Origin of the sequence: Micromonospora sp. GCM10011541, from assembly GCF_042650725.1 — a bacterium.
GTDB lineage: Bacteria > Actinomycetota > Actinomycetes > Mycobacteriales > Micromonosporaceae > Micromonospora > Micromonospora sicca.
The window spans coordinates 1-55,857 of record NZ_JBHSBP010000036.1 but is presented as its reverse complement, the minus strand read 5'-3'; the positions used below and the strand labels follow the sequence as shown (position 1 = coordinate 55,857).

The window sequence follows — 55,857 nt, the reverse complement described above, 5'->3', positions numbered from 1 at the left end:
GGCCCTGACGCCAAGGACCCACCTACCGATGATCCCTTGCCGGTGGCGCCGGCCCTTGCGCATCCGCTGTCGGCGGTGTGGCCGCCCGCCGGACTGGGCCTGACCGGGCCCGGCGCGCAAGCCGCCGCCCGAGGATTCCTCACCGCCGCCCTGGCCGCCGGCAGCCTGGACCACCCTGACGCCCGAACGCAGGTAGTGATGCCGTCGGCGACCGCGGCGACCCTGCTCGGCGCCGCCGCGGTCAACCTGCCCCGCACGCCTCGGCTGACCGTCACCGCCGGCCTCGAGGAAGCCCTGGAGATCCTTGAAGCGCAGACGCTGCACCGCACCCGGCTGGCCTACCAGCACGAGGTCGATACCGTCACCGACCTGCGCGCCGCCGACCCCTACGAAGAACCCCTCCCGCCGGTCATGCTGCTCGCCGACGCCACCAGCCGCCACGAACGCGCCCGCATCGCCGCCCTGCTCACCCAGGGTCAACGCCTAGACATCCACGGCGTGCTACTCGGCGCATGGCCCGACGGCACCACCGTCGACGTCGCCGACGACGGCACCACCACCCCCGCCGACGGCGACCGCCATGGCCCCCACCCCGCCGACGTCGGGCGCCTCGCCGTCATCAACCCCACCGAGATTGCCGACCTCCTCGCAACCCTCGCCGAATCCCACACCGGCCAACTCCCCGCACCCGCCCCCACCGAAGCCACGCCCACCCGAATACAGGCCGAGACGCCAGCGCAGCCGGCCCGCCCGACGACGCCGGTCAACGGGGGAGAGCCAGGCACGGAAGCAGGCGTCGAGGTCGCCGTCGGCACCCACACGCACGCGGACTACAACGGCACGGAGGGTCCCGGCCGCCATCACACGGAAGACGTCACCGCCGCCACGACCGACACCTCCACTGCTGAGCAGGACAGCACCTCGGCCGGCGCCACCGACACCTCAACCCCTGAGGCGGAAGCCGCCCCGGCCGAATCCACTGGCACGACCGTTTTCGCAAACGACGCCGACCACACCGCCGACATCGACCCGGCCGCCGTCCACCAGGAATCGGGCGACACTGAGACGGCGCGCCCGCCCGGGCGGGTCGAGGTGAGCGTCCTCGGCGCGCCCGGCATCGTCGGCGGCGACCCTCAGCGCACCCTGCGCGCGAAGTCCCTCGAACTGCTGGTGTATCTGGCGGTCCGCGACGGCACCGCGTCCGTGGAGGCGATCCTGGACGACCTGCTGCCGGATGCGCCCGCCAGCAAGGCTGTGCATCGGTTGCACACCTACGTCTCGGATCTGCGCAGCGTTCTGCGGCACAACGGCGGCCCCGGCACCTACCTCACCCACCCCCACCACCGGTACCAACTCAACTCCGACCGCTTCGACATCGACCTGTGGCGGATGCGCGCCGCGATCCGCGCCGCCGACACCGCCACCTCCAAGCCGGACCGGATCGCGGCCCTGCGCCGCGCCGTCGACACCTACCGGCAAACACTTACTGAGGGCTACGACTACGAATGGGTCGAGCCCTACCGGGAGACCGTGCGCCAGGAGGCCCTCGACGCCGCCGTCGCCCTCACTGAAGAGCTCGCCAGTCAGCCCACCGAACAACTCGCCGTCCTCGATACCGCGATCGGCCAGCACCCCTACGCCGAAGGGCTGTACCAAGCCGCGATGCGCGCTCGCGCGCAACTCGGCCACCTCGACGCCGTCCGCGCGCTGCGCCGGACGTTGACCCGCCGGCTCGCCGACATCGACGCCGAACCCAGCGACGACACCCTCGCCGTGGCCGACCAACTCGTCGCCGACCTGCGCCGGCCGGACCGCCAATCACGCACACGACGCCCACCCGGCGCGAACGGAGCGGCCGCATGAGCGCCGCAACAAGCACAACGCAGCCCGGCGGCGCCACCGTCGCGAGCACCACCACGTTCGCTGACACCAGCACGCACCTGCGTCGTCTGCGGTGGGCCGTGCGCGCCACGCTCACCCTCGGCGTCGCCGCGTCGGTGGCCGCGAACGTCCTACACGCCCGACCGAACCCGATCAGCCAGATGATCGCCGCGTGGCCGCCGCTGGCGCTTCTACTCACCGTCGAACTAATCTCCCGCGTCCCCCACCACCGCCGCTCACTCGGCGTGATCCGGATCGTCGCCACCACCGTCATCGCAGCCATCGCGACCTGGGTGTCGTACTGGCATCTCGCCGGGGTCGCCGCACGCTACGGCGAAACCGAAGCCGGCGCCGCCTACCTGCTCCCCGTCTCCGTCGACGGCCTCGTCATCGTCGCCAGCGTCACCCTCGTCGAGATCACCGCACAGATCCGGGCCGCCACACCCGAACACGGCCTCCCGCCGATCACTCGGCCCGAGCCCGTACCGGCCGTCCCGGCAGCGGCAACGCCAGCACCACCCTCGGCAACAACCCCCACAATCGCCACCACCGCGCACCGTCCGGAGGCAGGCATTCTTCCTGCCCCCGCGACACCAGCCGCCGTGCGTACGGCCGAACCGGAGACCGGAGCCGTGCTTGCTTCCGCTGATTCGACATTGCCGGGCCTCGCGGCTCGCAGAGGCGAGTACGGGCGGGCCGAGACAGCCGCCGAGCCGCCAGGTCCCGCGCATGCTGCTAATCCGCCGTCCGGGACGAGGGGCATCCATGGCGTACCTGGCAAGCGGACACCGCCACCGCAACCCGATGCACGCCACGAGGAGTGCACTGCGGGGTCATCTGCTGCCAGCGGTGACATCTCCGCTTGCGTTCCGGCTGAGGATCCCCGACCGCGCTCATTGGTGAGCCGCGGCGTGCCGAACGACGAGACGACGGACGGCCAGGTGCCCTCCAAGACCGCCGCCGCTGTCGCCTACTGGTACCGGCAGGATCCCGATCTGCATCCGGCTGAGATCGCCGCACGAATCGGCCGATCCGAACGCACCGTACGCCGACACTGGCCGCCGCCCACAGACACCGCCACGCCGCCCGTCAACCGCCGCACGCTCGCCACGGTGGCCGGCAGCCTGCTTGCTGACGCCCCGTTCCAGCAGCAACCCCTCGGCGCTCCTAACGCAATAAAGATCGACCCTTCACGCAGGCGTTGATGCCCGCCGCGGCGGATGCGATCTGCAGCAGATGGCTCTCAGCGTTGCTGATGCCGTTGGATCTGCTCCTGTAGCCGCGCTAGGCGGGCATGAAGATTGGCCAAATGCGCCGCTGCTTGCTGCGCGCGCACGTGTAGATCTTCCAAGTCCCGCCTGAGCTGGTCCCCGGCGTGATCCGCGAGCGGAGTGGGCACCTCGGCGGTCGTCATCCCTGTTCTCCCCACGCTTGAGCAACCCGCCGAAGGGCGAGCGGGTTTTGCAAGCCGTACCCGGAAGTCTGACCAGGGAAACCAATGCCGGCGGGCGCCAATGGCAGGAGGGCGATGTCGTTGCCGACGATATCGCCGGTGAGGTCGAGGGCTTGCGCGGCGGCGGCGATGATCGCGGTCATGGCGGGGCGAGGACGTACGGTTCGCCGTGCTGCCACGGTTCGTGCGCCAGCCGGCTGAACGTGCCTAGCACGGCGCGTTGACGGGCGGGGTGGTCGGGGTCGTGTTCGAGGTGGGGTTCGAGGAACGCCCGCAGGTACTGCTGGGCGAACCGGCCACGGGAGTATTCGGTCATGCGCAGGCGCAGGTCGACCGCGGCACGGGCATAAGCCCGCGAGGGTGGACGCGGTACGGAAACTCACGGTCCCTCCAGGGGTGCGCGCGCACCGGCGACGGGCAGGTCGCCGGTGCGGCCAGAGGTATCGGTGCGACGGGCAGGTGCCGGTGTGCGGGGCCGGATCAGGCGGCGCGCGGGTACGGCATCAACCGCTGGGGTGGTGCAGCCGGGCGAGTGGGCCGGAACCAGCCGGCGAAGTGTGCTGCTGCGGCGGCGGCCGGGGCGGCGACCCGTGCCCGGCCCCGGGCGAGCAGGGTGGGTCGGGTCGCAGCCTCGCAGGCGCGGTGGGCGTCGCGTGCCGGCGGGCACGGATACGCCTCGCTGGTGCAGCGCAGGTTGGCGCAGTGGCCGGGCTGCTCGGGGCGGGGAAGGTGGGCGGCGGCGACGTCGGTGGCGAGCAGCCACAGCAGGACGTCGGTGACGGTGCGGGGTACGGCGCGTCGGTGCGGCTGCGTCATCGGGCGTTGCCTTCCGTATAGCGGTGTCGGGTGGCCGCCACCCCGGCCAGCGGTGCGGGGATGCCGCTATCGGGTTCGCCGGGGTGGCGACCGCGAGCAGTGACGCTCGACTTTCCGCATAGATCAAGTCATCCCCTCCCCACCTACCCGGCGGTGAGGAGGCCGGCGTGGCTCAGCCGTCGCCGTGGATGAGGAAGCAGTCCGGCACGGAGGGGTCGTCGTGGCGGTAGTCGGCCAGCCACCTGTCGTGGTGGGCCGGCTGGCTGCAGTGCCGGCAGGCATTGGCACCCCGCGTCGGGTTCTCGCCGTCACGGCCTTGCTCGCTGGTGTCGTCGTGCGCGGCGAACGTGCACATGCCATGCCTGCAAACGGCCGCCCGGCTTTGCGGAGCCCGCCGGCGACCAGGATGCGCTCGGTGAAGTGGCGGACCTCGTCGGCGTGCCGGTTCTCTGTCGCTTGGACGCTCGTACGGCGCATCCCTGTCGTGGCCGCTTAGCGGTGGCAACTGCTGTGATGGTGGAGAGGCGTTGCCTCAGGCCCGATCGAGGGTGGTGGTGGGAGCGTCGGCGATGTGGCCGGTGGCGTGCACCGGGTGGGCGACCGGCAGCCTGGTAGTGGAACTGCCGTCGTGTGCGAGTGCTTCGCCGGCGTCGAGATCACCACCGAGGGCGTCGTAGCCTTCCTGCCCGTCCCACTCGATGTGGGCGGGCAGATCGGCCAGCGCCGTTTCGATGGTGTTCTCCGCCTGGGTGAAGGCGTCCTCGCGGGTGGCGGCGGTGACGTCGATGAGCAGGGGCAGGGTGAGGCGGACCTGCCAGCGGCGGGGCAGCAGCGGCAGGTCGAGGACCTCCAGGATGCTGTTCGCGGCGTCGATGCTGACCTGCTCGGTGCAGACGGCGTCGGCGAGCGCTTCCCGTAGCTGCCGGTGGAACAGGTCCAGCGCATCCGGGTGCCGGGTGACGTCGGACGGGGTGCAGGTGTGGGTCTGCCGCAGGTGGGACAGGACCTGTGCGGTGGTGTAGGTGAGCCAGCCCAGTGGCGCCTGCTGGCCGGGGTGGAAGGTCTCCCAGCTGCTGCGCAGGATTGTTTCGAGGGCTGGCTCGCGGGGTGGGATATGCGCGCTGGTCATCTGCGGTGTTCTCCTTTTCTGGCGTCGGTGAACGGATGTGGAGGCGCCCCGCAGCCGGGAGGCGCGGGGCGCGGAGGTTGCCGGCGGTGCCGGTAGAGGGCGGGTGCCAGCGCGGGTCGCTGAGCGTCTACGGCAGCGGTGGTCAGGGCATGACCGGCCGTGCGCTGTCGGGTTGGTCAGCGGGCGGGGGTGCTGTCGCCGCGACGGGTGATCAGGCCGGTGCCCAGGTCGGTGAGGGCGGTGCACTCATGGCGTAGGCGGGCGGTGGCGTTGTCCCGCTGGGCGAGGGCGCGGGTGAGGGCGTCAGCGACGCGGTCGAGACGCTGACGCAGGGACATAACCGTTTTGGCATCGCCGGCGGCGTGAACGGTGCAGAGCAGGTCCGCGGCGGCGGTCAGCGCGGCGATCTGCGCGTTGGCGGCAGCGATGATGCATGCCGCCGACAACAACGCGCACACGGAGTCGGGATGCTGCGAGCAGGTCTGGTCCAGCTCGTCCGCGTCGAGGGCATAACCCTCTTGATGAGTGAGGTGTCGCAGGACCTCGAGATAATCAGACACAGGCTTCCTTCCGAAGATGATGGCTTGACCGGTGATGACGCGCGGGATCACGGGGCGGTGGGGAAGCCCTGGGCGGGCCAGCCGTCGAGCACGGACGGCGGGAGCCCTTCGCGCAGCGCCCGGTCAATGAGCTGGGCCAGGGAGTAGGCGGGGTTGGCCGCCAGTGCCCGGTCGACGGCGACGGAGGCCAAGGCCCCGGTGCCGCTGCGCCAGGCGGCGAAGGCGAGCAGGCTGGCGGGTGGGGCGGCGAGGTCGGGTTGGGCGCGGCGGGTGATGTCGCTCCACAGCGCGACATGCCAGGGCTGCGAGTCGGTGGCCCGCCACGCGGCATCGCGGATCGCGGTGATCGGTAGGAGCACGGTGAGCCAGGCCAGCTCGTCGTCGGTGAGCACCTGGTCGTCGGCGTAGCGGGCGAACGTTTCCCGCACGATGTCCTCGCCCGCGCGGATCAACGCGCCCCGGCCACCCTCACTGGAGAGGGTGCGGCGGCGCGCCCGGGCCTTGTAGGTGGCGCGGGTGACGGCGTGGCGGGCGGGACCGTCGATGGGGGCGATGCTGGCGACGAGCGCCCGCCGGTCGGGCAGCGTGCTGCAACCGGCGACGATGGCGTGCAAGGTGAGGTCGCTGCGGTCGGGGTCGAAGGGCATCCCGTCGAGGGGGCAGCAGGTGGGTTCCTGGCAGAGGTAGGAGTAGTAGCGGCGGTCGGTGACCCGCAGCGCGTCGAACACGTCGAAGCCCGCATCACGCAGCCGGGGCGTGACGGTGTCGACGACGGGGGTGACCCGGCTGGCGGGGCCGTAGCCGATGACGATCGCGGTGGTCACGTCGGCGTGGCCGAGCATGCGCAGCTGCTGGGGCATCAGCTCGTCGGCCCAGTCGACCGCCTCGGCGGGGTCGGGTAGGTCGGTGCGGCTGGCGACGGCGACGCGGGTGCCGGCGAGACCGACGAGGACCAGGCTGTCGGTGGGGTGGAAGCCGAGCAGGTAGGGCACGGCGACGATCAGGTCAGCCGGTGAGGTGACCGGTAGGCGGTGCTTGTCGCTCACGATGTCTCCCAGATCTGGGGATGGAAGGCCCGGGCACGGCCGTGCGGCCGTGCCCGGGGTGCGCGGTCGCGCGGGTAGCCGGGCAAGCGGCTGGAGGCGGTACTGGGGAAGGACCGAGCGGTGTCGGTCAAGAGGCACGCGGTCGCTCCGCGGCGTCTGGCGTCGCCGGGGGCCGTCCGGCCAGGGCCGGTCAGCTGGCTGTTGTCAGGCCTGCTCGAGGGCGGTGACGGCTGCGTCGGCGATGTGGTCGATGGCCTGCACCGGGTCGGCGACCAGGACGGTGGTGGTGTCGGTGAAGGTGTGCCCGTCCAGGTCGGCGGGGCGTAGCCACAACATGGCGCATCCGGCGCGGTGCAGGGCGCTGACGAGCCGCTGCGCCGCCGGGATGTCGTCGAGGTCGCCGTCGGAGACGACCGCGAGCATCCGCAGCCTGCCGGGTTGACGCAGGTGCAGCACCTCGTCGGCGAGTTTGACGGCGTCGATGAAGGTGCTGCTGCCGCCGAACGTGTTCATCTCCAGCACCTGGGTGGGACGTTGCAGGGGCGGCACGAGCAGGGTGACGTCGCTGCCGAACGCGATGGTGGCGGTGACGGCGTCGCTGCTGCGGGCGGCGTGGGCGAGGATCCACCCGGCCGACGACATGGGTCCGGCGTAGGGGTGCATCGAGTACGACACGTCGACGATGACGCCCAGGTGCAGGGTCGGCTTCGGCGGCGGCAGCGTTGCCCGCTGCTGCCAGGGTGTGGCGGTGGGGATGGTGCCGGCGGCGCGCTGCGCCTGGGCGGTGATGGCGTGGCGGGTGCGCAGCCGCCCGGGTGGGATGAGGCTGGGCCGGGTGTCGGGTTCGGGCTGGTGGGTGCGGGCGCGTCGCAGTCGGGCGGCCAGATGGCGGGCGGCCGCGCGTTCACCGTCGGTGGGGTCGCGGCGAGTCCAGGTAGCGGGCGCGGAGAACTGGGCGTTGATGCGCTGGGCGGTGAATCCGGCGGGGGTGAGGCCGGCGGCGTGGGCGAGGTAGTCGGTCAACGCTTGGGCGAGGCGGCCGGCGAAGACAGCCGGGTCCGGTGTGGGCGGCTGGGGCTGTTGCCAGGGGTCGATGCCGAGGATGCGGCACCACCGCCACGCCAGGTTGATCATCTGCTCGGCGTCGGTGTCGTCGGTGGTGTGGGCCTGCCGCCACACCTCGCGGAGTTGGAGCAGTCGCTTGCGGCCGAGGATGGCGGTGACAGCGGCTCGGACACCCTTGATGTCCTTGCCGGTGACGATGCGAGCGTCGACCCGCGCCAGCAGCAGCCCGGCGAGCTGGGCGGCGTGCCACGGATCGTCGACGGGAGCATCGTCGGGGCTGATCAGGGTGGTGACGGTGTGGCGCAGCCACCGCCGGTCACCGCGCCGGCGGGTGCGCTGCCGGTACTCGATGCGCGACTCCTCCAGCAGTGTGGCGACCTCGGCGACAACCGGCGGGGTGCCGGGCGGGGTGCGCCACCGACTGTGCGAGGCGTGGGCGGCTTCGTGCACGAGCAGCCCGTAGGCGGTGGGAACCGCCTTCTTGTGCCCGGCCCGGCGCGGGTTGGCGACATCAGGGGTGCCGATGTGGGTGGCGTCGACTTCGATCCGGCAGGCGTCGGGGTAGAAGCAGGCGGGGGCGCCGCCGCCCGCGCCAGGGGCAACAGTCACGGTCAGGTCGGTGCGGCCGGTCAGGATCGGGACGTGTCGGGTCCAGGCGTTGCTCCAGTCCTGCCAGGCCGGGTCTCTGACGCCGGACGTGATGCTGCCGGCCTGCAAGTGGGTGCGGGGATGGGGCATGAGAGGTCTCCTTTTCAGCGTTGCTTGCCGAGGGCCAGCGCGGTGATGTCGGTGCCGAACTGCTGCTGCAGGGCGGCGATCACCTCGGGCCGGTCCTCCTCGGGGGCGCGGCCGGCGAGGTTCGCGATCGCCGCGGGTAGGCCGAGGGTTTTGCGGACGCGGGCGAAGCCGAGCAGCTCGCGTAGCTGCGGCGCCCACGACACCCGCCCGGCGGCGAGGTCGTCGTTGAGGGCGATGGCCGCTTGCACGGCGGGGGTGGGGACGCCGAGGTGGCGGGCGAGGTCCCAGTCGGTGGTGACCTCGATGTGCACGTCGAACCGGGACGCGAGGGCCTCGGTCAAGATCGCCCCGTGGACGCCGGGGTTGTGGCCGGCGATGACGTAGAACCCGTCGACGGCTTCGACGCGTTCGTTGCGGTAGCCGGGGATGGTGATCACCCGGCGGCCGTCCATGGCCGGGTACAGCACGGCGAGGACCTTCGGCGGGATGAGGGTGGCGTCGTCGATGAGCAGCGCCCGCCCTTCCCTCATCGCGGTCACGAGGGGTCCGTAGACGAACTCGTAGCCGCCGTCGGGCAGCGGGATGAAGTTGCCGAGGAAGTCCTCCACGACGGTGTCGCCGGTCCCGGCGACGGTGAGCAGGTCGGGAAAGGCGGCTTCGACGAGGGCGGTCTTGCCGGTGCCGGGCGGCCCGTAGAGCAGCACGGGGATGCGCTTGTCGCACAGCCGTTGCAGCACGTCGACGTCGGTGGCGCCGGCGAGCTTGCGCGGGAAGTACAGGTCGCCGTTCGGGCGGGCGACCGGCTGCCGCCGCCCCGACCTGCCGCCGCCGCTGCTTGGGGTGCGCCGGGCGGGTGGGGGGAGGGTGCCGGCGGCGTCGATGCCGGCCTGAGTGATCTGGAAGCGGTGCGGGCCGGTGTAGTGGGTGGCGTACCCGGCAGCGGCCATCTTCTTCAAGGCTTCGAACACGGCGCCGGAGGAGCGGGCGGTGATCGCAGTCGTGACCTGGCCGACCTTCAACCACTGATCCGGTTGGCTGGCGAGGTAGGCGGCGACCTGCCGGTAGAGGTAGCCGGGCCGGCGGTCACCCCCGGGTGCGGTGCCGTTGGTGGGGACGTGCGGGGTGTCAGGGTCCATGCGGGGTCTCCTGCTGGTAGGGCCCGCGCACCCGTCTCCGGATGCGCGGGCGGTGATCTGTCCGCGCGGCGGAGACGGGCTGCACTGGGCAACCCCAGCAGGGGGAGCCAGCACACCCGTGACGTGCCAGAGCCGGTCAGCCCGCCAGGGCTGCCGGGGTGGAGCGGGGTCGCCGCCGGGTTCGGCGACGACGATGAACGCACCCGATCCCGCATCGATCAAGTCGAATCGGGGCGGGCGCGCAGGGTGTTAGCGGCGGCGGAGGGTGACTTCGGTGGTCGGGCGGCGGGAGATCTGCACGGTCAGGCCGAACACGCTGCCGTCGGACAGTTCCAGCCACACCCCCCGGTCGAGGGTGAGGACTCCGGCGTCCTGGTAGGTGCGAGCCGAGGTGATGTGTACCGGTTGCCCGTCGGCGTCGGTCAGCTGCGGCAGGTCGGCGTCGTCGCAGAGCTGGTCCAGTTCGTCGCTGGTGAGCAGGTGCTGCACCAGGGCTTGCAGGATCTCCTCGTGGGAGTACTCGCCGAATTCGTCGTCGAGGTCGTCGCGCATGGTCGTGCTCCGGTCAGGGTCGTGAGCGTGGGCATGGGGGGCGTGTCAGGATTCGGCAGGTGGTGCTGGGTTGACTGGGTCGGGGATGTCGCCGGCGATGCGGTGGCAGTCGTAGGGGTGCACCGTGATCCAGGTCCAGGCGCGGCCCATGACGGTGTACCGGCCGTCCGGGTCGTTGGCGATGTGCTCGACCGCGTCCGGGTCGCCGTGCACCTGGGTCTCGTCGACGTCGATGACGTCGCCGTCGAAGCGCATCCGGGCCATTGACTCGTCCACCAGGCGGTCCAGCTGTACGCCGGTGATGCCCTGGGCGGCGAGGTGTTGCCGGTAGCGGTCGCGGGCGGCTTGCTGCTCGGTGACGATCGCTTCGGCGACCTGCCGGGTGCAGGTGAACACCGCCCACCCGTTCCACGTGTCGACTAGGGTCCCGACGAACCCCACCGGCACCCGCATGTCACCGTCGCTGTTTGGTGTCCACGCCCAGTCGCCGGCGAAGACCCCCGGCCCGCCGAGCCGCACCTCGTCCGGGTGCAGGTGGCTCAGGTCGCGGTCGTCACCGGTCGGGCTCAAGGTGATCCGGCACTGTCGGGCCACCTCGTCGGTAACCGCGGCATCGAAGCCCTCGCACCATGCCCACCGGGTTTGGTCGCAGCGGGCTGCGGTCAGGTCCTCCCACGCGGGTGCCCCTTCGGGTGCGGCCTCGGTGTAGCGGGCCCGGTCGTCGGCGAGCGCGTATCGGTCGCCGGCGGGAAGCCCGTCGAGGACTTCGAGGTCACCGTCATCGAGTGCGGTACAGATCCGCCGGGCGGTCGCGGCGACATTGCCGCCGGCCCGGCAGCCGAGGACTTCTTGCGCCCACCACTGCGCTGCTTCCTTCCCGGCAGCGGCACCGGCCGTGCGCAGCGCGTCGAGCCGCCGCTGCCAGCCGGTGTCCGCCGCGCCATGGGAGGTGTGGCGGATGCGGTCGCCGGCGTCGAGGACCATCGCCAGCCGGGACCCGCTGTCCCAGTCGACGGTGACGATCCGCTGGTCCGGGTCGTAGCCGCGCACGGTGCCCTCGTCGCCGGGACGCAGCAGCGTGTGCGGGTCGTTGGTGTGCTCGAGCGCGATCCGCTCGCCGGGTTGGTAGGTCACGTGGAACCTCCATCAACTGTGCGGGAATCTCCGGCCGATCTGAGCCGGAGGTGACACGGGGGTTGTCCGGCCTGATGGCCCGTGGCGGGGTTCAGGCGACGATGCGGCGTACGGCGGCGAGCTGGCGGCTCCAGGCCGCCAGTCGGCTGATCTTGACGACGTCCCCGGTGTGCGGTGCCTGGATCAGGAGGCCTTGGCCGAGGTACATGCCGACGTGGCCGGGCCGGCTGGCGCTGCCGCGGCTGCCGGGGATGAACACGAGGTCCCCGGGCCGCAGGTCGCCGTAGTCGGTGACCGGGGTGCCGGCGTGGATCTGCTCGCTGGTGGTGCGGGGGATGGGGATGCCGGCGGCACGGTAGGCCTGCTGGATCAGCGAGGAGCAGTCGCATTGCCGGGCGGGGATGCCGGAGTGGGGTGCGGTGCAGTCCCCGCCGAAGGTGTACGGGGAGCCGAGCTGCGCCAGAGCCCAGCCGATCGCGGTGACCACCGGCAACGGCGTGCCCGGCGGCAGGCGGAACCTGGGTGGTAGTGGTACGGGTTCGCCGCCGAACTGGCCGTCGCCGCCGTCGACCAGGCACAGCGGGTTGCTCATCGCCTGCTCCAGATCGCCGGCGACCGGCCCGGCGGCGGTTCCGCCAGCGAGGACGCGGACCAGGGCGATGGCGTCGTCTTCCCACTTGGCGTAGGCGCCGGGGAAGGCGGAGCGCTGCACCGCTTGGGCGGCGTCGGTGAGCGGCATGGCCTGCCAGCCGTCGACGCCGAGCAGCGCGCTGTAGAACTTCCCCGCGGTGTAGCGGGGGTCCTGCAGCTGTCCGGGGCTGCCCCAGCCCTGGGAGGGGCGTTGCTGGAACAACCCGACGGAGTCGCGGTCACCGCCGGGCAGGTTCCGCAGCGCGGATTCCTGCATGGCGGTGGCCAGGGCGATCACCCAACCCCGGGGCGGGACACGGCGTTCGGCGCCGACGGCGACGATCGTCGTGGCGTAGGCGACCTGCTCGCCGTCCCAGCCGTCACCGGGGAATCCGCCGGCTGGCGGCATCGGGTGCGTGGTGGGCAGCAGCGGCGCCCCGTCGGTGCCGACCGCGCTGTAGCAGGCGGCGGAGGCAGCGCCGCCGCCGGTGAACAGCGCCCCGATTCCACCGGCACAGAGCACGAGGAGGGCGACCTCGGCCGCGCCGATGGCGGCGAGGGCGCGTGCGCTCACCGGGGTGCCCCGGTCGGTGACGGCAGGGGGCAGCGCTGGCTGCCGTCCCGCTCGTGCCTGTCGGCCGCTTCGATGTCGCTGCGGGGATGTGGGGTGGCGCAGGTCTCGAGCCGGTATGCGGAAACGGGCTCGCCGCCGTCGGTGTGCACGGTGACGGTCGCGGTCGCGGGGTCGATGAGGTAGATCCACTCCGCGTCGAGGTGCGCGGCCTGGCACAGCGGGAACACGCTGACCGGCTCCGGCGGGTCGATGACGCCTGCCGTGGTGGTGGCGAGGGTCATGCCGACCCCGGGGACCGGGCGCTGCCAGGCGAACGCGGGGCTGGTGTCGGCGGTGATGGCGTCGTCGAGGTATTCCCAGTCGTGCGCGAGGACGGCGGTGGCGAGGGCTCGTGTGTCGTGGTGGGCGTGGCCGGCCCAGATCCGGGCGAGGGTGGGCACGACGGCGGCGGGGTGGCCGTCGAAGAGCACGAACCGGGCGTGCACAAGGTGCGCGTTGGCAGGGTTGCTGGTGCCGACGTAGCAGCGGGTGCTCACGTGTTACTCCTTCGATGGGGTCGGTCGCGCCGGCAGGCCGGCGGGGTCGGTGAGCAGGTCGTTGGGGTGCAGCGGGAACTCCACGCCGCGCATCGCGCGCAGCGGCGCCGGTCCGGCCGTGTCGAGGCGCCGGTCGTGGATCAGCAGCAGCGTCGCGGGGCTACCCCAGCCGAGGGTTTCGGCGTTGGCGTCGGCGGCCAGGAGGCAGCCGGCGAGGGTGTGGACAGCGGGGAAGGACAGCACGGTCATCTCCCTCGAAGAGTCGGAAATGGAAGGGACCCCGCAGCCGGCGGCTGCGGGGTCACTGAAGGGCATGTCGGGCGGGGTTCAGCGGTGGTGGCGGTCCCGGCTGCGCCGGCCCGGCGGTGTGGTGAGGGGGTGGTGTCCGCAGACGCCGGTGGCCGAGCGTTTGGCGTGGTACATGGCCTCGTCGGCTTCAGCGAGCAGCTGGCGAGGACTCGTCTGCAGGTGGGTGTGGGTGTAGCCGACGGAGGCGCGGATGCTGATCTCGCCGGTGTCGAGACCGATGGGAGCGGCGCCGATGGCGCGCCAGGCGGCGCGGGCGGCAGCAGCGGTGTCGTCCTGGTCGCCACGGACGAGGAGCGCGAACTCGTCGCCGGACAGGCGGGCGGCGACCTCGACAGGAGCGTCCAGGCCGGCGATCAGCCGCCCCACCTGGGCGAGGAGGACGTTGCCGGTGTCGTGGCCGAAGGTGTCGTTGACGGTCTTGAACCGGTCGAGGTCGAGCAGCACCACACCGCACGGCGCGCCGTCGGTCAGGGCGGCGCGCAGGCGGGTGAGCAGGAAACGCCGGTTGGGCAGGCCGGTGACGTCGTCGTGGGTGGCGTCGTAGCGGGCCGCTTCCAGGGCTTGCTGCTGGCGCCACAGCAGGGCCCCAGCGAGGGCGAGGCCGGCGAGGATCCCGCCGACGGTGGTCACGATCGCGTGCAGGATGGGAGACACTCGTGTCGCTCCTTGAGTAGAAGGAGCACCGGGGGCGGGCGTGAAGCGTCCAAACTTTGACGCCCGCCCTCGGGCTACCTGACGGGTGCGGGCTATCGGCCGGCGCTGGCGGGGGCGAGCTGGAAGGTGGCCGGGCGCTCGACGGTCTGCATGGCGGTGCCGGCGGCGACGAGCTTGGTCGCGGCGTTGACGACCGCGCCGGGGCTGGCCTTGGCCGCGCCGCTGCCTGCGTTGGCGGCGTCGATGAGCTTGCACAGTTCGCCGGTCTTGTACTGCCGGTCCGGATGGGCCTCGAGGATGTCCAGGATCGCCCCGCGCAGCGACCCGCCGGTTCGTCGGGTCTTCGCCGGGCGGGCCTCGACGCGGGTCGCGTCGACGGTGTCGAAGCTGGCCGTTTCCTGGCCCGGCGTCGAGCCGACCGGCGGCTCACCGGCGCTATCGGTTTCGGTGGAAGTGGGCGTGGTGGTCTCAACGGTCGCTGGCTCGAGGTCGGTTCCTACCCGCTCGGTGTGCTCGTCGATCGACGTCCCCGGATCGCCCAGATCGACGGCCGACAGGTCGTCACCATCTCGGCTCTGCTCGTCGGGGGTTTCCCGCTCGACGGTGGGGCCGGGGGTGACCGGGTCGGCAGGAGTTCGCCCGCCAGATTCGCGGGACGTGGCGGTGGCGGCGCGGCCGGCGGCGGTCAGTCGCCACAAGGTGCGCCCGTCGTCGGTGCAGAACCGCTCCGCCTGCCCGGACTCCTCCCACGCGCGCAACTTCGGGGTGGTCGTGGAATAGCCGAGACCGGCCACCTCGGCTACCGCCGCGGCGGTAGCCTCCCCGAGTTCGGCGAGCGCGGCCAGCACCTTGATCGCGCTGTGCGCCGGAAGCGTCTCCTGCGACGTGTCGGTCATACGTATGTCCTTCCTGGTGCGGGGGTTGAGGGCTGTGCACTGATCCACGCTTCGACGGCGGGTTTGATCAAGTGCATCGACCGGATCTCGGGACGTGCCGGTACCGCTCGCATGACCGCTGGCCATCGACGGCGAAGCGATGCGATTCGGTGGCGGCGCGTTGGTGGACGAGGTCCGTCGCGGCGGGAGCGCCAGTGGTGGCGTCTCTGGTCGGGCTGGGCATGGTGGGGCCCCGCGGCCCGACGGCGGCGGGGCGTATTGCGGGCTGGATTGGAGCTCAGCTGGTGTGGGCGGCGTGCAGGCGGCGTAGCGCCCTGCGCTCCAGGTCCCGTACGGCGGCGACGCTGCGGCCCATCATCTGCGCGGTGTGGTCGCGGCGGTAGCCGTCGAGGTAGCGCAGCTGGATCGCCCGCCGCTGCAGGGTGGTGAGCGGGGCGAGGGCATGGCTGAACCCGGGCCGGGCGAGCACGGTCGCCCGCGTCGTCTCCAGGGCGTTGTCGACGGTGTCGACGGTGTTGAGGGTGCGGCCTTCGTAGACGGTGTAGGCGGTGCGGAGGTAGCGGCGCTGCGCCCAGGTGTGGCGGGTGACCGCGCGGGCGGCCAGGCGCAGCATGGACCCGAGCAGGTCAGGCTCGAGCAGGCCCGGGTCGGCCAGCGCGTCGCAGAAGGCGTCGTGAACCAGGTCGTCGGCGCATCCGCTGTCGCGGTCGCGCAGCCGGGCGGCGACGTAGCGGGTCAGGACGTCGGCGGTGCGCCGGTACAGCTCACCGAACGCGTCGCGGTCGCCGCCCTGCAGGCGGAACAGCAGGTCCAGGTCGGCGTCGGTGACGGGCCGGCGCGGTTGTGCGGTCCTCATCGAGGGTTCCCTCCGGTACTGCATTGGGTGGGAACCCCGGGCAGGGCCGTGCGGCCGTGCCCGGGGGTGCGCGGGATCGCGCGGGTGGCCGGGCAACGGCCAGGTCGTGCGGTTGTCAGGACGTCTCAGCGGGCGGCAGGCGCCGCCTGGTGTACGGCTACCGGTGAGCGCCGCCGTCGGTCGGGGTGCCGGATCGCCGTGCCTGCAGGTCGTAGGAGCTGGCGAGGATCTGGCGTGCGCGGCCGGTCAGCGCGGTCAGGCCCATACGCAGCCGGGAGCGAGCCGGGACGCGGGTGGATCCGCTGTGCTGCCAGAACCACAGGTGGGCGCCGATGCTGTAGTAGCCGGCGCGGTCGGGGTGGCAGCGGTCGACCACGTCGAGGCGAATCCGGTCGCCGGTGTCGTGCTCTTCCAGCAGGACGAGCGTGTCGCCGTCGAAGCGCAACCGCGGGTGCTCCCCGGGCATGCTGTCGGATCTCGATGGGCCGTCGAGGTCGGCGGCGATGCGGTGGGCGGTGTCGATCAAGGAGCGGGAAGAGGAATAGAGCGGCCTGTCGCAGGCCGAGCTGTGTTGGCGCCCCAAGCCCGGGGCGCCGGGCGGTGCGGCAACCGGCCATATGGACGGCACGCGGCGCAGCGGGGCGACCTCGGTGTGACAGGTCGTGCGGTGGTCCCTGCTGATGTTTGGACTGCAGTTGTCGGCGGGCGCGCTAAGAGGGCAGGCCAGGCGGGCAGCGCACCTGGCGTCCCCGGTTGGGGTGAGGTGCGCTGGCCCGGCCGGGTCCGCGAGTGGTGGGCTACAGGGCGACGGCGATCAGCCGCTGCTGCGGTGCGAGGGTGTCGAGGTAGCGCAGGGCCTGCTCGAGATAGGTGACGCGGTCGGCAAGGGCGTCGCTGACGGGGGCGAGCTTGCGTCCGTCGGCGGTCAGCAGCGCGTCGCCGACCACGGCAGTGGCTGCGCTGTAGTGCTGGTACGCCAGCGGGCCGGCCTGGTACATCTCCAGCTCCCCGATGCCGGGTTGCCCGGCGCCGGGGTTGGTGGCGGCGTGCAGGCGCATCGCGTTGACGCGGGGTTGGGCATGGAAGTCCGTGGTGGCGGCGTCGTAGGGGTACCGGTCGGGGTTGGCGAGGTGCCGTGCCTCGAAGGCGGGCCATCCGGTGGCGGGTCGGGTGCCGTGAACGGCGTGCTGCCAGATCTGGTGGCGGATGCCGGCGCCGACGGCGGCGGCATGGCGCATGCCAGGCAGGTCGAGCAGTCGGACGGGTCCGCCGGCGCAGGGCGCGGGTTGGCCCCTGCGCAGGCCGATAATGTCGTGGCGCTGCCACAGCCGCAGCCCGGGTACGGCCCAGAAGTGGGCGGTGAGGGTGCCGGTGACGCCGAAGTGCTTGTCGAGCTGGTGGGCGGTGAGCGCCTCACCGGGTAGGTCGTCGGGCAGGCACACGATCATCGTGTGGATGGTCGGGGCCGGCGTGACGTTGGGCCGCGGGACGGGGCGCCTCGTCGCGGGGGCGGGGGCTGGCTTGGCCGTGTGGGTGGTGGCCGCCCGGACGGGGGCCGGCCTGGTGGGGAGGGTGGACACGCGGCTGCCGTGGCGGGTCAGCGGGGTGCCGTTGACGGTTGGGGTCATGAAGGGTCCTCCTTGGTGCGGGGCGCCCGGGGGCGCGCAGAGGCGACCGGCCCATCGGGTGCGTGGGTCGGGTCGAGGAACCTGGGGTCAGGTGGTGCGGGTTGGTTGGTGCGACCTGGAGGGGTCGCCGCGCGGTGCGCGTGCCGACCGGCCGGAGCGGGTGGGCGTGGCGCACCGGGTAGGTGCGGCGAGGGATCCCTGAGGTGGGACCGAACCGGGTGGAGCGATATGTGGGTGAGGGTGTTGCCGAAGAAGGTAGCGGCGGTCTCTCACAGCGCTCCCCGGCCGCACCGCGGCCCGAGAACGGCCTTGGCCTGCACTGTGAGAGATCAACACCCTTGACAGGCGGGTCGCGGGCGCGAACGTTGTGAGAGCCGACCGCACTCACAGCCGATCTTGTTGTCTGACAGACGCGCACTGTAGTGACGTTGTGGGGGCCGCGGGCTGGACGTGACCGCCCGGCAGGTCAAGCAGCTCGCCCAGGCAATGCTGCCCTGGGACGAGACGGGGACCACGACGATGGCCCAACACCAGAAGGTGGTACGCCCCGCCGTCTGCCAGCGGACACCAGGACCTCCAGGTGGGCGGACAGCACGCGAAATTTTTGCAACTACCGACAGTGACCGTTGGCGGGAGCTGATGCGCCGGGCCTCACAGCGGAAGGGACGCGGTGGCTCGGCACTGCTTGCCGCGCCTTCGACGGCGGTGGGGCGACCGCGTCAGCCGCCGAGGCGGCGAGGCGGGTTGCCCGCCAACTACCGTTGAGGCGCTGGAGGACATGGCGGCGGAGCAGGGGGTCGCGTGGTGGTGACCGGTCCCAATGCGTCGGCCCGACGTCGAGGCGGCGGCGGTTTCCTGCGGTGGGTGGAGCTGGCCGAGGCCGACGCGGACCTGTCGGGCTATCCATTCACGCTGCCCGTCGTCGAAGGGCTACGGGCGGCGGGCCGGCTGGAACTGGATCCGGCGGTGACGTTTCTGGTCGGCGACAACGGCACCGGCAAGTCGACGTTGATCGAGGCGGTCGCGGTGGCGTCCGGGTTCAACCCCGAGGGCGGATCAGCCAACTTCCGGTTCAGCACCCGCGCCACAGAGTCGCCCCTGGGTGGGTACCTGCGACTGGTTCGCGGGGTCGGTAAGCCGCGCACCGGGTTCTTCCTGCGCGCCGAGTCGTTCTACAACGTGGCCACTGAGATCGACCGCCTCGGTGTCGGCAATAGCTATGGCGGCCGCAGCCTGCACGAGCGTTCCCACGGCGAGTCGTTCCTCGACCTGGCTACCCACCGGTTCGGGTCGCGTGGGCTGTACCTGCTCGACGAGCCGGAGGCCGCGCTGTCGGTGCACGGCTGCCTGGCGATGCTCACCCGGATCCGCGACCTCGCTGAGACCGGTTCGCAGTTCGTCGTGGCCACCCATTCACCGATCCTGCTGGCCGTACCGCACGCGCGGATCCTGCAGATCGACGTCACCGGCACCATCAGCGAGGTCAGCTACGACGAGGCGCAGCCGGTGGTGTTGACCCGCTCGTTCCTGGCCGACCCGCAGCGGTACCTGCACTACCTGTTCGGCGACGACCGTTGACCCGCACGGTCGGACCGGAACATGCAGGCGCCGCCCGGCCCGCGGCAGGTCCCGAAGGGGTGGGCATAGAGCCGGCCGGGCTCCCTCGAACGTCCCGCGTTCGAGGTGCGAGCCTCCCGCGCCTTCGGCCGGTGGAGCCCTGCGAGCGACGGAGAGCCTCCGAGTGGTTGCCCTGCCGGTGCAGGCGAGCTATTCGGCGTCGTCGCCGTCGGTGACCCGAGGTGGGCGGTGCACGGCAATCCACGCCTCAACGTCGGCGCGCAGCCAAACCGTGGTCCCATGCAGGCGTTGGAACGGCTCCGGGAAGGTCGGGTAGCGCACGAGCTGACGCATACGGGTTCGGCTCACGCCGAGCAGTTCTTGCAGCTCGTGGGGGCCGACCAGCGGCCCCGGGACCTCACCCACACCGCGACCGTAGGCCGATCTGGCAGTGCCGAATTAGGACTACCTACTTGCGCAGTCCTTTCGAGTGGCCCAGAGTGATCCCATGGCGGCCGTCCGGTGGAGGACCCGAACCGGCGGGCGGTCGCCACCTCAACTCGACAGGAGGGGCAAAGGTGGAGCAGGCGACCGAGCTGGAGTGGCTGCGCGAACGGGTGAAGGGCTTGGAGACGGCGTTGAAATGCTCGCGGCGGGAGCTGTTCGACATGCGCTGCCGATTGGCGCTGATGGCCCGCGTGGCGGAGGATCTCGACCGCGTTCGGCGGGCTCCCGGGGTAGCGATGGGTGCGATCAACGCGGCGTTGTACTCCGAGACCCCGAACGTGCTGCGGGTCGGTCGACACGTGTCGCGGCGGGGGCCGGGGCACGTCGTCGAGCCGGGTGGCGGGGGCCTTCTGGGCTGAGTCACTCCAGGCCGAAGGGCCGTTCGCGCTGGGAATCGGAGTTTGAACCGGCGTGTGGCTCTGACGGCCTGAGTTGGCCTCAGTGGGCCCGGGCGACTGTTCGACCGCCGGTGCCACCAGGACGGCTATAACTGGCCCCACCGCGAAGACGATCGGAACTGCCTTCAACACGGTGAGTCACCGCAGCGGACTTGGCTTACCCTATGCCGGCCAACACCGCCGCCGGTGCGAACCCATCCTCATTTGCCGAGAACCGGCTGACGCGCCGCTACCCCCGCGTCCAACGATCATTGGCGCCATCGCCCCGATCGATGACGGCGTGCGTGACGACAGAGACGTGATCATCCACCAGCTGCCGTAGCTCGACGACGGGGAGCAATGATCAGAACCTGTGGATGGTGCTCGCCGCTGACAAGGGTCAGGATCGTCATCTGACAAGACCCGCTTGATTCCTCTCGGCTTGACGCATGCTGTTATGGGTATATGATGGTTGCCATGGCACGAGCAGCGACGACGTCGGACGTCTTCAACGCGATCGCCGAGCCGCGGCGCCGGGAGATCCTGGTGCTGCTGCGGGCGGGTGAGCGGCCGGTGACCGAGTTGGCGCAGGAGCTGGGGATGACCCAGCCGGGGGCGTCCAAACACCTGCGGGTGCTCCGGGAGGTCGGGCTGGTGCGGGACCGCAAGGCAGGCAAGCAGCGCCTGTACGGCCTTGACGCCCGCGGGCTGCGACCGGTTCACGAGTGGACCGGCGGGTTCGAGCGGTTCTGGAACGAGAGCTTCGACCGGCTGGACGCGTACGTGCAGGACCTGAAGCAGGCAAGGCAGGAGGAGTAGCTGATGAGCGAGATGGGACGAGGAGCGCCGGCGCAGTCCGCGACGGCTGACCGCGAGATCGTGATCTCCCGGGTCATCAATGCCCCACGGGAGCTGGTGTTCGAGGCGTTCACCGAGGTGCGGCACCTGTCGCGGTGGTGGGGGCCGGAGGGGTTCACCACCACCACGCGGGCGTTCGAGTTCCGCGTCGGCGGGGAGTGGGACTTCGTGATGCACGGGCCGGACGGGACGGACTACCAGGAGTGGATCTCCTGGACCGAGATCGTCCCGCCGGAGGGGATCGCGCTGCTGCACGGTGAGTCCCGCGGCGACCCGAACGCCTTCGAGTCGGTCTTGACGTTCGCGCCCGACGGGGCGGCGACCCGGATCGAGATGCGCACGGTGTTCCCCACCAAGGAGCTGCGAGACGAGGCGGTCGAGAAGTACCACGCGATCGAGGGCGGCCAGCAGACCCTGAGCAACCTGGCTGCCTACGTCACCGAGATCGTTCGGAAGGGAGTTGAGGGCTGATGGCCGGGAAGGTGTTCTTCAGTGTGTCGATGTCGCTGGACGGGTTCATCGCGCCCGAGTCCCTCGGGGACTTGATGGGGCAGCAGTGGATGGAACTGCAGCAGTGGATCTTCCCGCAGCGGTTCATCCGGGAGAACCTGAAGCTCGGCGAGGGCGGCGAGGAGGGGCGCGACAACGACATCGTGCGGGAGACGTTCGAGCGCACCGGCGCGAGCGTGATGGGCAAGCGCATGTTCGACGCCGGCGAGCAGGCGTGGCCGGAGGAGGCGCCGTTCCACACGCCGGTCTTCGTCGTGACGCACGAGAAGCGTGACCCCTGGGAGCGGCCGGGTGGGACCACCTTCCACTTCGTCAACGACGGCATCGAGCCCGCGCTCGACCAGGCCCGCGAGGCCGCCGGCGACCGGGACGTCCGCATCGCGGGCGGCGGCGCAACGATCCTGGAGTACGTGAACGCTAACCTGATCGACGAGTTCTCGATCGCGCTCTCACCCGTGCTGTTCGGCTCCGGAATCCGCCTGTTCGAGGGCGTGGACGCGGGCCGCGTGGCCCTGGAGCCAGTCCGCGCAGAGCCCTCCCCGAGGGTGACGCACCTGACCTACGCAGTCCGGGAGCGGTAACTGTCTCGACCTCAGCGCTCCCCCGCCGAGGTCAGCAGCGCGGTGAGATCCTCGACGCTCTGAGCGTCAGGAAGGGCGAGCGTTCGGGCCGCGATCTCGGCCGCGCGCTCCTCCGGGAGGGACGTCACGGCGTTGTTGTGGAACTTCCTCGCCAGCTCCTCGTCGGACAGGGGTTGCCGAGGCCGCCGCGGTTGACCTCGACGCGGGCCTCGAGGTCCTCGGCCGTGCGGGTGGTCACGCGCAGGACGGCGGGGAAGGCGTGCGAGAACGACGCGCTGCAGCACTCGTCCTCGACGCAGCGCACCAGGGCGGCCACGGCGAGGCGGCGGGGGTCACGGGCGGCGGCGGCGCGGCGACCGTGTAGGGGCCGCTGAACGCCGCGTGGTACCCGGAGGCCGGCCGTGCCTTGGCCTCGGGTGGCTCGGCGATCGTGCGCAGGACGGGCTTGCGCCGCGACCATAACACCGAGAAAGAAGGCGCCAGCTCAGCCGTCAGGGTAGTGCGCAGGTCGCAGAAGCGTCCGCCTCAGCACGACGGCGCATTTCGCCACTCGGCGGACGCCAACGCATCCGGATTTGCCGCGAAGCGCGCTACGAGCCCGCGGATACAGCGGTCAGTCAGTGGCGACCCAAACTAACGCAGCGTTACGGCGTGTCCCGTGCTCAATAGGGTCGTGGGGCCGGATCAAGCCGTCCTGGTGGGGCCAACTTCAGGCCGTCAGAGCCAGGCGTGGGTATGTGCCGTGAACGCTGCGGCTATCTGAGGATTTGCGCTACACCCATGTCAGAGGTCGTCCTCGGCGTGAAATCGGTGGGGGTTGGTGGCGGTGTTGCGGGGCCCGTGGTCGCTGGGCAGTTCGTGCAGCCAGCGGCGGGGTCCGGGGTCGGCGGTGAGGGTCCATGCGGGCCCGGCGGGGTGCTCGCCATGCAGGCCGGTGGCGATGGGCATGGCGGTGGGTACGCCGGTGAGGGCGTCGATCAGGTTGGCTTCGCGGCGCCGGTTCGGTACGCGCAGCAGGACCGGGTAGCGGGGGCCGAACTCGGCGAGGCGCTCGTAGGCGCGGAGCTTGCGCACCACGGTGGCGAGGGGCTCGGTGCCGTTGTCGTGTTCGAGGAAGAACCCCACGGTTCGGCCGCCGGCCTGCCAGATGCCGTGGGCGTCGGGTCGGATCTCGGCGAGGGCGTAGGCGGCGGTGGTGTGCTGCTCGGACCACCACCGCGCGAGGCGGGCGCCTGCGTCGGTGCGGGTGTAGGCGAGCAGGTCGACGAAGAGTTGGTTGGTGCCGAGCAGGTGCCGCAGCCTCGGGCTGCCGATGATGCGTTCGGTGCGTTCGATGCTGCTGCGCGGCGGCCGTGCATTCGCCCGCTGCGGATCGGTGTAGGTGGTGGGGTGCACGAGCATGCCGAGCGGGCCGAGGGTGTAGAGGTTCTGGTTGTCGCCGGTGGTGACGTCGACGAACCGGTGCACGGCGTCGATGGCGTGCAGGGTGGCCAGCCGCAGCCGGGCCGAGCGAGCCGACGGGAACAGGGCTTGGGTGACCTGCTCGGTGGGCAGCACGTAGTGCTCGGCGAGCCAGGCCAGAAGCTGGCGGTCGCGCAGGGTCAGGCGACGCAAGTAGGCCAGGCGCTGCCGCTTGCTGGCGGGGGAACGGGAGGAGGACGGACGAGACGCGGGAGTGGAGGATTCGCTGGACATGAGGGGATCTCCTCAGGAAGTAGAAGTAGTGGATCCCTCCCATGAGGAGGGAGTCTGGAACTGTCGACGCCGATGACGATGGGCACTCACGGGCGGTGTGCTGCGCTGACAGACCCATCCGGGCGCCCGGCGTCGACGTGAGCTGGTGGGAGGTCGTGAAGGACCGGTGAACCCTCAGCGGAAGGCGTCACGGAAGGGCGAGATTCGCTGCGACACGCCGCCGTCCAGTAGGTCGGCGGGAGGGCGGTCAGGGGTTGCGGGTCTTGCGGCTGCCGCGCTTGGTGCTGGCGATGTCGCCAGCGCTGCCCGCGTCGGTGCTGGTGCCGGGCCGCTCGCCGCGGGAGAGCCGGTCGACGAGGGCGTCGATGGCGCTGGCGTCCTGCGGCGTGATGGCTGCCGCGGCGACCTGCCGGATCGCGGTCGCCTCGCCGACGACCGGCTTGGGCGGGCGCGTTTTCATGGTGAACGCCGGTGTCTGCCGTCCGTCGGCGACGAGGCGGGTGGCGGCGGTGTAGGCGTCGAGGTGGGTCAGGTCGTGCTCGTCGAGTTCCGGCAGCGTGTGCCGAGCGAGGACCCGGGCATCTTCCGGCGCACAGGAGAAGTAGATCTTGTTCCGGGCGTTCGCCGAAGCCGCCGCGAGGAGGTCCTTGGGGAACTGGGCCAGGTCCTGGTGGGACAGGACCAAGGACAACCGGTACTTGCGGGCCTCGGCGAGCATCGTGTCCAGCGAGTTGGCGAGGGTGAGGAAGTTCTGTGCCTCGTCGATGATCAAGGTGGCGTCGCGGCGCTTGTCGGGGTCGATGCGAGCGCGGGCGGTGGCGGCCTGCCACACCTGCGCCAGGACGAGGGAGCCTAGGAGCTTGCTGGTGTCCTCACCGAGCTGGCCCTTGGGAATGCGGACCAACAGCGCTCCGCCGTCGAGGACCTTGCCCATGTCGAAGCTGGAGTGCGGGTAGCGCATGGTGCGCTTGACGAAGTCCCGGAGAAGGAACGCCCGCAGGCGGGCGAGGACAGGGCCGATGACCTGGGAGCGCAGGGCCGGGTTGAGCTCGTCGTACCACTGCCAGAACCCGGACAGCCCTGCCGGGTCGTCGAGGTTGACCGTCATCGCCGACCGGAACTGCGCCGAGTTCAACAAGGGTGGGATGTGCTGGAGGGTGACGTTCGCGTGGCGCAGCAGGGTCAGGCACGCCACCCTCATCACGTCGTCCATCCGCGGCCCCCACGCCTTGGCGAAGATGTTCCCGAAGATCGACACCAGGTTGTCCACGACCAGGTCCGGGTCATCGCCGGACAGCGGGTTCAACGTGGGCGGGTTGGGCTGGTCGGGGTCGAACAGCACCACCCGGTCCGCGACCGTGGCGGGGAGCCGGTCGAGGATGTCGAGGACCATGTCGCCGTGGGGGTCGATGACGACCGTGCCGCGACCGGCTTTGATGTCGTCGACGGCCATGTTGACCAGCAGTGTGGTCTTCCCGGAGCCGGTGGATCCGATCACGTGCAGGTGATAGCGCGAATCCGGCACGGACAGGGCGACGCCGTGGCCGCCGACCTCGGCAGTGCCGAGGACCTTCGTGCCACGTCCGCCGGTGGGCACGGCGACGGGGGTGGGCATGGACTTCGCGCGGGCCCGGTCGAGGCCCGGGACGGCGAGGTCGCGGGGCAGCGCGGCGAGGGCGGCCAGCTCCGGGGTGGACGTCAGGAACCCTGAGCCGAGGCGCCGGCCGGCGAGGACGGCGACGGGCGCAGACATGCGGGTGCGGTGGGTGAGGCGGTTGCGGCCGGAGTAGACCGCGAACGACGAGGCGATCGTGGCGGCCACCCCACCGAGCCGTTCCAGCGGGCTGGAGCCGCCGCGCTGGCTGTCCTTGGCAACGGCGTAGCGGACTGCGGTCTGCCACAGCGGGTGGGATGTCTTGTCGAGGATTGCCCGCACGTCCCGCTCCACTCCCGGGTCCCGCCGCCCGGTTGACGGGGCGGGACGGGTCATCCCGCCGGTGCGCCCTGGCAGGAACAGCTCGATGAGCCACAGCAGCGGGGCGGCGGGGTTGATCGCCGGTACGGCGGTCTTGCCGTCGCGAAGCCGTGCGGCGGCACGTCGGGCGCGCAGAGCGCGTCGGGGTGTGGCGGGGCGGGCGAGGACCTGCACGCAGGCATTTTCATCGGCCCGCAGCCCGGACCCGGCGGACATCAGCGCCCGCAGGGGGTCGTTGTCGTGGTCGGTGGTCAGTGGGAGCCACTCGGCGGCGGTGGGCAGCAGGTGCCCGCCGACCGCCGCTGGTACGTCGAGGGGGATCGGGGGCGTGGCGGTGTCGTCGGTGGTGGTGGTGGCGCCGGGCCAGGCGGCGCGGATCGCGGCCTCGACGGCGCCGGGCGGCACGGTGCCGGGCACCCATACCGAGATGAGCAGTTGCCGCCCGGTCCAGGTGTACTGCCACGCCACGTGAGGGCTGCCGTAGAGCAGACGCCGCCACCGGGACGGGGTCAGAGTTCCCGCGAGGTTCGCCCACAGGGCGGCGGCGCCGTGCGGGTCGACTTCAGGTGGCGGGGCGATCGTGACCAGGCGGGCGCCGATGGCGTGCCGCCGGTGCCGCCACACCTGGAGGAGGTTGCGTGCCGCGACGTAGGCGATGAGCGCGGCGGCCGCTACGGCGAGCAGCCATGGCCGCTGTGTGGCCCACTGCGCGCCGTCAACGACCCATCGGCCCGGGCCGGCCGGGGGCGCCACGAACCCGGCGCCCGGCCCCGAAGGGCTGGGCGCCGGTGTGGCTGGGGCCGGGATGGTCGTGTCTGGTGGTCTCATAGGTCGTCTGCCTCCTCGTCGTCGAGGGCGGCCACCTCTGCCGGCCGGGTCGTGCACAGCAGGTGCTCAGCATTGGAGGAGATGGCCTCGAAGCTGCTGCGGTTGGTGCCAGAGATGAGCAGCCCCTGTCCGGTTCGGGCGGTGAGCAGCAGCCGCCGTTCCCCGGCGGTGAGGCCGAACGCGTCGCCGATGGCTTCGATGGCCTGGGGGGCCTGCTTGAGCAGGACCTGGGTGGCGGCGTTGGCGACGACGGCCTGGCCGAGGTCGGTGCCGAGGACGTCGGCGACGTCCTGGGTGATGACGGTCAGGCCGGCGTTGCGCTTGCGGGCGGCCTTGGACATGCGGAACAGGAACCGGCTGCCTTCGCCGTCGCGCATGAGCAGCCACGCCTCGTCGACGACGACGAGCCGGTGGGTGGCCAGGCGGGCCCGGCCGGGGGTGTCAACGTCGCGCCAGATGGAGTCGAGGGCGAGGAGGGTGCCGACGGTGCGCAGCTCGTCGGGCAGGTGCCGCAGCGACCACACCACCAGGTGCCCCTCGGGGCGGGTGGTGGTCGGCCCGTCGAACAGGTCGGAGAACGACCCTTCGACCCAGGGTGCGAGCCGGGCGGCGAGCTGCCGCGCCGCCGGATCCGCGTCGGCTTGCAGGGTCGCGGCGAGGTCGCGCAGCAGTGGGGCTGGGCGGTGGTGGGTGGCCGGGTCGGCGGTGATGCCTGCCTGCCGGTAGACGGCCAGGATCGCCCGGTCCAGTGCGGCGCGTTCGGCCGGCGGCGGCTGCTGCCCGAGTAGCACAGCGGTGAGGGTGTGCAGGAACAGGCCGCGGCGGGTGAGCACGTCCGGGCGGGTGTCCCCGGCGGGCAGGTCCAGCGGATTGACTCTCACTCCGGCAGCGCCGAGGCGCACGATGGCCCCGCCGACGGCGTCGGCGAGGCGCAGGTACTCGTCCTCGGGGTCGATGACTGCGATCTGAACCCCTTGGTACAGGTTCCGCAGGATCTCGAGTTTGACGAAGTAGCTCTTGCCGGCGCCGGAGCGAGCGAGGACGACGGAGTTGTGGTTCTCCTGTGCCCACCGGTCCCACCACACGATGCCCCCGGAGTCCGGGTTGACCCCGTACAGCAGTCCACCCTCGGTCGGCGGGTCGCCGGGCAGCGGCGCGGGCAGGTCGGCGCTGGCGAGGGGAAATGCGGCGGCTAGGGCGGCGGTGTCCATGGTGCGCCGCATCTGCAGGGAGTCCGTGGCGAGGGGCAGGGTGGTGGTCCACCCGGCGAGGTGTCGCCACGTGGCGGGTTGCACCTCGATCAGGGTCGAGGCGGCGGCGGCTTTGACCTGCGCGCACGCCTCGAGTAGTTCGTCCTCGGTGCGGGCGTGCACGGTCAGGTACAGGCCGACGCGGAACAGCTTCGCCGCCCCGCGGGCGAGACGCTCGGCGAGGTCCGCGGCGTCGTCCGCTGCCGCCTCGACGGCAGGGTCGGGCAGTTTGCCCCGCCCGCTGTCAGCCCGCCGGGACGATTCGAACCGGGCCCGCTGGCTACGCAACCTTGATGCCGCGACCGGCGCCGGTAGTGGGTCGATGTGCAGGGCCAGGTCGAGCCGGCCCGGCCAGGACAGCAGCGGCTCCAGCCAGGCGGGGCCGACTTCGGCCGGGTAGCCGGTGACCACGAGGGTCGCGGCGTAGCCGTCGCCGACCCGCAGCATGCGCGGGGTGACCTCCACGGAGGCGGGAGCGACCGCGGCCGCCAGCCCGGTGGATGATTCGGCTCGGTCGGTTGTGGTGGCCTGTCTGAGAGTCCTCATGTCCGTCGCTTCTTTCTGCGCGGTGCCCGCTCAACCGAGGGGGGTGAGCTGATGACGGTGTCGGGTGCGGCCAAGCCACCAGGACGGGGCGGCCGGTACGGGTCGGCTGCTGCGGCGATCGCGGCGGTGACCGCCGCCCCATCGAGGGCGCGGGTGGCGACGCCGAGGCCGGACAGGGCCCGGACGGTGTCGTCAGCGCGGCGGCGGGCGGCGTGCTCACCCCGCTCCCCGGCGCCGGTGCGGGTGACGATGAGGACCTGCCGCCGCAGCGGATCCCGCCGCTGCGCCAGTTCGTCGAGAAACTGAGCGTGATCCGCCGCCGAGTCCGCGAGGGCCGGGTGCGGGAGGTCGTCCGCCGCGTGGGCGAGCTTGCGCGCGTGAGAGCGCAGGTCGACCGGCTGCGCCGACACGACAATCTGCGTCGGCGTGGACAGCGAGTTGAGCCACCGGCCGAACGTGTCGACCAGCGCCGCCTGCTCGTCCGGAGTGCGCAGGGCGAGGTTGACGTTGGTAGCGGCGACCATCGCCGCCCGGGCGCCGCCGAGGCGGATCTCCCCGCTGTCGTCGATCGCATCGGCGGGCAGCTTCAACGGCGCGGGCAGCATCACGGTGCTCCTCGGGGCTTGCACCCAGTCCGGCGTCTTCGATGTCGTGTCGGTGGTCGACAGCGCCCGTGGTGCCCGCGAGTGCCGCACGGCGGCGAGCAGCCACACGTCCAGGGACAGGCCGTCGCGGCGGCCCACGGCGATGCCGAACACCAGCCCACCCATGACGACAGCCGCGCCGAGCAGCACCGGCGCCGGCAGCAGGTCGTGCAGGGCCCGCCATGCGCCGTAGAAGGCGAGGGCGGCTACGGCGAGGATGGCCAGCTGCCGGAACGTGAGCCCATAGAGCACCTTGTCGGGTGCGTCGACGTCGGCGGGCATCCGCGCCCGGTGCGGCTCGGCGTCCCGGTCGTGTCGACTCATCGGGTCACCGCCCGGATCCGGCCCAGGCCGGGTATCGACCGGGTGACCTGCTGCACCACGATCACCCGCACCGCCGCGCCGAGCATGTTCGCGCCCCCGCCACCGCCGCTGGTGGAGACGCAGCGGCGCATCAGGGCGGGCACCCGCAGCGTGGTCCACAGCATGACCATCACCAAGAACAGGTTGATCACCCCGCCCGGATCCACCGGCAGCCCGAGCACGGGCAGCAAATTGTCGGGGTCGGTGAGCATCCACTGCCCGGCGTAGAGGGTGAACCCCTGCACCACCGGCACCGCGAGGGTGCCGGCGTAGGACCGCCACCACAGCCGCGCCACCGGGTCGGTCTGCGGCAGTGCGTGGCAGGCGAGGGCCAGGGGAGCGAACGCGGTGAGCACCAGCACGACGGCGAACCTGACGATCACGCTGAACGCGGTGCTGGCCAGAAGGACCGCGATGATGGCCACGCAGACGACGAACAGCAGCACCGCGGTCTTGTCCTGACCGGCGGCGATGTGAGCCTTGATCGCTCGCAGCGCTCCGTCGCTGTCCCCCTCGTCGGTGGTCAGGGCGGCGGTGAGGGCGTTGGCGAGGTCGATGAGCATGCCGCACCACAGCTGCGAGAAGTGAGCGGCGACGAAGCCGACGATCAAGCGGGGGATGAAATCCTTGACGGTGTAGCGGGAGCCTTCGCTGCCGCCAGCGGTCATGGTGAGCACACCAGCGGCGACGAACGCCAGGACGAACACGGTGTCCACGACGAGGACCGAACGGCCAGTCAACGCCTGCACCTGCGGCAGCGCGGTGACGTTCGGGGTGACCAGCAGCGCGCTGCTGATCACCCCGAACAGCGCGTCCAGACAGGCCAGGGTCGCCGCCGCCAGCCAGTCCAGGATCTGATCGAGCAACCAACCCATAACGGCCTCAGCCCCCGACGATGCCCTGGACGACCTGCAGCAGCACCGGCGCGAGAACCGCCAGGCCGTAACCGACCAGGGCGTTCTTCAGCGCACCCTTGGCCCTGTCGACCTGGGCCGGGTCACCCCCGGCGGTAGCCCAGTAGACGCCTGCCAGGACGAGGAACAGGGTGGCGACGGCGGCGAGGATGCCCATCAGCCACGTCTGCAGGTTTCCGATCACGACCGGCAGCGAGTTCACCGCCAGGTACACCGGCTCGCCCGTGTCGGCGAACGCCGTCGCCGGAACGGATAGGAACAGGGCGACCTGAGCCGCGACCGCGACAGTCCGGCCGGAGAGGCGGATGGTGCGGTGGTGGGTGAGGGCACGCAGGCGTGCCGGGATGCGGGACATGAGTGGGGTCACCTCCGGCCCCGCCGCCGTCACCACGGGCGGGGCGGCGGGGCGCTAGCGGGCGGTCAAGAGGACCGCGACCGGGCCCAGAGAACGGGACGCGCCATGAGCCGCACTGGCCTCGGGAGGAGCTCGTCCTCCCTCGCGGGTTGCGGTGTTCGATGAGGTGTCAGCGCACCAAGCACTGCGCGGCACCCAAGGCGTCCAGCTCGCGGCGGCCCGACGATGTCCGGGCCCGGCGGCGGGCGGAACCTCCTGGGTGCCCGGCACGGGCCGGGCGGGAAGAGTTCCGCACCCTCAAACCCGCGTTTGTGTGCTCTGGCGAACACGGTCCCCGCTCACAGCGGCTCACAGCGCCACCCAGATGTCTCCCACCGCAGGTCACACGAGGGGTATGTTCGCTCGATGTACTCGATGCAGGTCTCTCATCACGTGAGTGCTTCGCGTCCAGCCGTCTACAGGGCGCTTTTGGACCCGGACGCGATCGCGAAGTGGCGGGTGCCGGCCGGCATGAGCAGCTACGTGCATGAATTCGACGCCCGCGAAGGTGGCTCCTTCCGCGTCTCGCTCACGTACGACGCGCCGGATGGCACCGGCAAGTCCGCACCACACACCGACACTTACCACGGCCACTTTCTGAAGCTCGTCCCGAACGAGCAGCTGGTGGAAGTGCTCGAGTTTGAGACCGCAGACCCCGCGCTTCAAGGCACGATGACGATGACGACCACGCTCACCGATACAGATGGCGGCACTGAGGTCCTCGTCGTGCATGACGGCATCCCCGATGGTGTGCCCGCGGCCGACAACGAGACGGGTACCCGCATGGCACTGGCAAAGCTTGCCCAGCTCGTTGAGGCGGACGAGCGCACGTGGTAACCAGCGATCGACGCTATTAGCCTCGCGTGTCGGGGTCCATCGCAGGTGCAGGGCGGGCACAGCCGAACGTCCTCGCCGGCGGGTCGGGTGAGACCGGCGAGGACGTTCACGGGGTTCGCGTGTGGCGGCACCGGATTGACCCGGTGCGCAGGTGTGACTCAGGCGGCGAGCGCCGTCGGCGCGGACACCGGCATCTGATCGGCGATGCGGCGGCTAACCGCGGCGAGGCCGGTGCGGGTGGCCGAGCGGTGCACGGCTTGATGGGCGAGCTCGTCAGCCGTCTGCTGGCTGGTGACGCCGGTGAGCAGCCCTTTGGCGAGGGCGTCGGCGAGGCGGCTGTCGATCCGTCCCAGCCGCATGCGCAACGCGTCGACGGTGATACCGAGGCGGGCGGCGACCGGTTCGATCGACCGCCGCCCGAGCCGGACGTCGATGTAGGGCTGCTCGTCCTCCCGGTCGAGGATGCCCAGGCCGACCGCCCGTTGGACGAGCAGATCCGGGTGCCCGTAGGGCACGGTTGGGGTGCGGGGACCGGTGACGTGGTCGACGTTGTCCACCGACGTGTACTCGCTGGCCTGTTGGCGCAGGGCGTAGCCGGCCCGAAACGCCGCCCGGCACAACGCCGCGTAGGGGGCGTCGCGGGCCAGGTCGACCCGGTCGCGCAGCGCGGCCAGGAAGCCGGTGAGGACCTCCGCGCCGATGTCGTCCGGATCGCCGCCGTAGCCGGCGCACAAATGACTGGCGTAGCGGCGCAGCGCCGGCATCGCCATGCCGACCGCGGCGATCACCCACGCCGGCCCGTCGAGGCGGGCACGGCGGATCAACTCCCGCCACACCTCGTCGCGCGCTGAGAAAGCGCGCGTGTGCGCGAGGAGCCAATCCCGCAGCGCCGGCAGTGTCATGACATGGCAGGGCAGGCCGGTGCCAGGGTCGAACGTGTCAAGGTCGAGTGTCATCGGTGCGGGGTCGCAGGTCAGTGCCGCGAACGCGGCGTCGGCGGCGTCCAGCGGGGAGGCGGGCCAGTCGATGTCAGAGGCGGTCATGTCACACTCCAGCAACCAAGATCGTCGGTTGACGCCGTGGTGGTGTCGCTGCGTCAGGAGGCGCCGATTACGACACGAGCCCCTCACAAGCACTCACAGCGCAGGTTGCGCCGGGTCTGACACCGCCGCGCCGACGATGGCACGATCTCTGACGCCGAATCCCTGGCATCGACTGTGATCGTTGACAGCGGCGTGTGACACAGCCCCTGAACTGCACTGTGACACCGCCAACCGCTATGGCATCGACTCTCCCCGCGCGGCGGGCGAGGTGTCCGCCCGACTGGTGACGGCGACGATGACAACGCCGGCGATGACACTCACAGCCGCTCACGAGCGCCCACAACGACTAGCGTCCGGCTGCGGCGACACGGTCGCAGACCGCAATGTCACACCGGACGCCGTCGATGTCATCGCGGCGTCGACCGCTGAGACCACGGTGCAGTCATCGGGGCGTGGCAGCCCGATGTCATCGGAGACGGTGTCATGACACGGCCGGCGACGACCGCACCTATCACCGCAGGGGCCGACCGGCAGATGTCATAGACGTCAATCCATGTAGGTGCGGGTACATCATGATGCGGAGGCCAGGAACTTCGGACAACACCAGGTCCTTCCAGAACGTCGCCAGCCACGGCGTGCTCTACAGGTGTCGGCGCGCGTGCGCGAGCGGGGGCAGCAGCACGCCAGCTCGCTGGTTCCGCCTTCAGGTAAGGAGCTGAGCGGCAATACGGACGGCCACGGACCGCAGCTCTTCTGTTCGGCCGTGGGGCGGCAGCAGTGACCCGGCGGCCGCCAACCTATGCACCAACCGTCCGACTGAAAATCGGAAGGTCGGCGGTTCGACCCCGCCCTTGGCCACATGGCCTTTCGCCGGGCTGCCGGTCCCCACTTGCGCAAACGTGGGTGGGGACCTCTTTGTATCTGCCCCTGCCGCCTTGGTCGCCGTTGCCTTGGTTGGCCGTGCTTGGCCGGTGATCCCGGCCGCCTGTTGCACGTAGATTGCACGCCGCCCCGCCTTGGCAAGCCATCGCTACATCTGGCTATCATCACCGTGTGACGATTAATTGCACCCCGGGGCTCGGCCCTGCCGTGGCGTTGTTCCGGTCCCTCGGCGACCCGACCCGGCTGGCCATCCTGCGCCGAATCGCGACCGGCGAGGCTCGGGTGGTGGACCTGACGGGCGAGTTGGGGTTGGCGCAGTCGACGGTGTCGAAGCACCTGGCGTGTCTTCGTGACTGCGGCCTGATCGACTACCGCGTCGAGGGTCGCCAGTCGTTCTATGCCCTGACCCGCCCAGAGCTGCTGGACCTGCTGCGCTCGGCAGAACAGGTTCTGGCCGCGACCGGCGAGGCGGTCGCATTGTGCCCGGTCTACGGGAGCCCGGCCGATTCCCCGGCGGAGCTGAGGGCATGAGCGCCTCCTTGCTCACCCCGGAGCGTCGTGTGGTGCTGTCCCGGCGCAGCCTGTGGCTCGCCTACGCCACCGCCGGCTACAACCTGCTGGAGGGCCTGGTCGCGATCACCGCTGGCGCTGCGGCTTCCTCCACGGCGCTGATCGGCTTCGGCCTGGACTCGTTCGTCGAGGTGTCCAGCGCGGCCGTATTGATCTGGCAGTTCCGCTCGCGGGTGCCCGAGGATCGGGAGCGGCTGGCGCTGCGGCTGATCGGCGCGTCGTTCTTCGCTCTGGCCGCCTGGGTGACGTTCGATGCCGTCCGGTCGCTGCTGGCCGGCGGCGACGCTGACGCCAGCCCGGTGGGGATCGGCCTTGCCATCGCGTCGCTGCTCGTGATGCCGCTGCTCGTGCGGGCCAAGCGCCGCACCGGCCGGGAACTCGGCTCGGCCACGGTCATGGCCGACTCGACCCAGACCATGCTGTGCACCTACCTCTCGGCGGTGCTGCTCGTCGGCCTGGTCCTCAACGCCGTCTGGGGCTGGTCGTGGGCCGACCCGATCGCCGCGCTCGTCATCGCCGGGGTCGCGGTCAAGGAAGGCGTTGAAGCCTGGCGCGGTGAACACTGCGACGACTGCGCACCCCTGCCTGCCGTCGACGCCGCCACCGGCCAAGGCTCGGGCTGCACCGATGGTTGCTGCACCGACCGGAAGGCGTAACCCGTGGCCTGGCTCGCGCTGCTGCTCTACCTGCTGGGTCTGCTGCTCGCCTTCGGCTGGCGCACCCTGACCCAATGGCGTCGCACCGGCGACACCGTTCCGCTGCGAAGCGGGGCAACCACGCGCTCGTGAGGCGAGACATCGGGGCTAAGTACCTCATTTCGCGCTGGTTGTGAGCGGCTGTGAGCCGTTGTGAGAACGGGGGCGTTCGCCAGAGCACACAAACACGGGTTTGAGGGTGTCAGCGCACTGCCCGCGCGGCGCGGAGCCGACACCACATGAGCGAGCACACGCCGCAGCACCACGCCCCCGCCCGCCCCGTCGACCCGGACCGCTCCGGCGCCGACCCGACCCTGACCGATCTTGTGGCCGGCGACCCGCCGGTGCCGATCACCGTGTGGCGCACCGCCCGAACCTCCGCCGACGCAGGCCGCACCGTCGGCGCCCGCTTGGCCTACCGCCTCGTGTCCGCCTACAGCCGGCCCGGCGACACTGTCGTCGACTGCACCGACGACCACGCCCTCACCACCGCCTGCCTCGCCGGGCGGCGCCGGCACCACCCCGGCCGGTTCACCGACGGACCCCACCTCCTCATCGGTCCGGCCAGCGAACCTGCCGAACCCAACCCGTCGGACGAGCAGCAGCAGTACGACGACGTGCCGGAGGTGAGCGCCTGGTTCGGTGACGACCTCACCGACCCGGCCGACCCCGCTGGCTCGCCGCAGCCGACCGGCCTGCTGGTCGCCTCCTGGCCCCTCGACGCCAACGAGGCCGCCAACCGGGTACGCCTGGCGTGCCTGCTGACCGCCTGCGCCCGGCTGCTGCGCCACGGCGGTTGCCTCGTGCTCATCGTCGCGGTCCCCGCCGGCACCATCGCGACGCCGGAGGACTTCGGCCCTCTCGCCGCCGCAGCGGCGAACGTCGGGCTCGGGTATCTGCAGCACATCGTCGCGGTCACCGCCGACACCGACGTCGACACCTTCGTCTACCACGTCACCGACGAAGAACTCCTCGCCCTCGCCGAGGAGACGGCCGGGCAGCAGTGGACGCTCACGCACCACCGCGTCCACGCTGACCTGCTGGTGTTCAGCCCCCCACCGGCCACCCCGTCGCAACGGCGGCGGCACCGCGAGGGCGGTGACCGCCGTGGCTGAGCACCCCACCACCCACGGACCGGACGAGCCGGTCCGGCCGGAGGGCACCGGCGGCATGCACCGCGACACCGAGGATCGCCACCGGGAGTACGACGGACGCCACCCGGCCCCGACCGGGCCAGAGGGCCTGTCGGTGTGGGCGACCGCCCAGAGCACCGGGCCGGTGCAGCGTCGAGGCCGCTACGTGCCCGAATCGGTGAAGCACCCCGCCCGGATGCTGCCGGCGATCGCTGCCCACGCCGTCGCCGCCTACACCAACCCCGGGGACCTGGTCCTCGACCCGATGTGCGGCATCGGCACCACCCTCGTCGAGGCCATCCACGCCGGCCGCGACGCCATCGGCGTCGAATACGAGTCCCGCTGGTCCGACATCGCCGACGCCAACACCACCCACGCCCAGGGCCAAGGGGCGACCGGCAGGGCGGCGGTGATGCGCGGCGACGCAACCCGCATCCTGTCTCTCGTTCCCGCCGCCCTTGCCGGCCAGGTCGCCCTGGTGGTGACATCTCCGCCGTACGGGCCGACCGTCCACGGACTGGTCCGCCCAGGCGCGGACGGGGTGGCGAAGTTCGACAACGCCTACAACGACGGCACCGACCGAGGCAACCTCGCCTACCGCGACCTCACCGGACTCGCCGACGGGTTCGCGCAGATCCTGGCCGGCTGCCACACACTGCTGCGCCCCGGCGGCGTCGTCGTGGTCACCGCACGGCCGTGGCGCAAGCACGGCCAGCTGGTCGACCTGCCGTCCGCGGTCATCGGCGCGGGGATCCGCGCAGGCCTGACCCCGGTCGACCGGTGCGTCGCACTCCTGGCGGCCGTCCGCGACGGGCACCTCGTCGCCCGGCCCAGCTTCTTCCAGCTCCAGCAGGTCCGCCGGGCCCGCACCGCAGGCACCCCGATGCACCTCATCGCACACGAAGACGTCCTCGTGTTCGCCAAGACCCAGAAGTCCGCAAGTTCGGCTGAACCCAAGTGTTCGCATGGCGAATCCGGGTGTCCTGAGGGGACATCATGCCATGCGGACACCGGGGTTCACGGCAACTCAGGGCGGCGGTCCGCATGAGGGCCGCCGATGAGTTCTCGGGCGTTGGCGGCCCAGCGGATGGCGGTGCCTTCGCTGAATCCGAAGACGGCGGCCAGGTGCAGCGGGTCGGCTCCGGTGGCGACGGCTTCTTCGAGTTGCCGGTCGATGCGCAGTCGTTCGAGGGTGCCGGGCAGGCCGCGCAGGTTCAGGATCCAGGTGGCGCTGACCGGTGCGAGGCCATGGCGCTGGCGGAGCTGATGAGCAGGTGTGGGTTGGCGGTGTTGGGCCAGCGTTCGCGCCGGTAGGTCAGCCAGTCGAGCAGCGCCTGGGCGGTGAGGTTGTCCAGCGGTCGAGGGTTACCGGCGATGGTGATCCGACGGCCGGCGAGGTCGACGTCGTCGAGGCGCAGAGCGCGGATCTGTCCTGGTCTGGCGGCGTGAACGGCGGCCAGCACGACGCAGAGCCACGCCTGCGGGGTCGTTGCCGCGGTGACGCTCGCGCTGATGTCGTCCGGTGCCAGCAGCGGCCAGATCGGGTCGGGCACCTTCGGGCCTCGCAGGCCGTGGGTGGGGTTGCGGAAGACCAGCTTGTGGGTCTTGGCCCATCGGAACAGTCCGCGCAGGGCGGTCGTGGCGACTTCGCGACGTCGGCCGTGCAGCGTGGCGAGGTAGGTGGTGACGTCCTCGCGGGTGACTTCCCGCAGGTGATCGCGCTGCGGCCAACTTGCAGCCGCGGCGATCACGGCAGCGACGTAGGCGCGGACCGTGCCCGCGTGGCGGGGCCGGCTGCGCGGGCTACCGTCGCGCAGCGTGCGTGCCCAGCTGCTCAGGTCTCGACGCCATGGACCGGGCAGTCCGGCGAGTCTGGTGGCCATCCAGCCTTCCAGGCTGGCGGGCCGGTCGTCGTCGACGATGTCCATGGCCGTGAGGATCTCGATGACGTAGTCGAGGTTGATGTATTGCCGGGCGGCGACTGTCGCGAAGTCGCTGACACGGATGCGGTCGGGTTCGCGGTGCTCGGCGAGCAGCATGACCAGGACCCGCTGCATCGCGCGTCGCGCGGTGGGTTCCCATCCGCGTACCTCGGCGGTGGTGTGGGCCAGGTGCAGTGCCCAGGCCAGCCAGGGGTTGTCTGGTGGCGGCCCGGCGCGCAGATCAACCTCAGCACGGTAGGTGCGGGGTCCGGGCGGCAGCAGTGGCTCTTGCAACCAGGCGCTGCGGGGGCGGCCCGCGTGCGGTGGTGGCTGCTTGGGTGGCCGGCCTTTGGCGCCGTAGCGGCGTGGTGCCGTGCGTGGTGGTGGCTGCCGGCGGTCGCTGAGGCTCAGGAACAGTTGCTGCCAGCGGATGCCTGCCAGGTAGGGGGCGAGCAGCACCGCGGAGCGGGCGTCGCTGGCCAGCCTCGCCCGCTCGTCGCGGGCCTGGCACCAGCACAGGCGGCAGTAGCTCTGCTTCAGCCGCTGCACCCGGCCGCAGGCCGCGCACTCGCCGCTCGGGTAGGCCTTGTGCGGGGCGGCGAAGTTGTAGCAGGGCAGGCAAACGCCCTGGGCGTAGGTCAGACGCCAGGCGAAGCAGTCTGCGCAGCTGGTGACGGTGCGCGGCACGACCGTGCCGTCGTGGTCGCGGGCGGCCACCGGTCAACGCGGCGGCAGCGACCGGCCGTCGCGGCGACGAGGCACCACCCGGGTCAGCGGGACGGCGGTCGTGGCGTCCGCAGCGGCCTTCGCGGCTTCCGCGACAGGCCGGGACACGGTGTCGGGTTCGGCGATCAGCAGGTCCCCGACCTGGCAGTTCAGTGCCACGCAGATCACGTCGAGGTCGGCCAGTTTGATCGTCACGGGCTGGCCGGACCACAGCCCGGACATCTTCCCGGCGGAGATGACCAGGCCGTGCTCGGCGAACACCTGCTGCAGCGCGGAGGCCTTCCAGATGCCGCGTTGAGCCGCGACCAGGCGCATGTTCCACCGCATTCAGCGCAGTCCTTCCAGTCGTCGGGCGGCGCGTCGCTGCCCGTCGAGCCATGCCTGTTCGATCCGGGTGCGGTGCACGTGGACGTACTTCATGGTCGTGGCGACCCAGGAGTGCCCGAGCATCTCCTGGATCGCGATCAGATCCACCCCGCCCAGATACATCTGCGACGCGCAGTAGTGCCGCAGCACGTGCGGGGTGAGTTTGTCCGTCCAGGCCGGCAGGTGCGCGGCGACCGCGGCGGCGAGCCCGGCGCGCAGCGCGTCGTAACCGACCCGGCCGCCGCCGAGGCGTTCCGAGCAGAACAGCGGCGCGCCGGGCGACCGGTGGTCGCCGCCGAACAGCGCCCACACGTCCTCGATGAACCAGGCGAGGGTGCGGCCGGCGTGGTTGATCAACGGCACCATGCGTTCGCGGGGACCGGAGCCGTTGGCGCCTTTGCCGAGGCGGACGTGGAGCTTGCCGAACGGGCCGAGGTCCCACTTGATGTCGTGCAGGTCCAGGCTGCGGGCCTCGTTGACCCGCAGCCCGACATCGGCCATCAACCTCGCCGCGGTGTAGTTGCGGGCTGTCGGCGCGAACTTGCGGCACGTCGTCAGCTCCGCCGCCCACCCCGTGAACAAGGTGTCGATCTCCTCGGCGCTAGGCGGGATCCGCAGCTTGGCGTCCTTACGCCCGCGCGGCCGGCTCGCCACCCACCGAGGACTACGCCGTGGCGAGCTGTGCGGGCTGCGCGACTACGACGTCGACCTCGACGCCGCCGCCATCACCATCACCGAACAACGCACCAGCGTCGGCTACAAACCGATCACCAAGCCGGTGAAATCACGCGCCGGAGAACGCGTCATCCCCCTCGCCGAGGACACCGTCAGCGTGCTGCGCGCCTACCGCGCCCGCCGTAACGGGTGGAAACTGGTCAGCGGCTCGGACTGGCCCGACACCGGGTTGTTCTTCCTCCGGCCCGACGGCAAACCCTGGCACCCCGAGACGATCACTCAACGGTTCGACAACCTGGTCGCCGCCAGCGGCCTCCCACCCGTCCGATTCCACGACCTCCGCCACATCGCCGCAACCCTCATGCTCGCCGCTGGCGCCAGCATCAAAGAAATCCAGGACACCCTCGGCCACGCCTCCTACACCATGACTGCCGACATCTACACCTCCGTCTTGGAGGAGCTGAAGCGGACCACCGCGGAGGCCACCACGAAGCTCATTCCCCGCCGACCGCATCGGGCGGCATGACGACGGTGGTCAGCCGGTCTGGTCGCGGTAAAGCCGGCACATCGTGCCCGTCCGCGGATGGGGTGGGCCAGTACTTTCACCTGACCATCGCCCGCCGGCCCACCATGGCGCAGGCCCGCCTGCAAGCCGCTACCTGCCGGTCGCATGGCAGGCAGACAGTTCTCGCGGTGTCGGGCTGCAGCAGCTGCCAGCTCTGGACGTCCTCGGCGACAACGCCCTGATATCCGAAACGGCCCCGCCCCGGGGTTGTAAAGGATGGCGGGGCCGTCGCTGAGCGGGGTCGTGAGGATGTCCTGAAGGTCGCCGAGTTCATCTGGAGAACGCGACGACCATCACGGCGATACACCCGATCAGCAAGGTGGTCCCGCCGAACATGGCATATGGCCACCATTGGTCCGAGCGCGGCTGCACCCGGATTAGCCGCGTAGTAGGTGCGTTCCAATCCGGAGGCGGAGCCGACGCGGCGTTAGCGCGCTGCGGCCACGGTGGCGGTGGGGTTCGCGGTTCCGACTGGGCCATGGCTACTTCCTGTGCGAGGCGTTGCCGTGCGTCGTATGGATCTTGAACGGGCGGGACCGCGGGGGTCGGGCGGTCGCGCCCGTCGAGGAGGTCGCGCACCCCGACCTTCCTCCTCAACCGGCGTCGGACGTCGTAATGGCGTTACAACGACAAAACGGTCGGCGGCCCACGCTTCCTGCTCGGTAATCTCCTCGGCGCGCTCGAAGAAGTCGCCTTCCTTTGGCGCTCGACCGGTCAGCTCTGTCGCCCGGAGGGCGGTCACACCACGTCCCCGCGCCACCGATGGACCATGTCGCCAGCACCGTCGTCCGCCAGAGCCGACCCTTGATGGCCCCCTGGTCCTCGGCGGTCCGCCTGTCACCGTCGAGGTGCCCGCGTCTGCGCCTGCCCCTGTCTGCGAGTTTCTGGATCACTCGGGATGATGATCGGCGGACACAAGGACGTGCCGCGCATGCCTGAGTCGTGTGACGTCGTGGTGATCGGCGGCGGTCAGGCGGGCCTCCAGCCCACTGGGAGACGAGGCAGAGCACGTGCTCGGCGTGTGGTACTCGCCTTCTGCCTTCCAGCAGTCGCGGTCAACCGGTTCTTCCGCCCGATCGCCTTGCGCGTGGGACCAGGTGCTGATGGGTGGCTCCTTTCAGCGCCGCCGCTGTACCCACCGCTGTCTCCTCGGCGCGCTCAGCCCGGCGGCGGCAGGGCGGTTGATGGCTGGTGCCGCCGGGCGGGCAGACTGGATGACCATGTCGCCGTTCACGCCCACCCTCCGGTTGCACGATCGGTACGTCCTGGGCGTGCGCATCGGGCTCGGTGGGATGTCGGAGGTGTGGCGTGCCGACGACGAGGTGCTCGGCCGGCCCGTCGCGGTCAAGGCACTCGCCGGCGACTTCGCCGTCGACCCGCAGCTGCGGGCCACCATCCAGCGGGAGGCCCGCGCGGCCGCCCGGCTGACCCACCCGCACGTGACCCAGGTGTACGACTACGGCGAGGCGACCCTGGCCGGCGGCACGGTCGTGCCGTACCTGGTGATGGAGTTGGTCGACGGGCGCAACCTGGCCGACAGGCTCACCGGCGGCCCGTTGCCTTGGCCGGAGGCGGTCCGGATGGCCGTGCAAGTCGCTGCAGCGCTCGCCGCCGCGCACCGGATCGGCGTGGTGCACCGCGACATCAAGCCGGGCAACGTGATGCTCACCGAGACCGGCGCCAAGGTGCTCGACTTCGGCATCGCCGCGCTCGCCGGCCCGCACCACCCGCTCGCTGGGCAGACCGGCGAGCTGCTGATGGGCACTCCCGCCTATTTCGCCCCGGAGCGGCTGGCCGCCGGTCCACCCAACCCGGCCAGCGACGTCTACGCCCTCGGCGCGCTGCTCTACTGCACCCTCGCCGGCCGGGCGCCGCTGCCCGTGCAGACTTGGGAGGACGCGCTGGAGGTGCACGCCGGGCACACCCCGGTGCCGCCGCTGCGCATCCCCGGCCTGCCCACCGACATCGCCGAGCTCACCCTCGCCTGCCTGGCGGCCGACCCGGGCCGCCGGCCCACTGCGGCACAGCTCGCCACCCGGTTCGTCGCCGGCCACCCGGCCGACCCTCCAACCGCGATCCTGCCCACCCTGCCGGCCGGCCCGGCCGCCGTCGCTCCGGCGCACCCGCTCACGCTGATCGACCGGTCGCTGCCCGCGGCGCGTCCGTTGCGCGCTGCATCGCCGGCAGCCTCGTCGCCCCAGCCGAATCGGCTGCTCGCGGTGATCGCCGCGGCCGGCCTCGCCCTCGTCGCCGGGGTGGTCGGAATGCTTACCCTCGGCGGCGAACCGGACAATCCGGCCGCCGCGCCACCGGTCGCCGTCACACCCGTCGAGCAGCCAGCGTCGGAGGCGCCGGGCGAGTCGCCCGATCCGGTTAACGCTCCGCCAACGACCGGCGGGCCCAAGCCAGTCACCCTACGGCAGCTGGCCGCTCAGCTGACGGCCGTGATCGACAACGCCGAGAGCCGGAGGGAGATCGACCCAAAGACGGCCGAGGAGTTGCGAGACAAGCTCGCCGAGCTGGACCGGGGCAAGCCCAAGGACCGCGCCAAGCGGATTCGGGAATTGAGCGAGCGGGTCGCCGACGCGGCCGACGGGGGCCGGATCAGCGCCGACACCGCCGCCCGCCTTCAGGACCTGCTCGCCGGGTACTCTCATGCACGGGGCGAGGAAGACGACGACTGACAGCTCAGGCGCAGGCTGATGCGGTCGTTGTCCGAGGCAGGCGGCCGGCTGCTACCCGACCGGCGTTCCGTTGAGGTGTTGCCGGTGGCTGGCGACACGCAGAACAGTCAGGGCAACCTGGCCGGTGGCTTGTTCGGGCGATTGAGCAAGTCCTACGCCCCGACGGCGGACGGGCTGAGGAAGACGAACCGGATTGCCGGGTTACGCGCGGTGAGCCGTCGTCTGGCCTCGTCGGCCACGTCTTCGATGTCGGCGCCCATGACCTCGTCGGCAAAGTCAATCTTCGCGACAACGAGAATGTCGTCGGGACCGAGCTGCAGGGTCAGCAGCTCCACGACGCCTCGAACGTTTGGCAGAGCGGCCAATTCCCGGCGAATCTCGTCCTGCACCGGCTCCCGGGCTGCCCGCCCAACGAGCAGGGCGAGGTTGTTGCGGGCCAGAATCGTGGCCACCACCAGCAGCAGAACCCCGATGGCGACCGATGCGGTGCCATCCCAAACCGGATCACTGGTCAGCTCGGCGACCCCGAGGCCTGCACCGGCCAACCCCAGGCCGATCAGGGCGGCGCTGTCCTCCAGGAACACCGCCTTGATGGCGGTGTTGGGCGTGCGCCGTAGGACCCTAGCCGAACTGATGCCCCAGCGCTTGGCCCGGCGCCGTACCTGCCGCACCGTCCGGATCAGAGACACCGACTCCAGGACGAAGGAGACGACCAGCACCGCGTACGAGACGACGTAATCTCCAGTCTCCTGGGCCGATACGATGACGTGCACGCCGTGGGTAATGGAAAAGCCGGCGCCGCTGACGAAGGTGAAGACCGCCGCGAGGAGAGCCCAGATGTAGCTCTCCCGACCGTAGCCGAACGGGCGCCCGGGGTCGGCCGGGCGGCGGCCACGACGCAGCGCCACGAACAGCAGCACCTCGGTCGTGGTGTCGGCGAACGAATGCGCGGCTTCCGACAGCATGGCCGCCGAACCCGAGAGCAGACCCGCAACCACCTTGGCTACGGCGACAGCGACGTTGACGGAACCGGCCACGATCACCGTGCGGACGCTCTGCGACTGCCCGTCCGATTCGGTCATGGAGTCAGGCTATGGGCCGGGTGTCGACCGGGCGGACAAACCGACAGGCACACGGTGCCGTGGACCACCAGCCGCCGGCTGAGCTTCGCCAACGACCTCACCCTCCGCAGCTGATCGCGGTGACCGACAACGTGTAAACGCGTAGGTCCCCGGCCGCGTGATCGGCCGATTTCCGTGGTGCGCTCATACAGGCGCGCACGACCAACGCGGTGCGCCACGGCGGCGGGGCAGGCCAGTTGGATCTCTACCTGCGCGCTGATGTGCTGGTGTGTGAGGTGACCGATCACGGTGCCGGCATAGGTGACCTGCTCGTCGAGATGCCGGCGGCGGACGTGCCGGGCGGCCGAGGGCTGTGGTTGGCTCACCAGCTGACCGGCACGCTAATGGTGGCTGGAGGGCCCGCCGGAGTCGCTGCCTCGGTGAGCGCCTGCCTCACCATCCAATCGACACCTGTCGCTTCGGACAGCTCAAACCCTGAAAGGGATAGGGTGGACTTATCTGCCGATGAAGGGTGAGTAGACGTGAATCCAGAGCCGAATTGGCAGTATCAGGTTCGTGCCGACGGTGACGCGAGAACTATCGCACTGTCCGGCGAGATCGATATCAACGGTGCCGAGGAGTTGCACTCGCTGCTGCAGGAGGTGGTTGATGCAGGCGGCGGGGTACAGGTCGACCTCGCCCAGTTGACATTCATCGACTCCACCGTCATCACCGCGCTCATCAAGTCGCGGAACTCGGCCAGGGCTGCAGGTCGCCCTTTCGCTGTGGTCAATCCCGCCACCCAGGTGCGGCGAGTACTCACTGTCACCGGGGTCCTGAACGCCCTGACATCCGGCCCCGGTGACCGCCGCAACGGGCCAGGGGTCGACCAGGAGCCGGCAGCGTTAGCGCAGGGAAGCACTGCGGCAACAATCTCCACACCTGGCTGGACGAGGTAGAGGCCGAGGCTCGCCCGCTACACGCCTTCGTCCACGGCCTGCGTAACGATCTGCCCGCTGTCCGCTGGGCTCACCCTGCCCACAGCGACGGTCCTATCGGAAGACGCCAACGTGAAAATCAAGTTCCTGAGAGATGGCAGATGTACGGCAACGCCGGATCAGGGATGTCAGGCCGTGGGCACCACTATGTGCTGCTTGTCCTCCGCCGCAACCGCCGGGCCGGACAGTCGCGTGAGGACGAGCCGGACGTCCGCCCGGACAGATGCTTCCCGAGCGCGTGGCCTACTGACTGTGGCCCGGCTCGTCGGCATGCCGAGGGCTCGCATCGCCTCGGTGACGGGCCGCTTGAGGTTGCGGCAGAAGCGGCCCACCTCTTTGAGCTGCGGGTAGCCGTTCCAGTCGCCGTTGAGCCAACGGAAAATCGTTGACCGGCCGACGCCCGAGTGGGCGGCGGTCTCGATGATCCGCCAGCCGCGTTCGCGGCGGGCGGTGTCGACAGCGTGACGCACGAGCTGCGCGAATGCCTCGTGGGGTCCGCCGGGTCGCGGATGCGGCGTCAGCGTCTTCACCCTGTCGGTGACCGCAGACGGTACTTCGCGTGTGCCAGCGCTTCCTTCGATCATGTCCTCGGGCCCGTGACATCCAATGGAGGTGCGCAATGCCGTCCGCTTCGTGTCATCGCCGCTCTATGACGCCCGGGCGGTACGTCATGCCGTGGGGAGGCTGAGCACCGCCCGGGCTCGAAGACCGGAGCACCGGCCCTCCCACACCCACAGGCGTCGTGTCCCCAGCCGCCGTTACGTCGATGCGGGCCCTTGTCGAGTCGGTGTGCAAGCTAGCGAAACGGCTGAGCGGAACCGGAATCCGCCCGTAGGGACCCGCTGTTGCGCAGACCTCGCGCTCTGACCAGTGGTCGCCGTACAGTCTGCTCGCCCGAACTGCCCTCCTGGCGGGGAGCATCGTCAGAGTCGCCGTCACCCTGATGCGTTGAACGCCTCTCACCCGACCGGCCGACCGGTCTGGTTCTGGCTGAGGCGTCATCCTGCTCTCCGGAGGGTCCTCGCTTGTAGACGGTCCTGCCTGTCTGACACAACCGCTTCGACGCGCCGGATCAACGCCCAGACCGTTTTGAGGGCCGTCTCGCCGGGCGTCGGACGAGCAGCGGGAGTCAGCGGGCGGCATGGCAGGATGGGCTTGGGTTCTCTCCTTCTAGGCCTATCGGGGCTAGGTGCTATCGGGCTGGACCTGCATCTGCCCGAGGCGCTGAGGCGAGAGAGCTCCGGTCGTTCCGGCCAAACTGGCTGGTACTCCGGCCAAACTGCCGGTACTCCGGCTGGACATGAGGGACGCGGATCCGCGCTGCTGGGCAGGGCCTTCGTCGGGGCGCACAGCATCGAGTATGTAGGGGGAGGCGAAATGCAACCGCATTACGTAAAGGCTCTCCTCATGTGTGCCAATACAGGAAAACTCCTGAAGTACTGCCTGCCGATTTCGAAAGCTGTACCGACGGGACTCCAATGCAGATTGCCTGATCAGAGCAATAATGATGGCGGATTACCGCCGCTATGCGAGTCGTGTCGCCGGCTGGCTTCAAACCCTACATGGTTGCAGCACGAGGTTGCGCAACGTGTATCGGAGGGCTGGGACGAGCACCAGCGTGTAGGAGCGGTGGTCATCGGATGTTTTGTTGATCAGTGACCTACCCAGGTGGGGATCCAGGGGCAAAGCAAAGTCAGTTGATCATGGTCGGGATGCTTTGAGCAGGGCGGGGATGAGCGTCTTGTTGCCGTGGTTGCGTTCCAGCACCTGCTTGATCTTGGTGTGTCCGGCGAGTCGGATGAGTCCGAGGGCGAGGTTGCGCAGCAGGGCCATGCCGTGGGCGGCGTGGCCGGTGTAGGCGTGCTGGTGGTCTTCGGCGAACAGGACGTCGCGCACCCAGTGGATCTTGTTTTCGATGCCCCAGTGTTCGCGGACGTAACCGGCGAGCTGGCCGGCAGTGGCGTCATCGGCGCTCAGGCTGGTGATGCCGTGGATGATCTCTTTGCTGATGCGCTGGCCGGACAGGTTGTAGGTGTCGCGGCGTAGCCGGAAGACCTGTGCGGCGGCGGGGAAGTCGACACCGTCGGCGTCGGCGGTCCACATCCACCGCCGGATGATCATCCCGTTGCGGTGTTCTTCCTCGACGTGTGTGGCGGTGTCGGCAGTCGCGGTGGGCACCCGGTTCCAGATGGCGGCCAGCAGGGAAGGCTTGTTGCCCTTGACGGTGAACACGTAGTCGGCGCCCCGGCCGGTGAGGTATTCGGCGGTGTCCCGGTTGGGATGGGCGGCGTCGGCGGTGACGACCATCCCGGCGACCTGGATCGGGCCCAGCAGCGCTTCGATCTGGGTCACTTCGGTGGTGTCGGCGGGGACCTGGACCTGCCCGATGACCACGGCCGTGTCGTGCCGCATCGCCGAGAACAGCTTCGCGTCCGGGGATGCGCCGCCGCCGGAGTTGCGGACCGTCTTACCGTCCACTGCCAGTCCCACGCCCAACCGTCCGCCGTCGGGGATGAGCCGGGCGGCCATCCACCGGCAGACCAGCAGGTCAACAGCGGGAGCGTCGATAGCCTCGACCAGCCGACGAATTGTGTCCCGGCTCGGCGTCAACCGTACCCCCAACACCGGATGGGCGCGGGCACCCGCAGCGGCCAGGAACGCCTGCGGCATCTCCGCGACCCGGTCGGCGGCCTGCCGGAAGTTACCCGCCCCGCACAGCACCGCCAACACCATCAGCGTCAACACCGCCGCGCATCGATGCCGCACCCCCCGCCGCTTACGCGGATCCCTCACCAGCGCGAACAGCTCGACCAACGACGTCACATCAGACAAATCACGATCGCCGCAGGCGATGATGCCCGCGACCGGGACGTGCGAGACTGCCACAAGCGGCCTTTCTTGACGGAGATGATGGCTTCAGCACCTTCATCCTCCACAAAGGAAGGCCGCGCCCATCGGCCGCCCTAGACACCGCGACCCGATGACCCCGACCAGCACAAACCATGATCAACTAACTTTGCTTCGCCCCTGGGTGGGGATCGTCAACACGCCGCAGGTGCGGACCTGCAGGCGGTCAACGTCATCGGCTCGCTCATCCTGGGCGTGCTCATCGGCGGCGCCACCAACGGCGCCGTGTCCAGCCCGCTGGTCGCTCTGCTGGGCACCGGGCTGTGCGGGGCGTTGAGCACCTACTCGACCTTCGGGTACGAAACCATCCGGCTGTTTGAGGACGCTGCCCCGCTTCTACAGCCTGGCTCGCTGCTCAACGCCGCTGTCAGCGTCGTCGCCGGACTCGGCGCCGCGTTCGTCGGGGTCAGCCTCGCGGCGATCTGGCCCTGACCGGCTCGCTGATAGTGGAGCAACACAGTGGGGTGAGTTGGGTGCCGGCCCAGGCCCTGTCCGCGCTGCTGCACGCTTAGCCTGGCAACCAGCGTCGGTCCAGTCGCGTGCAGCCGGGCGTTCCTTCCCGGGGAGGGCGCTCAGCGGGCGGTGCCAGTGGTGCGGAGGTTCGCCACAAGCAGGGTGAGGGCGAGCAGCATCCAGCCGACGAGGTAGGCGAACGTGACCTGTCGCCCGAAGTGGCCGATGCCGGCCTGGCGGCGAGGATCCGTACCGCCCGACGCAGGAACATGCGATGTTCCTGCAGCGCTGCCAGCAGTTGGCGGCGTTGCTGCCATCGGTTCTTCCGTGACCTGCCGGTCGGCGGCGAGGTTGTGTGAGCCGCCGAGCATGTAGTCGTAAAAGGCGCGCAGCCGCCGGCCGATTGATATCGACGTCTGGTGGCACCCATTCCGGTCGGTGCATCCGGCACCTCCCGTGGGCAGATGTGGACGAGCCTCAATCGCTGAGAGAACGCCTCTCACTCCCGAGGGGCTCAGACACACGTACCTCAGAGGCTGCCAGGCCAACGGGTTTCCGGCTGGTCGCCGGCCTGTTCGACCAGCACCTGCTGTGCGCGCAGCGCCTGCTCCTGAGGGCCGCCATCGAAGGGCAGGACCATCGCGACGTCGTCGTCCTGCCGGCGCGCGCCGGGCACGTCACCGATCGGGACGTGGACCAGACGCACGAGGGCGCGACCGCTCATGTCCGCGACGAGAAACGACACCCACAACGCGTCGAGGCTAGCCCCGACGCTGCGGGTCACCGCCTCCACACCGTCGACCGGGGCGGCTTTCTCCACCGCGAACAGCACATCATTGAGATTCACACCGCTCATCCCGCTTCTGGCCACGCGACGGAGCATAGACGCCGCCGAAGCGCCCACTCGACGGCGAAAACACAGGACGCCATCTGTACGCCGACACCAACGCGAACATGCAGGCTACGTCCGAGCCGATCGGCCCCTGCCCGAGACACCGCCGTCGGCGCCCTGGCCCGTTGCCGCGACGGTGCCTTCGGCAGCTACCTGTGAGGTATTCCTTACCGTGCGCGGCTGACCTCGGCTGCGGCACAGGCACCTGGGCTATCGGTTTGTGATGCGGCGGAGTCGGGCAGAGTCGCCACGTCGGACGTGCCTGCGAGTAGCCCGAGCAGCCCTGCGGCAAAGAGCTGCCGGCGCACGGACGGTGGAATGCTGATAACTGTCAGGGTTCCGCCACAGACATGCACCGCCCGGTGACAGGCCACCAGGGTGCGCATCCCGGCGGAGTCGATGAAGGTCAGACCGGCCAGGTCCAGTTCGACATGGCGCACCGTCTCGGACCGCAACGCGGCGAGAACTTCGTCATACACCAGTCCGGCTGTCGCCACGTCCACCTCGCCCCGCAGGCGCAGGCGCACCCACGAGCCGCGGCGGACCGCCTCGATCGTCAATTCCCCTGCCTCACTCCGACGTCCGCCAACAGGGCTCGAAGAGCTGCCCTGCGTCAATCAGTCACCACACGCTAGTCCGCCCCCGTCACGGCTGTGGTCAGCCTTGCCGGTGGCCGCAACCGCCGCAGCTCCCGGTCAGCATGCCGCCGGTGCTCTGGCAAGCGTGGCGGAATGGCGGAAACGAGCCCAACCCACGGGTGCCGCAGCTTGATCGCCGACGGACCGGTGCCCGTGCGTCGGCGGGCGGGAACAGTGCCTGCTAATGCCAGTCGAGTGCCGACACCCGACGGCAAGGCAATCGTTCGCGCCTCGGTAGGCCCCGGCCGGCCGGGGCCTACCCGGTCAGGACTCGGACCTCCGGCGTCGGTAGAGCACCAGCAAGGCTGCGGCCGGTGGCGACAGCGACGCTGCCGACGCCCGTCAGGACGGGTACCAGCCGGCTACCGCCGCTACCGCCGGTCCCACAGGTGACCGAGTCCCGGGGCACCCGACTGAGATGACACGAGGATGTCCTGGCCTTTCAGCCAGGCCCATCCTCGACTCTTGCCGGCGCCGGTGGCCGCGCTATGCGTCGTTGACGCTTGGGGGTCCAGTGTCGGTTGCGGTGGTCGATTCGGCCTGCGGCATGGGGTCGGTAGCGTCGGGTTGGGTTGCTTGTCGCTGGGCTATCCGGTTTCTTACCTGGGCGATGACCGCGCCGGTCGTTTGCCGGGCGTGCCGTGCGGCGGTCAGTGCCCGTCCGGCGGCTTGGTTGGCCGCGGTGGTTGCCTTCTGCCGGGCGGTGGGCGGGCTGTTCGGTGCATCGTCGAGGTCGGCCACGGGCGCTGGTTCACCGTCGTCTGTCACGGCGCCTCGTCTGGCGCGTATCCGGACGGCGGCCAGTGTCGTGGCGATCGCCACGGCGGCGACCGTCCACGGCCACCGCCGTGGCTGGCGGATTCGCATCATGATTTCTCCTCCGAGAGTTTCAGGTAGGTCGCTGTTCCGGTGCAGGGCCTGCGACGCTGCACCTTGAATGACGGGCCGGGTGGACGGCGGTAGGGCTATGGTCACGGCGCCGGGCGGCTGTAGTGCCACCGCACGTCGTGCGATCAGCCGGCGTTCACCAACACGCGACGGACGCGACGGGGTCGATCGGGAACGGCGAGGAGCACCAGGCCGTGGCCGGCAGCCGGCCAGGCGCCCGAGGCGCTGCCGCCGGCCGCGTGAGGCAGGGACGGGGGTCACAAGGAATGCCCGCAGCGCGGTCACCGCAGGCAGCGCGCGGCGTCGGATGGGCGGCGGCCTGAACTCGGCCACGGGAAACGATCGAAGCGGTGGCCGGAACTGTCGCCAACATGATCGGGGTCATGGAACCCCTTTCCGAAACTGCCGACAGCCGCGAGCAGACGCTAGAAGCGGTGGCGGCGGAGCACAACCTCCACTTCTCCAGGGTAGACCGGAAGAAGCAAGGTCAACAGGGCCGTTCGGCCGGCGCGTCTGTCCTCAGGCTCCTGGCTCCTCAATGGACCCGGCTCCATCCGGCCGCTGGCGGCCCAGCCTCCGGCGGCACGATTGCGCGATGAACGTGGGCAGTGGAAATTCACGGCCCAAGGCCGGCGGGACTGGCTAGCCTTGCCGCTCCGGGACAGGATGTCACGTCTGATGTCCGTCCTCGGGGCAAGGCTGCTCAGCCAAGCGGTCCGGGGGGCGCGCAGGAAAGAGAGGGTCAGGAGATGTCACGTTCGCCCCCGCGCCGGCCCGCGAAAGTCGAGGCGGGGACGATGGATTGGCTCTCGACGGCTGGCCGCCCTTCAACGACATCAGCGCTACGCCGAGTGCCTGAACGCGGGGGCGGGTCGTCAGTCGTGTCGCTGCGTCCCATGATGCTGCTGGTTGTGTCGCAGGGCTTCCTCGAGTTGGTCTTCGAGGATGATGATCCGGCAGGTGGCCTCCAGGGCGGTGCCCTGGTCGACCATCTTCCGGCCCGGGGCGGCCGGGCGAAGCTGGTAGCGGGAGCAGCGGCGGTGCCCGCCGGTGGAGCGGTGCGGGTTGATCAGTTTCGCCGCATCCATGCGGCGTAGGAAGTCCTGCGTGGTGCCGAGCATCAGCGTGGCCTGGCCGATGGTGTAGGCGCGGTAGTCCTCGTCGCCGAACATGTCATCGGGGTTCTGCCCCATGTCACCTGCACGTCGAGGGCCCCGGCGCGTACACGCCGGGGCCCAGGGTTGCGGGTCAGAAACACCATCTACCGACGGCAACGTCGGCTTGTCGTTCCGCACCAGCCCTCAGTGAAGGCTTCGAGTGCGAGGATCGCATATGCGTGACCGGAGACCACCTCTCGTTCGATGGAAACTGCGGTGTCCGCCTGGCCCGAATAACGACCGGTAGCGGGCGATCCAACGGTGTGCGGCCCTCCCTTTCCTCTACTTCTCTTTCCCTTGCTGGTGTGCGGTCCGCCGGTGTCGGGGCCCACGCACCTTCATGGCCCCGTACACGTGTGGCGAATCTTCAGATGGAGCCCTGAAGACATCTTGGCCCCACCTGCGGCGCCCCGTCGTCGATCACGCCGGAGCTGACGTACTTCTACTGCCGTTCGGAGGGGAGCACCGAAGCCTCTACCTGTTCCCACTCCTGCGCCCGTCGTAACCTCACGACCGGGCGGCCCATCTGCGTCCTCTTCGGTTCTCTGCTCTCAACTCGAAGAAAGCTAGCCCGGGCCGGCAGGGATGTCTAGTGATCCCGGCATAGATCTTCTGACTGACCGTCCATAGGCTCGACAGCTGTTTGGAAGGGCAGCAGGGAGAACCCTCAGTGGCACCGTTACGCATCACTACGGACGTCGACATGGACGGCGTCGCCATTCTCGGCCCCGCCGGCAACCTCGACGCCGACACCAGCGAGGACCTCACCAGGGCGGTCACCGCCGTCCTGACCCGCCACCGGGTGACACACCTGGTGGTGGACCTCCTCCGAGTGTCATCCCTTGACCCGGTCGCCCTGGACACCCTGCTAGGGGCACGGGCAACAGCCCTGCAAGCAGGCGCGTCCTTCCGAGTCATGCGTCCGCACCACACGGTGCGACGAGTACTGCATCTCGCCGGCACCTGTCAGCTACTCATGCACGGGCGCCTACCGGCGGCCCGGTCCGGCCCCACTGGGATGACCAACGGCACGATCCAGTAGCGGACTGCCGGTAGTGGTCGTGGCCTGCTCACCCGGCGCGAAGCCGCAGGGCCACGACGGTCCGGCATACCTGAATGTCCAGGCAGAGCGGGCTCTCTGGTGGGAGAAGTGATCTTCGTGTCGCCCGGGGGCCTGCTTGCCGGCGTTATCCGTTCCCTGTCTGGTGAGCCTGTTCGATGCTCGGCGTCCTTTCCTCGGCGGCGCCGGCGGCGGAGACCCGGCCGAAGCCGCGGCCGGCGCGGTCCGACTGGCATTGCTACCCGACGACGGCCCCACGGGTGAATTCCTCTCCTGGGACGGGACGCCCGTGCCCTGGTGAACCGCCCTCCACCGGAGGGCGCCCGACCGCAGCGGTCACGACAACCGAGTTGACCGCTGCGGTCGCCTGGCTCATCGGGACGCGCGCTATTGCCGCCGTTCGTGCGCTCGGCCTGTTGGCCGGCCGTCACTGTTGCGTGGATTGCCGCCGTAGAGGGCTGCGAAGACGCGGTCCCGCAGGATCTCGTACTGCTGGGGGCATCGTCGAGGTGGGCCCGGCGGGCGTTGCTGGACTTGACCGCCGACAACGACTTCCGGTGGCTGGAACTGGTCAGCTGTCAGGTCGACCTCGCGGCCGTCGGCCAATCGATTCCAGTAGTGGTAGCCGACCTTGGCGTCTCCGGCGAGGACCTCGCCGAGGATCAGCTCTCCGCCGAGCAGGTCCTGAATGATCAAGGCAGTCACCCCGCATTGACCACGGGCTGCGTTGCCGGCGTGCCAATCCTGCGCATCGTGCGGGTCGCAGGTATCCGCTCCCCAGCCGGCGCGCAGTACCGGCCGCAGCATCTCCAGGTCAATCGCGAAAGGGACTGATCGTTGGTCGCGCTCTTCAGACGTCACCCAGGAAGGGTCAGCCCTCGACCGGGTCGAGAGTCAAGAAATACCCCGCCTCGGGTCCTGACCGGCCGAACGGCGCCACTAGCGGGCGCGCTCATCTGCCGCAGATAATGTGCGCATCTGCGGTAGTCGGGCGGTCAGCCTGCGGCCAGTGTCATCACGCCTGCGAACCGGGGGCGGAGCCGGACTCACGATCGGCGTCGCTGTCGCACCACCGGGTCATCGCCATCTGGTCGTCGGGCAGGTTGTAGGCGCCCAGCAGCATGCTGACCATTGCGCCGTCGTCCAGGATTCCGCTGCGTTGCAGCCCGGCGACGGCGGTGCGCTGATCGGCGCCCAGCTCGGTGAAAGCGGTGCCGTCCGGTACCGGGCCGTTGGGGAAGGCGGTGTCGAGGGCCGCACGCAGCAGCAGGTAGAGCTCGGTGTCGTCAGCTGGCGCGTTCAGCCGGTCGACGAGGATCTGCACCCGGTCCGGGGCGACTGCCGCGTCGAGGTCTCGGACGGTGAGTGCGGCGAACGTCGCCATGCCGCCGTGGAGGAACGGCCAGTACGGGACGGGACCGACGGCTCCGAAAAGGCAGGCGTACAGCTCCTCGATCAGCGGCCGGTCGGGGCGCGACACCAGACGGGCCAGCCCCAGCACCGCCGACCAGCGCTCTCCCCGGTTGTCGCTGCCGAGGCGGGCCGACAGCGCGTTGACTAGTTCAGGATCGTCAACGCTGCCGCACAGCCCCGCGGCCACGGAGGCGGTCGCTGCGACCATGGGCTGCGGTTCGGCGCCGATCAGGCGGGCCAGGGCCGGCGTGATTGACTCCCGCTCTTCGGGGAACCAGGCCAGCAGGTGGGCGGCGTGTAGCCGTACCGGGGTCTCGGTAGACGCCAGGGCGGCGAGGTACGCGGGCACCCCGGCCCGCACCGCGTCGTACGCCGCGATCTGCCACCGCGCCGCATCGCGGTCGCCCTCCACATCGGAGAACTCGTTGCGGCGCGCTCGAGCCCAGCGCTCGTGGTCAGTACTTCCCGCTGCCGCCCAGTCGGAGTGCTCCCGTTCCAACTGGCCCCGGGTGAGGTGGGCCCGGCGCTCTACCTCGCGCCGCGCCTTCGCCACGTCGGGGCGATCGATCAGCCAGGAACTCTCATCCCCCACCGCGACGGTCGCCAGCACCTGACAGGCGGCGAAGCGATCCGGCGCCTTGGGATCAGCGACGATCTCGACCAGGAACGGCGTCGCGACTGCGCTAGCCTCGTACCTCGAGCCCCGATGCACCAGCAGGTCCAACAGTCCCTGGTAGGCATTGCGGCGGGCCTCCCGGTCGCGCGAGCGCAGCCGGCCCAGCAGGTCGGGCACCTCCACCGCCGGCCCGTACGCGTGCTGCACCGAGCCCCAGTCGACCGCATCCCATGATCTCTGTCGTCGCCACACCGGCAGCAGACTACGGCTTGTGCCCCTCGCCGTCCGCCCCGTGGTCTGCGTGAGGGCCCACCAGGTGGTGCAGCAGCTCGGGGAAGGCGGAGGGCCAACCGCGTGCCGGCCGACCCAAGCGACCTCGCCGTCCTCGATCTCCGGGTCACGGTCGCCGTCAAGGGTCAGGAACGGTGCCGCCTTCTGCATCCGGTGGCGCGGAGCGGGGTCCCGCGCTCGTTGTACGACCACCATCCCGTTGCCGCCCGCAGTCGGCCGTGCAATCGACCACGCTGAATAGAGACCGAACCGCCGGACCTATCCTGCTCAACCGCCGCGACGTCCGGATTGACCGCAACTGCGCAACACGCCGGCTCAAGTACCTGGCCCCGGCCTGGGGAGGCCGGACGTCCATGTCGTCTAGCTCCGCCCGATCATGCTGATGAGCGCGCACAGTGGCGGATGCCACCCCGTCGCCCATGCCCGGAGGAGCGTCGGAAGACCAGGTCGGCCGTTCAAGGTGCGGACCGGTGCGGCGCATGCGTGTAGTGCGGGTGAGGTTGTCTCAGGGTGGGCGACGTTCTGTTCAAGTTCTCGATGCGGCCGATCGGTCGGCCGGCTGTGCTGGCATTGTGATCGTGCTGTGGTTGTTGTCGACAATCGTGTCGAACACCTTGAGTAGCAGCCGGTGCAGGGTCGTCCGCTGGTGGTCGGTCAAGCCCGCGAGCAGGTCGTGGTCCAGCGCGGCTCCGGTGCGGCGGAGTTCGTCGACTGTTGTTCGTCCTGCCGTGGTGATGACGACGGCGCGCTTGCGTCGATCGGTCTGATCGCTGGTACGTGCGATCAGACTTTG

At 70.5% G+C, this 55,857-nt stretch carries 59 protein-coding genes and 1 tRNA gene (1 of these 60 only partly in view); 20 read left to right on the top strand and 40 right to left on the bottom strand.

Annotation, left to right across the window (positions count from 1 at the left end; translation table 11 throughout):
• Positions 1–1,863, top strand: the 3' portion of a protein-coding gene (locus tag ACFOYX_RS15490; protein WP_322443103.1) for a BTAD domain-containing putative transcriptional regulator. The gene continues 492 nt to the left of window position 1, outside the view; 1,863 of the gene's 2,355 nt are visible here — the last part of the coding sequence; the start codon falls outside the window, past its left edge; the stop codon is at positions 1,861–1,863.
• Positions 1,860–3,086: a DUF2637 domain-containing protein gene (locus tag ACFOYX_RS15485; RefSeq protein ID WP_377534057.1), complete on the top strand. Its 1,227-nt coding sequence runs from the start codon at positions 1,860–1,862 to the stop codon at positions 3,084–3,086. The genes ACFOYX_RS15490 and ACFOYX_RS15485 overlap by 4 nt, the downstream gene beginning before the upstream one ends.
• Before the next feature lie 205 nt (positions 3,087–3,291).
• On the opposite strand, the gene ACFOYX_RS15480 is transcribed toward ACFOYX_RS15485, so the two are convergent.
• The 19 genes from ACFOYX_RS15480 to ACFOYX_RS15390 form a co-directional block, all read right to left on the bottom strand.
• On the bottom strand, positions 3,292–3,477 hold the full coding sequence (locus ACFOYX_RS15480) for a hypothetical protein (RefSeq protein ID WP_322443102.1): 186 nt from the start codon (positions 3,475–3,477) through the stop codon (positions 3,292–3,294).
• Positions 3,474–3,650: a hypothetical protein gene (locus ACFOYX_RS15475; protein ID WP_322443101.1), complete on the bottom strand. Its 177-nt coding sequence runs from the start codon at positions 3,648–3,650 to the stop codon at positions 3,474–3,476. Before ACFOYX_RS15475 ends, ACFOYX_RS15480 begins: the two co-directional genes overlap by 4 nt.
• Positions 3,651–3,814: 164 nt before the next feature.
• The gene (locus ACFOYX_RS15470; RefSeq protein ID WP_322443100.1) at positions 3,815–4,150 is read right to left on the bottom strand and encodes a hypothetical protein; all 336 of its coding nucleotides are present in this window, start codon (positions 4,148–4,150) and stop codon (positions 3,815–3,817) included.
• Positions 4,151–4,322: 172 nt separating this feature from the next.
• Positions 4,323–4,505 (bottom strand): hypothetical protein, encoded by a 183-nt coding sequence (locus tag ACFOYX_RS15465; protein ID WP_322443099.1) that lies wholly within the window; start codon positions 4,503–4,505, stop codon positions 4,323–4,325.
• A gap of 177 nt (positions 4,506–4,682) precedes the next feature.
• Positions 4,683–5,279 (bottom strand): hypothetical protein, encoded by a 597-nt coding sequence (locus tag ACFOYX_RS15460; RefSeq protein WP_322443098.1) that lies wholly within the window; start codon positions 5,277–5,279, stop codon positions 4,683–4,685.
• Between the two features lie 176 nt (positions 5,280–5,455).
• The gene (locus ACFOYX_RS15455; RefSeq protein WP_322443097.1) at positions 5,456–5,890 is read right to left on the bottom strand and encodes a hypothetical protein; all 435 of its coding nucleotides are present in this window, start codon (positions 5,888–5,890) and stop codon (positions 5,456–5,458) included.
• Positions 5,887–6,885: a DUF4192 domain-containing protein gene (locus tag ACFOYX_RS15450; RefSeq protein WP_322443096.1), complete on the bottom strand. Its 999-nt coding sequence runs from the start codon at positions 6,883–6,885 to the stop codon at positions 5,887–5,889. Before ACFOYX_RS15450 ends, ACFOYX_RS15455 begins: the two co-directional genes overlap by 4 nt.
• Positions 6,886–7,089: 204 nt before the next feature.
• Positions 7,090–8,688, bottom strand: coding sequence for a VWA domain-containing protein (locus ACFOYX_RS15445; protein ID WP_322443095.1), 1,599 nt, complete (start codon positions 8,686–8,688; stop codon positions 7,090–7,092).
• A 14-nt stretch (positions 8,689–8,702) separates the two neighbouring features.
• Positions 8,703–9,824, bottom strand: a complete 1,122-nt coding sequence (locus ACFOYX_RS15440) for an AAA family ATPase (protein WP_322443094.1) — start codon at positions 9,822–9,824, stop codon at positions 8,703–8,705.
• A 249-nt stretch (positions 9,825–10,073) separates the two neighbouring features.
• Positions 10,074–10,376, bottom strand: coding sequence for a hypothetical protein (locus ACFOYX_RS15435; protein WP_322443093.1), 303 nt, complete (start codon positions 10,374–10,376; stop codon positions 10,074–10,076).
• A 45-nt stretch (positions 10,377–10,421) separates the two neighbouring features.
• Positions 10,422–11,510, bottom strand: a complete 1,089-nt coding sequence (locus tag ACFOYX_RS15430; RefSeq protein WP_322443092.1) for a DUF4314 domain-containing protein — start codon at positions 11,508–11,510, stop codon at positions 10,422–10,424.
• 91 nt (positions 11,511–11,601) lie between these two features.
• Positions 11,602–12,714, bottom strand: a complete 1,113-nt coding sequence (locus tag ACFOYX_RS15425; protein ID WP_322443091.1) for a C40 family peptidase — start codon at positions 12,712–12,714, stop codon at positions 11,602–11,604.
• Positions 12,711–13,250, bottom strand: coding sequence for a hypothetical protein (locus ACFOYX_RS15420; protein ID WP_322443090.1), 540 nt, complete (start codon positions 13,248–13,250; stop codon positions 12,711–12,713). Before ACFOYX_RS15420 ends, ACFOYX_RS15425 begins: the two co-directional genes overlap by 4 nt.
• A gap of 3 nt (positions 13,251–13,253) precedes the next feature.
• On the bottom strand, positions 13,254–13,499 hold the full coding sequence (locus ACFOYX_RS15415) for a hypothetical protein (protein ID WP_377534052.1): 246 nt from the start codon (positions 13,497–13,499) through the stop codon (positions 13,254–13,256).
• Positions 13,500–13,577: 78 nt separating this feature from the next.
• Entirely contained in the window at positions 13,578–14,213 is a 636-nt protein-coding gene (locus tag ACFOYX_RS15410; RefSeq protein WP_322443088.1) for a GGDEF domain-containing protein, read from the bottom strand.
• Positions 14,214–14,305: 92 nt separating this feature from the next.
• Positions 14,306–15,235 (bottom strand): MarR family transcriptional regulator, encoded by a 930-nt coding sequence (locus ACFOYX_RS15405; RefSeq protein ID WP_322443087.1) that lies wholly within the window; start codon positions 15,233–15,235, stop codon positions 14,306–14,308.
• 151 nt (positions 15,236–15,386) lie between these two features.
• Complete coding sequence (locus ACFOYX_RS15400; RefSeq protein ID WP_322443086.1) at positions 15,387–15,965, bottom strand: RNA polymerase sigma factor; 579 nt, start codon at positions 15,963–15,965, stop codon at positions 15,387–15,389.
• A 157-nt stretch (positions 15,966–16,122) separates the two neighbouring features.
• Entirely contained in the window at positions 16,123–16,431 is a 309-nt protein-coding gene (locus tag ACFOYX_RS15395) for a hypothetical protein (protein WP_322443085.1), read from the bottom strand.
• Positions 16,432–16,762: 331 nt separating this feature from the next.
• Complete coding sequence (locus ACFOYX_RS15390) at positions 16,763–17,593, bottom strand: hypothetical protein (RefSeq protein WP_322443084.1); 831 nt, start codon at positions 17,591–17,593, stop codon at positions 16,763–16,765.
• 807 nt (positions 17,594–18,400) lie between these two features.
• Here ACFOYX_RS15390 and ACFOYX_RS15385 point away from each other — a divergent pair.
• Positions 18,401–19,171: an AAA family ATPase gene (locus ACFOYX_RS15385; protein WP_322443083.1), complete on the top strand. Its 771-nt coding sequence runs from the start codon at positions 18,401–18,403 to the stop codon at positions 19,169–19,171.
• A gap of 189 nt (positions 19,172–19,360) precedes the next feature.
• Here ACFOYX_RS15385 and ACFOYX_RS15380 read toward each other — a convergent pair whose 3' ends face one another.
• A complete protein-coding gene (locus ACFOYX_RS15380; protein WP_322443082.1) occupies positions 19,361–19,576 on the bottom strand; it encodes a hypothetical protein in 216 nt (71 codons plus the stop codon).
• A 152-nt stretch (positions 19,577–19,728) separates the two neighbouring features.
• Between ACFOYX_RS15380 and ACFOYX_RS15375 the strand changes: the two genes are divergently transcribed.
• The 4 genes from ACFOYX_RS15375 to ACFOYX_RS15360 all read left to right on the top strand — a co-directional run bounded on the left by ACFOYX_RS15375 (position 19,729) and on the right by ACFOYX_RS15360 (position 21,983).
• A complete protein-coding gene (locus ACFOYX_RS15375) occupies positions 19,729–20,016 on the top strand; it encodes a hypothetical protein (protein ID WP_322443081.1) in 288 nt (95 codons plus the stop codon).
• A 495-nt stretch (positions 20,017–20,511) separates the two neighbouring features.
• On the top strand, positions 20,512–20,853 hold the full coding sequence (locus ACFOYX_RS15370; protein WP_322443080.1) for a metalloregulator ArsR/SmtB family transcription factor: 342 nt from the start codon (positions 20,512–20,514) through the stop codon (positions 20,851–20,853).
• A 3-nt stretch (positions 20,854–20,856) separates the two neighbouring features.
• Positions 20,857–21,363, top strand: a complete 507-nt coding sequence (locus tag ACFOYX_RS15365; RefSeq protein WP_322443079.1) for an SRPBCC family protein — start codon at positions 20,857–20,859, stop codon at positions 21,361–21,363.
• Positions 21,363–21,983, top strand: coding sequence for a dihydrofolate reductase family protein (locus ACFOYX_RS15360; RefSeq protein WP_322443078.1), 621 nt, complete (start codon positions 21,363–21,365; stop codon positions 21,981–21,983). The genes ACFOYX_RS15365 and ACFOYX_RS15360 overlap by 1 nt, the downstream gene beginning before the upstream one ends.
• 783 nt (positions 21,984–22,766) lie before the next feature.
• Here ACFOYX_RS15360 and ACFOYX_RS15355 read toward each other — a convergent pair.
• From ACFOYX_RS15355 to ACFOYX_RS15330, 6 genes are all read right to left on the bottom strand, one after another.
• Positions 22,767–23,678, bottom strand: coding sequence for a replication-relaxation family protein (locus tag ACFOYX_RS15355; protein ID WP_322443076.1), 912 nt, complete (start codon positions 23,676–23,678; stop codon positions 22,767–22,769).
• A 247-nt stretch (positions 23,679–23,925) separates the two neighbouring features.
• Positions 23,926–26,481, bottom strand: a complete 2,556-nt coding sequence (locus ACFOYX_RS15350; protein WP_322443075.1) for a helicase HerA domain-containing protein — start codon at positions 26,479–26,481, stop codon at positions 23,926–23,928.
• A complete protein-coding gene (locus ACFOYX_RS15345; protein WP_322443074.1) occupies positions 26,478–28,277 on the bottom strand; it encodes a helicase HerA domain-containing protein in 1,800 nt (599 codons plus the stop codon). The genes ACFOYX_RS15350 and ACFOYX_RS15345 overlap by 4 nt, the downstream gene beginning before the upstream one ends.
• The gene (locus ACFOYX_RS15340; RefSeq protein ID WP_322443073.1) at positions 28,274–29,245 is read right to left on the bottom strand and encodes a PrgI family protein; all 972 of its coding nucleotides are present in this window, start codon (positions 29,243–29,245) and stop codon (positions 28,274–28,276) included. Before ACFOYX_RS15340 ends, ACFOYX_RS15345 begins: the two co-directional genes overlap by 4 nt.
• Positions 29,242–30,159, bottom strand: coding sequence for a conjugal transfer protein TrbL family protein (locus ACFOYX_RS15335; RefSeq protein WP_322443072.1), 918 nt, complete (start codon positions 30,157–30,159; stop codon positions 29,242–29,244). Before ACFOYX_RS15335 ends, ACFOYX_RS15340 begins: the two co-directional genes overlap by 4 nt.
• A gap of 7 nt (positions 30,160–30,166) precedes the next feature.
• Positions 30,167–30,553: a pilin gene (locus ACFOYX_RS15330; protein ID WP_322443071.1), complete on the bottom strand. Its 387-nt coding sequence runs from the start codon at positions 30,551–30,553 to the stop codon at positions 30,167–30,169.
• Positions 30,554–30,958: 405 nt separating this feature from the next.
• Between ACFOYX_RS15330 and ACFOYX_RS15325 the strand changes: the two genes are divergently transcribed.
• Positions 30,959–31,429, top strand: a complete 471-nt coding sequence (locus ACFOYX_RS15325; protein ID WP_322443070.1) for an SRPBCC domain-containing protein — start codon at positions 30,959–30,961, stop codon at positions 31,427–31,429.
• A 158-nt stretch (positions 31,430–31,587) separates the two neighbouring features.
• On the opposite strand, the gene ACFOYX_RS15320 is transcribed toward ACFOYX_RS15325, so the two are convergent.
• On the bottom strand, positions 31,588–32,472 hold the full coding sequence (locus ACFOYX_RS15320; RefSeq protein ID WP_322443069.1) for a hypothetical protein: 885 nt from the start codon (positions 32,470–32,472) through the stop codon (positions 31,588–31,590).
• 759 nt (positions 32,473–33,231) lie between these two features.
• On the opposite strand from ACFOYX_RS15320, the gene ACFOYX_RS15315 reads away from it, so the two are divergent.
• The 6 genes from ACFOYX_RS15315 to ACFOYX_RS15290 all read left to right on the top strand — a co-directional run bounded on the left by ACFOYX_RS15315 (position 33,232) and on the right by ACFOYX_RS15290 (position 36,800).
• A tRNA-Phe gene (locus ACFOYX_RS15315) sits at positions 33,232–33,330 on the top strand.
• 195 nt (positions 33,331–33,525) lie between these two features.
• Positions 33,526–33,885: a metalloregulator ArsR/SmtB family transcription factor gene (locus tag ACFOYX_RS15310; RefSeq protein ID WP_322443068.1), complete on the top strand. Its 360-nt coding sequence runs from the start codon at positions 33,526–33,528 to the stop codon at positions 33,883–33,885.
• The gene (locus tag ACFOYX_RS15305; protein WP_322443067.1) at positions 33,882–34,580 is read left to right on the top strand and encodes a cation transporter; all 699 of its coding nucleotides are present in this window, start codon (positions 33,882–33,884) and stop codon (positions 34,578–34,580) included. Before ACFOYX_RS15310 ends, ACFOYX_RS15305 begins: the two co-directional genes overlap by 4 nt.
• Positions 34,581–34,583: 3 nt before the next feature.
• On the top strand, positions 34,584–34,712 hold the full coding sequence (locus ACFOYX_RS15300; protein ID WP_322443066.1) for a hypothetical protein: 129 nt from the start codon (positions 34,584–34,586) through the stop codon (positions 34,710–34,712).
• 146 nt (positions 34,713–34,858) lie between these two features.
• Positions 34,859–35,734: a hypothetical protein gene (locus tag ACFOYX_RS15295; RefSeq protein WP_322443065.1), complete on the top strand. Its 876-nt coding sequence runs from the start codon at positions 34,859–34,861 to the stop codon at positions 35,732–35,734.
• Positions 35,718–36,800, top strand: coding sequence for a DNA methyltransferase (locus ACFOYX_RS15290; RefSeq protein WP_377534047.1), 1,083 nt, complete (start codon positions 35,718–35,720; stop codon positions 36,798–36,800). Before ACFOYX_RS15295 ends, ACFOYX_RS15290 begins: the two co-directional genes overlap by 17 nt.
• A 166-nt stretch (positions 36,801–36,966) precedes the next feature.
• Here the strand turns inward: ACFOYX_RS15290 and xerC are convergent, their stop codons facing one another.
• Genes xerC through ACFOYX_RS15275 form a run of 3 tightly spaced genes read right to left on the bottom strand, consistent with a single transcriptional unit; the run spans position 36,967 to position 39,348 of the window.
• Complete coding sequence (gene xerC / locus ACFOYX_RS15285) at positions 36,967–38,391, bottom strand: integrase (RefSeq protein WP_322443064.1); 1,425 nt, start codon at positions 38,389–38,391, stop codon at positions 36,967–36,969.
• A gap of 3 nt (positions 38,392–38,394) precedes the next feature.
• Complete coding sequence (locus tag ACFOYX_RS15280) at positions 38,395–38,727, bottom strand: helix-turn-helix transcriptional regulator (protein WP_322443063.1); 333 nt, start codon at positions 38,725–38,727, stop codon at positions 38,395–38,397.
• Complete coding sequence (locus ACFOYX_RS15275; RefSeq protein ID WP_322443062.1) at positions 38,728–39,348, bottom strand: site-specific integrase; 621 nt, start codon at positions 39,346–39,348, stop codon at positions 38,728–38,730.
• Between the two features lie 37 nt (positions 39,349–39,385).
• Between ACFOYX_RS15275 and ACFOYX_RS15270 the strand changes: the two genes are divergently transcribed.
• Both ACFOYX_RS15270 and ACFOYX_RS15265 read left to right on the top strand, forming a co-directional pair.
• On the top strand, positions 39,386–39,967 hold the full coding sequence (locus ACFOYX_RS15270) for a site-specific integrase (protein WP_322443061.1): 582 nt from the start codon (positions 39,386–39,388) through the stop codon (positions 39,965–39,967).
• A gap of 1,253 nt (positions 39,968–41,220) precedes the next feature.
• Entirely contained in the window at positions 41,221–42,690 is a 1,470-nt protein-coding gene (locus ACFOYX_RS15265) for a protein kinase (RefSeq protein WP_322443060.1), read from the top strand.
• A 152-nt stretch (positions 42,691–42,842) separates the two neighbouring features.
• Here ACFOYX_RS15265 and ACFOYX_RS15260 read toward each other — a convergent pair whose 3' ends face one another.
• Positions 42,843–43,772, bottom strand: a complete 930-nt coding sequence (locus ACFOYX_RS15260; protein ID WP_322443059.1) for a cation diffusion facilitator family transporter — start codon at positions 43,770–43,772, stop codon at positions 42,843–42,845.
• Positions 43,773–44,008: 236 nt separating this feature from the next.
• On the opposite strand from ACFOYX_RS15260, the gene ACFOYX_RS15255 reads away from it, so the two are divergent.
• Together ACFOYX_RS15255 and ACFOYX_RS15250 are read left to right on the top strand one after the other, a co-directional pair.
• Entirely contained in the window at positions 44,009–44,287 is a 279-nt protein-coding gene (locus ACFOYX_RS15255; RefSeq protein ID WP_322443058.1) for a hypothetical protein, read from the top strand.
• Between the two features lie 6 nt (positions 44,288–44,293).
• Positions 44,294–44,710, top strand: coding sequence for an STAS domain-containing protein (locus tag ACFOYX_RS15250; protein ID WP_322443057.1), 417 nt, complete (start codon positions 44,294–44,296; stop codon positions 44,708–44,710).
• 167 nt (positions 44,711–44,877) lie between these two features.
• On the opposite strand, the gene ACFOYX_RS15245 is transcribed toward ACFOYX_RS15250, so the two are convergent.
• Both ACFOYX_RS15245 and ACFOYX_RS15240 read right to left on the bottom strand, forming a co-directional pair.
• Positions 44,878–45,333, bottom strand: coding sequence for a helix-turn-helix transcriptional regulator (locus ACFOYX_RS15245; RefSeq protein ID WP_322443056.1), 456 nt, complete (start codon positions 45,331–45,333; stop codon positions 44,878–44,880).
• A 1,117-nt stretch (positions 45,334–46,450) separates the two neighbouring features.
• Positions 46,451–47,572, bottom strand: coding sequence for an ISAs1 family transposase (locus tag ACFOYX_RS15240; RefSeq protein WP_377534045.1), 1,122 nt, complete (start codon positions 47,570–47,572; stop codon positions 46,451–46,453).
• Positions 47,573–47,776: 204 nt separating this feature from the next.
• Here ACFOYX_RS15240 and ACFOYX_RS15235 point away from each other — a divergent pair, with 204 nt between their 5' ends.
• On the top strand, positions 47,777–48,088 hold the full coding sequence (locus tag ACFOYX_RS15235; protein WP_322443104.1) for a CrcB family protein: 312 nt from the start codon (positions 47,777–47,779) through the stop codon (positions 48,086–48,088).
• 140 nt (positions 48,089–48,228) lie between these two features.
• On the opposite strand, the gene ACFOYX_RS15230 is transcribed toward ACFOYX_RS15235, so the two are convergent.
• The 4 genes from ACFOYX_RS15230 to ACFOYX_RS15215 form a co-directional block, all read right to left on the bottom strand.
• Positions 48,229–48,480 (bottom strand): hypothetical protein, encoded by a 252-nt coding sequence (locus ACFOYX_RS15230; protein ID WP_322443055.1) that lies wholly within the window; start codon positions 48,478–48,480, stop codon positions 48,229–48,231.
• A gap of 158 nt (positions 48,481–48,638) precedes the next feature.
• Positions 48,639–48,980 (bottom strand): hypothetical protein, encoded by a 342-nt coding sequence (locus ACFOYX_RS15225; RefSeq protein WP_322443054.1) that lies wholly within the window; start codon positions 48,978–48,980, stop codon positions 48,639–48,641.
• A gap of 188 nt (positions 48,981–49,168) precedes the next feature.
• On the bottom strand, positions 49,169–49,561 hold the full coding sequence (locus ACFOYX_RS15220; RefSeq protein ID WP_322443053.1) for an STAS domain-containing protein: 393 nt from the start codon (positions 49,559–49,561) through the stop codon (positions 49,169–49,171).
• A gap of 1,841 nt (positions 49,562–51,402) precedes the next feature.
• Positions 51,403–51,720: a MerR family transcriptional regulator gene (locus ACFOYX_RS15215; protein ID WP_322443052.1), complete on the bottom strand. Its 318-nt coding sequence runs from the start codon at positions 51,718–51,720 to the stop codon at positions 51,403–51,405.
• 634 nt (positions 51,721–52,354) lie between these two features.
• Here ACFOYX_RS15215 and ACFOYX_RS15210 point away from each other — a divergent pair.
• On the top strand, positions 52,355–52,726 hold the full coding sequence (locus ACFOYX_RS15210; RefSeq protein WP_146231183.1) for an STAS domain-containing protein: 372 nt from the start codon (positions 52,355–52,357) through the stop codon (positions 52,724–52,726).
• A gap of 405 nt (positions 52,727–53,131) precedes the next feature.
• Here the strand turns inward: ACFOYX_RS15210 and ACFOYX_RS15205 are convergent, their stop codons facing one another.
• From ACFOYX_RS15205 to ACFOYX_RS15195, 3 genes are all read right to left on the bottom strand, one after another.
• Positions 53,132–53,605 (bottom strand): hypothetical protein, encoded by a 474-nt coding sequence (locus tag ACFOYX_RS15205; protein ID WP_322443051.1) that lies wholly within the window; start codon positions 53,603–53,605, stop codon positions 53,132–53,134.
• A 154-nt stretch (positions 53,606–53,759) separates the two neighbouring features.
• Positions 53,760–55,025 (bottom strand): HEAT repeat domain-containing protein, encoded by a 1,266-nt coding sequence (locus tag ACFOYX_RS15200; protein WP_322443050.1) that lies wholly within the window; start codon positions 55,023–55,025, stop codon positions 53,760–53,762.
• Between the two features lie 565 nt (positions 55,026–55,590).
• Positions 55,591–55,857 (bottom strand): MarR family winged helix-turn-helix transcriptional regulator (locus tag ACFOYX_RS15195; RefSeq protein ID WP_377534042.1); only part of this gene is annotated, 267 nt, incomplete at its 5' end.

Bases quoted from the DNA above. Each gene is read 5' to 3' on its own strand.
- ACFOYX_RS15445 (WP_322443095.1), bottom strand. From the start codon at position 8,688: ATGCCCCATCCCCGCACCCACTTGCAGGCCGGCAGCATCACGTCCGGC.
- ACFOYX_RS15470 (WP_322443100.1), bottom strand. From the start codon at position 4,150: ATGACGCAGCCGCACCGACGCGCCGTACCCCGCACCGTCACCGACGTC.
- ACFOYX_RS15395 (WP_322443085.1), bottom strand. From the start codon at position 16,431: ATGCCCGGGGAGCACCCGCGGTTGCGCTTCGACGGCGACACGCTCGTC.
- ACFOYX_RS15485 (WP_377534057.1), top strand. From the start codon at position 1,860: ATGAGCGCCGCAACAAGCACAACGCAGCCCGGCGGCGCCACCGTCGCG.
- ACFOYX_RS15265 (WP_322443060.1), top strand. From the start codon at position 41,221: ATGACCATGTCGCCGTTCACGCCCACCCTCCGGTTGCACGATCGGTAC.
- ACFOYX_RS15370 (WP_322443080.1), top strand. From the start codon at position 20,512: ATGGCACGAGCAGCGACGACGTCGGACGTCTTCAACGCGATCGCCGAG.
- ACFOYX_RS15215 (WP_322443052.1), bottom strand. From the start codon at position 51,720: ATGGGGCAGAACCCCGATGACATGTTCGGCGACGAGGACTACCGCGCC.
- ACFOYX_RS15365 (WP_322443079.1), top strand. From the start codon at position 20,857: ATGAGCGAGATGGGACGAGGAGCGCCGGCGCAGTCCGCGACGGCTGAC.
- ACFOYX_RS15295 (WP_322443065.1), top strand. From the start codon at position 34,859: ATGAGCGAGCACACGCCGCAGCACCACGCCCCCGCCCGCCCCGTCGAC.
- ACFOYX_RS15305 (WP_322443067.1), top strand. From the start codon at position 33,882: ATGAGCGCCTCCTTGCTCACCCCGGAGCGTCGTGTGGTGCTGTCCCGG.
- ACFOYX_RS15350 (WP_322443075.1), bottom strand. From the start codon at position 26,481: ATGAGACCACCAGACACGACCATCCCGGCCCCAGCCACACCGGCGCCC.
- ACFOYX_RS15440 (WP_322443094.1), bottom strand. From the start codon at position 9,824: ATGGACCCTGACACCCCGCACGTCCCCACCAACGGCACCGCACCCGGG.
- ACFOYX_RS15335 (WP_322443072.1), bottom strand. From the start codon at position 30,159: ATGGGTTGGTTGCTCGATCAGATCCTGGACTGGCTGGCGGCGGCGACC.
- ACFOYX_RS15280 (WP_322443063.1), bottom strand. From the start codon at position 38,727: ATGCGGTGGAACATGCGCCTGGTCGCGGCTCAACGCGGCATCTGGAAG.
- ACFOYX_RS15345 (WP_322443074.1), bottom strand. From the start codon at position 28,277: ATGAGGACTCTCAGACAGGCCACCACAACCGACCGAGCCGAATCATCC.
- ACFOYX_RS15405 (WP_322443087.1), bottom strand. From the start codon at position 15,235: ATGGCCAGCGGTCATGCGAGCGGTACCGGCACGTCCCGAGATCCGGTC.
- ACFOYX_RS15330 (WP_322443071.1), bottom strand. From the start codon at position 30,553: ATGTCCCGCATCCCGGCACGCCTGCGTGCCCTCACCCACCACCGCACC.
- ACFOYX_RS15325 (WP_322443070.1), top strand. From the start codon at position 30,959: ATGTACTCGATGCAGGTCTCTCATCACGTGAGTGCTTCGCGTCCAGCC.
- ACFOYX_RS15320 (WP_322443069.1), bottom strand. From the start codon at position 32,472: ATGACCGCCTCTGACATCGACTGGCCCGCCTCCCCGCTGGACGCCGCC.
- ACFOYX_RS15230 (WP_322443055.1), bottom strand. From the start codon at position 48,480: ATGCTCGGCGGCTCACACAACCTCGCCGCCGACCGGCAGGTCACGGAA.
- ACFOYX_RS15435 (WP_322443093.1), bottom strand. From the start codon at position 10,376: ATGCGCGACGACCTCGACGACGAATTCGGCGAGTACTCCCACGAGGAG.
- ACFOYX_RS15360 (WP_322443078.1), top strand. From the start codon at position 21,363: ATGGCCGGGAAGGTGTTCTTCAGTGTGTCGATGTCGCTGGACGGGTTC.
- ACFOYX_RS15415 (WP_377534052.1), bottom strand. From the start codon at position 13,499: ATGACCGTGCTGTCCTTCCCCGCTGTCCACACCCTCGCCGGCTGCCTC.
- ACFOYX_RS15340 (WP_322443073.1), bottom strand. From the start codon at position 29,245: ATGAGTCGACACGACCGGGACGCCGAGCCGCACCGGGCGCGGATGCCC.
- ACFOYX_RS15390 (WP_322443084.1), bottom strand. From the start codon at position 17,593: ATGACCCCAACCGTCAACGGCACCCCGCTGACCCGCCACGGCAGCCGC.
- ACFOYX_RS15355 (WP_322443076.1), bottom strand. From the start codon at position 23,678: ATGTCCAGCGAATCCTCCACTCCCGCGTCTCGTCCGTCCTCCTCCCGT.
- ACFOYX_RS15245 (WP_322443056.1), bottom strand. From the start codon at position 45,333: ATGATCGAAGGAAGCGCTGGCACACGCGAAGTACCGTCTGCGGTCACC.
- ACFOYX_RS15460 (WP_322443098.1), bottom strand. From the start codon at position 5,279: ATGACCAGCGCGCATATCCCACCCCGCGAGCCAGCCCTCGAAACAATC.
- ACFOYX_RS15400 (WP_322443086.1), bottom strand. From the start codon at position 15,965: ATGAGGACCGCACAACCGCGCCGGCCCGTCACCGACGCCGACCTGGAC.
- ACFOYX_RS15475 (WP_322443101.1), bottom strand. From the start codon at position 3,650: ATGACCGAATACTCCCGTGGCCGGTTCGCCCAGCAGTACCTGCGGGCG.
- ACFOYX_RS15480 (WP_322443102.1), bottom strand. From the start codon at position 3,477: ATGACCGCGATCATCGCCGCCGCCGCGCAAGCCCTCGACCTCACCGGC.
- ACFOYX_RS15260 (WP_322443059.1), bottom strand. From the start codon at position 43,772: ATGACCGAATCGGACGGGCAGTCGCAGAGCGTCCGCACGGTGATCGTG.
- ACFOYX_RS15465 (WP_322443099.1), bottom strand. From the start codon at position 4,505: ATGTGCACGTTCGCCGCGCACGACGACACCAGCGAGCAAGGCCGTGAC.